Annotated in this window: 48 protein-coding genes and 1 pseudogene (2 of these 49 cut by a window edge); 19 read left to right on the top strand and 30 right to left on the bottom strand. The window is 55.9% G+C overall.

Annotated elements, in window-relative coordinates; translation table 11 throughout:
* Positions 1–18 carry the beginning of a LuxR C-terminal-related transcriptional regulator gene (locus RWM61_RS01405; protein WP_313996570.1) on the bottom strand. It extends 381 nt beyond the left edge of the window, so the window shows 18 of its 399 coding nt (coding positions 1–18); it begins with the start codon at positions 16–18; its stop codon lies beyond the left edge, outside the window.
* 72 nt (positions 19–90) lie between these two features.
* Between RWM61_RS01405 and RWM61_RS01400 the strand changes: the two genes are divergently transcribed.
* From RWM61_RS01400 to RWM61_RS01390, 3 genes are all read left to right on the top strand, one after another.
* Positions 91–1896 carry an EAL domain-containing protein gene (locus RWM61_RS01400; RefSeq protein ID WP_313996568.1) on the top strand — a complete coding sequence of 602 codons (1806 nt, stop codon included), beginning with the start codon at positions 91–93 and terminating at the stop codon, positions 1894–1896.
* Between the two features lie 82 nt (positions 1897–1978).
* Complete coding sequence (locus RWM61_RS01395) at positions 1979–3433, top strand: SpoVR family protein (RefSeq protein ID WP_313996566.1); 1455 nt, start codon at positions 1979–1981, stop codon at positions 3431–3433.
* Positions 3434–3545: 112 nt separating this feature from the next.
* Positions 3546–3896 carry a hypothetical protein gene (locus RWM61_RS01390; RefSeq protein WP_313996564.1) on the top strand — a complete coding sequence of 117 codons (351 nt, stop codon included), beginning with the start codon at positions 3546–3548 and terminating at the stop codon, positions 3894–3896.
* A gap of 337 nt (positions 3897–4233) precedes the next feature.
* Here the strand turns inward: RWM61_RS01390 and RWM61_RS01385 are convergent, their stop codons facing one another.
* Complete coding sequence (locus RWM61_RS01385) at positions 4234–5574, bottom strand: MATE family efflux transporter (RefSeq protein WP_313996562.1); 1341 nt, start codon at positions 5572–5574, stop codon at positions 4234–4236.
* Positions 5575–5797: 223 nt separating this feature from the next.
* Between RWM61_RS01385 and RWM61_RS01380 the strand changes: the two genes are divergently transcribed.
* Complete coding sequence (locus tag RWM61_RS01380) at positions 5798–6256, top strand: DUF2269 family protein (RefSeq protein ID WP_313996626.1); 459 nt, start codon at positions 5798–5800, stop codon at positions 6254–6256.
* 56 nt (positions 6257–6312) lie between these two features.
* On the opposite strand, the gene RWM61_RS01375 is transcribed toward RWM61_RS01380, so the two are convergent.
* From RWM61_RS01375 to RWM61_RS01300, 16 genes are all read right to left on the bottom strand, one after another.
* Positions 6313–6564, bottom strand: a complete 252-nt coding sequence (locus RWM61_RS01375; RefSeq protein WP_313996560.1) for a hypothetical protein — start codon at positions 6562–6564, stop codon at positions 6313–6315.
* 237 nt (positions 6565–6801) lie between these two features.
* Entirely contained in the window at positions 6802–8007 is a 1206-nt protein-coding gene (locus RWM61_RS01370; protein WP_313996558.1) for an ROK family transcriptional regulator, read from the bottom strand.
* Between the two features lie 63 nt (positions 8008–8070).
* A complete protein-coding gene (locus tag RWM61_RS01365) occupies positions 8071–10101 on the bottom strand; it encodes a methyl-accepting chemotaxis protein (RefSeq protein ID WP_313996556.1) in 2031 nt (676 codons plus the stop codon).
* Positions 10102–10116: 15 nt separating this feature from the next.
* A complete protein-coding gene (locus tag RWM61_RS01360; RefSeq protein WP_313996554.1) occupies positions 10117–11292 on the bottom strand; it encodes a Gfo/Idh/MocA family oxidoreductase in 1176 nt (391 codons plus the stop codon).
* A gap of 19 nt (positions 11293–11311) precedes the next feature.
* Positions 11312–12292: an ABC transporter permease gene (locus RWM61_RS01355; RefSeq protein ID WP_313996552.1), complete on the bottom strand. Its 981-nt coding sequence runs from the start codon at positions 12290–12292 to the stop codon at positions 11312–11314.
* Positions 12273–13766, bottom strand: a complete 1494-nt coding sequence (locus tag RWM61_RS01350; RefSeq protein WP_313996550.1) for a sugar ABC transporter ATP-binding protein — start codon at positions 13764–13766, stop codon at positions 12273–12275. The genes RWM61_RS01355 and RWM61_RS01350 overlap by 20 nt, the downstream gene beginning before the upstream one ends.
* A 70-nt stretch (positions 13767–13836) precedes the next feature.
* The gene (locus RWM61_RS01345) at positions 13837–14880 is read right to left on the bottom strand and encodes a Gfo/Idh/MocA family oxidoreductase (protein WP_313996548.1); all 1044 of its coding nucleotides are present in this window, start codon (positions 14878–14880) and stop codon (positions 13837–13839) included.
* Entirely contained in the window at positions 14880–15002 is a 123-nt protein-coding gene (locus tag RWM61_RS01340) for a hypothetical protein (RefSeq protein ID WP_313996546.1), read from the bottom strand. Before RWM61_RS01340 ends, RWM61_RS01345 begins: the two co-directional genes overlap by 1 nt.
* A gap of 130 nt (positions 15003–15132) precedes the next feature.
* A complete protein-coding gene (locus tag RWM61_RS01335; protein WP_313996544.1) occupies positions 15133–16371 on the bottom strand; it encodes a substrate-binding domain-containing protein in 1239 nt (412 codons plus the stop codon).
* Positions 16372–16397: 26 nt separating this feature from the next.
* Entirely contained in the window at positions 16398–17216 is an 819-nt protein-coding gene (locus tag RWM61_RS01330; protein WP_313996541.1) for a sugar phosphate isomerase/epimerase, read from the bottom strand.
* 298 nt (positions 17217–17514) lie between these two features.
* Positions 17515–18372: a sugar phosphate isomerase/epimerase gene (locus RWM61_RS01325; protein WP_313996539.1), complete on the bottom strand. Its 858-nt coding sequence runs from the start codon at positions 18370–18372 to the stop codon at positions 17515–17517.
* Positions 18373–18431: 59 nt separating this feature from the next.
* Positions 18432–19322: a sugar ABC transporter permease gene (locus RWM61_RS01320; RefSeq protein WP_313996537.1), complete on the bottom strand. Its 891-nt coding sequence runs from the start codon at positions 19320–19322 to the stop codon at positions 18432–18434.
* A complete protein-coding gene (locus RWM61_RS01315; protein ID WP_313996535.1) occupies positions 19313–20344 on the bottom strand; it encodes a zinc-binding dehydrogenase in 1032 nt (343 codons plus the stop codon). Before RWM61_RS01315 ends, RWM61_RS01320 begins: the two co-directional genes overlap by 10 nt.
* Positions 20345–20407: 63 nt before the next feature.
* Positions 20408–21259 (bottom strand): carbohydrate ABC transporter permease, encoded by an 852-nt coding sequence (locus tag RWM61_RS01310; RefSeq protein WP_313996533.1) that lies wholly within the window; start codon positions 21257–21259, stop codon positions 20408–20410.
* A 122-nt stretch (positions 21260–21381) separates the two neighbouring features.
* Complete coding sequence (locus RWM61_RS01305) at positions 21382–22857, bottom strand: sugar ABC transporter substrate-binding protein (RefSeq protein WP_313996531.1); 1476 nt, start codon at positions 22855–22857, stop codon at positions 21382–21384.
* A gap of 238 nt (positions 22858–23095) precedes the next feature.
* The gene (locus tag RWM61_RS01300) at positions 23096–24517 is read right to left on the bottom strand and encodes a helix-turn-helix domain-containing protein (protein WP_313996529.1); all 1422 of its coding nucleotides are present in this window, start codon (positions 24515–24517) and stop codon (positions 23096–23098) included.
* 86 nt (positions 24518–24603) lie between these two features.
* On the opposite strand from RWM61_RS01300, the gene RWM61_RS01295 reads away from it, so the two are divergent.
* The 9 genes from RWM61_RS01295 (at position 24604) to cls (ending at position 34625) form a co-directional block, all read left to right on the top strand.
* Entirely contained in the window at positions 24604–26424 is a 1821-nt protein-coding gene (locus RWM61_RS01295) for a histidine kinase (RefSeq protein WP_313996527.1), read from the top strand.
* A gap of 132 nt (positions 26425–26556) precedes the next feature.
* The gene (locus RWM61_RS01290; RefSeq protein WP_313996525.1) at positions 26557–28149 is read left to right on the top strand and encodes an alkaline phosphatase family protein; all 1593 of its coding nucleotides are present in this window, start codon (positions 26557–26559) and stop codon (positions 28147–28149) included.
* Positions 28150–28164: 15 nt separating this feature from the next.
* Positions 28165–29916 (top strand): DUF6044 family protein, encoded by a 1752-nt coding sequence (locus RWM61_RS01285; RefSeq protein WP_313996523.1) that lies wholly within the window; start codon positions 28165–28167, stop codon positions 29914–29916.
* Complete coding sequence (locus tag RWM61_RS01280) at positions 29876–30898, top strand: glycosyltransferase family 2 protein (RefSeq protein ID WP_313996521.1); 1023 nt, start codon at positions 29876–29878, stop codon at positions 30896–30898. The genes RWM61_RS01285 and RWM61_RS01280 overlap by 41 nt, the downstream gene beginning before the upstream one ends.
* On the top strand, positions 30895–31335 hold the full coding sequence (locus tag RWM61_RS01275; RefSeq protein WP_313996519.1) for a GtrA family protein: 441 nt from the start codon (positions 30895–30897) through the stop codon (positions 31333–31335). Before RWM61_RS01280 ends, RWM61_RS01275 begins: the two co-directional genes overlap by 4 nt.
* A 100-nt stretch (positions 31336–31435) precedes the next feature.
* Complete coding sequence (locus RWM61_RS01270) at positions 31436–31750, top strand: hypothetical protein (protein ID WP_313996517.1); 315 nt, start codon at positions 31436–31438, stop codon at positions 31748–31750.
* 115 nt (positions 31751–31865) lie between these two features.
* Positions 31866–32045 carry a small acid-soluble spore protein H gene (locus RWM61_RS01265; protein ID WP_313996515.1) on the top strand — a complete coding sequence of 60 codons (180 nt, stop codon included), beginning with the start codon at positions 31866–31868 and terminating at the stop codon, positions 32043–32045.
* Positions 32046–32190: 145 nt separating this feature from the next.
* Complete coding sequence (locus RWM61_RS01260; protein WP_313996513.1) at positions 32191–33018, top strand: protein-glutamine gamma-glutamyltransferase; 828 nt, start codon at positions 32191–32193, stop codon at positions 33016–33018.
* A 182-nt stretch (positions 33019–33200) separates the two neighbouring features.
* Positions 33201–34625 carry a cardiolipin synthase gene (cls, locus tag RWM61_RS01255; protein WP_313996511.1) on the top strand — a complete coding sequence of 475 codons (1425 nt, stop codon included), beginning with the start codon at positions 33201–33203 and terminating at the stop codon, positions 34623–34625.
* A 60-nt stretch (positions 34626–34685) separates the two neighbouring features.
* Here cls and RWM61_RS01250 read toward each other — a convergent pair whose 3' ends face one another.
* From RWM61_RS01250 to RWM61_RS01235, 4 genes are all read right to left on the bottom strand, one after another.
* Positions 34686–36320 carry a 2-hydroxyglutaryl-CoA dehydratase gene (locus RWM61_RS01250; protein WP_313996509.1) on the bottom strand — a complete coding sequence of 545 codons (1635 nt, stop codon included), beginning with the start codon at positions 36318–36320 and terminating at the stop codon, positions 34686–34688.
* A gap of 17 nt (positions 36321–36337) precedes the next feature.
* Positions 36338–39811, bottom strand: a complete 3474-nt coding sequence (locus tag RWM61_RS01245; RefSeq protein ID WP_313996507.1) for a BadF/BadG/BcrA/BcrD ATPase family protein — start codon at positions 39809–39811, stop codon at positions 36338–36340.
* 143 nt (positions 39812–39954) lie between these two features.
* Positions 39955–40551, bottom strand: a complete 597-nt coding sequence (locus tag RWM61_RS20160) for a class I SAM-dependent methyltransferase (protein WP_399537626.1) — start codon at positions 40549–40551, stop codon at positions 39955–39957.
* Between the two features lie 136 nt (positions 40552–40687).
* Positions 40688–42583, bottom strand: coding sequence for a PrkA family serine protein kinase (locus RWM61_RS01235; RefSeq protein ID WP_313996503.1), 1896 nt, complete (start codon positions 42581–42583; stop codon positions 40688–40690).
* Between the two features lie 244 nt (positions 42584–42827).
* Here RWM61_RS01235 and RWM61_RS01230 point away from each other — a divergent pair, with 244 nt between their 5' ends.
* The gene (locus RWM61_RS01230; protein WP_313996501.1) at positions 42828–43610 is read left to right on the top strand and encodes a DUF2161 family putative PD-(D/E)XK-type phosphodiesterase; all 783 of its coding nucleotides are present in this window, start codon (positions 42828–42830) and stop codon (positions 43608–43610) included.
* Positions 43611–44086: 476 nt separating this feature from the next.
* Here the strand turns inward: RWM61_RS01230 and RWM61_RS01225 are convergent, their stop codons facing one another.
* The 4 genes from RWM61_RS01225 to RWM61_RS01210 all read right to left on the bottom strand — a co-directional run bounded on the left by RWM61_RS01225 (position 44087) and on the right by RWM61_RS01210 (position 48605).
* Entirely contained in the window at positions 44087–45286 is a 1200-nt protein-coding gene (locus RWM61_RS01225) for a PLP-dependent aminotransferase family protein (RefSeq protein WP_399537646.1), read from the bottom strand.
* 134 nt (positions 45287–45420) lie between these two features.
* Entirely contained in the window at positions 45421–46773 is a 1353-nt protein-coding gene (locus RWM61_RS01220; RefSeq protein WP_313996498.1) for an ABC transporter substrate-binding protein, read from the bottom strand.
* A gap of 120 nt (positions 46774–46893) precedes the next feature.
* Positions 46894–47727, bottom strand: coding sequence for a carbohydrate ABC transporter permease (locus RWM61_RS01215; RefSeq protein WP_313996496.1), 834 nt, complete (start codon positions 47725–47727; stop codon positions 46894–46896).
* Entirely contained in the window at positions 47727–48605 is an 879-nt protein-coding gene (locus RWM61_RS01210; protein WP_313996494.1) for a sugar ABC transporter permease, read from the bottom strand. The genes RWM61_RS01215 and RWM61_RS01210 overlap by 1 nt, the downstream gene beginning before the upstream one ends.
* Positions 48606–48789: 184 nt before the next feature.
* Between RWM61_RS01210 and RWM61_RS01205 the strand changes: the two genes are divergently transcribed.
* Entirely contained in the window at positions 48790–50619 is a 1830-nt protein-coding gene (locus RWM61_RS01205) for a sensor histidine kinase (RefSeq protein WP_313996492.1), read from the top strand.
* On the top strand, positions 50616–52244 hold the full coding sequence (locus RWM61_RS01200; protein ID WP_313996490.1) for a helix-turn-helix domain-containing protein: 1629 nt from the start codon (positions 50616–50618) through the stop codon (positions 52242–52244). Before RWM61_RS01205 ends, RWM61_RS01200 begins: the two co-directional genes overlap by 4 nt.
* 274 nt (positions 52245–52518) lie before the next feature.
* On the opposite strand, the gene RWM61_RS01195 is transcribed toward RWM61_RS01200, so the two are convergent.
* Together RWM61_RS01195 and trmL are read right to left on the bottom strand one after the other, a co-directional pair.
* Complete coding sequence (locus RWM61_RS01195; RefSeq protein ID WP_313996488.1) at positions 52519–52767, bottom strand: AbrB/MazE/SpoVT family DNA-binding domain-containing protein; 249 nt, start codon at positions 52765–52767, stop codon at positions 52519–52521.
* A gap of 200 nt (positions 52768–52967) precedes the next feature.
* Positions 52968–53432 carry a tRNA (uridine(34)/cytosine(34)/5-carboxymethylaminomethyluridine(34)-2'-O)-methyltransferase TrmL gene (gene trmL / locus RWM61_RS01190; RefSeq protein ID WP_313996486.1) on the bottom strand — a complete coding sequence of 155 codons (465 nt, stop codon included), beginning with the start codon at positions 53430–53432 and terminating at the stop codon, positions 52968–52970.
* A 155-nt stretch (positions 53433–53587) separates the two neighbouring features.
* Between trmL and RWM61_RS01185 the strand changes: the two genes are divergently transcribed.
* Positions 53588–54286, top strand: a complete 699-nt coding sequence (locus RWM61_RS01185; RefSeq protein WP_313996484.1) for a response regulator transcription factor — start codon at positions 53588–53590, stop codon at positions 54284–54286.
* Positions 54287–54482: 196 nt separating this feature from the next.
* On the opposite strand, the gene serC is transcribed toward RWM61_RS01185, so the two are convergent.
* Positions 54483–55571 (bottom strand): 3-phosphoserine/phosphohydroxythreonine transaminase, encoded by a 1089-nt coding sequence (gene serC / locus RWM61_RS01180; RefSeq protein WP_313996482.1) that lies wholly within the window; start codon positions 55569–55571, stop codon positions 54483–54485.
* Between the two features lie 95 nt (positions 55572–55666).
* On the opposite strand from serC, the gene RWM61_RS01175 reads away from it, so the two are divergent.
* Entirely contained in the window at positions 55667–55795 is a 129-nt protein-coding gene (locus RWM61_RS01175; protein WP_313996480.1) for a hypothetical protein, read from the top strand.
* Between the two features lie 12 nt (positions 55796–55807).
* Positions 55808–56227: pseudogene (thpR, locus tag RWM61_RS01170) on the top strand (RNA 2',3'-cyclic phosphodiesterase); the annotation flags it as partial.
* 118 nt (positions 56228–56345) lie between these two features.
* Here thpR and glnA read toward each other — a convergent pair.
* A protein-coding gene (glnA, locus tag RWM61_RS01165; protein ID WP_313996478.1) for a type I glutamate--ammonia ligase crosses the window boundary here: on the bottom strand, positions 56346–57671 show its 3' portion. It continues 99 nt past the right edge of the window; the window shows 1326 of its 1425 coding nt (coding positions 100–1425); its start codon lies beyond the right edge, outside the window; its stop codon occupies positions 56346–56348.

Genomic DNA, 57671 nt, shown 5'->3' with positions numbered 1-57671 from the left:
TGCCGACAACCATACCATCTTACCCCGATTTCGCGCGAAATTTGTCGATGATAGTCTAATAACGACGAGAAAATAAGGGGTGTTCCATTTATGTTCAGCCGAATCGTGCATCAGCTAAAAACGTTTGCCGCTTCAGGACGGGCGTTGCTTCGGAAACATATCGGATCGCACAGGCAAAGCGGCCACGGGGATCCTCGCTTCTACGAATGGATAAAAACCGGCAAAAACCGGCTGGCCGCCCACGTGGTGGATCATATTTCGGAAGGCATTGTGGTTACCGACAGCAAGCAGGCCGTTCAATATATCAATAAAGCGTTCACGCAAATAACGGGCTACACGGAGCAGGATATTGTGGGACGTACGCCGAGGCTGCTGAGCTCAGGCAAACACCCGCCGGAATTTTACCGCGGCATGTGGTCCGATATCGCGGGTACCGGCAAATGGGCAGGCGACATTTGGAACAGAAGAAAAAACGGGGAAACTTTTCTGGAATCGATATCGATTACGACGGTGAGAGACAGATCCGGCAGCGCGCTCAACTACATCGGGGTATTTAAGGACGTTACCGTGCAGAGAAAGCTGGAAGAGCAAATACGGTTTCAAGCGTACCATGACAGTGTTACCGGATTGCCGAATCGAAATCTGCTTGAAGAACGAATGGCGGCGTCCATCGCAAGCGTTGCCGATGGAGATCGTTTTATGGCCGTTCTGTTTCTGGATCTTGACCGGTTCAAGCGGATCAACGATACGCTGGGACATGCGGCGGGGGACCGGCTGCTGAAAACAATCGCGGATCGGCTTACGGGCTGCCTTGTGGGGGAAGCCACGATTGCCAGATTCGGCGGGGATGAATTCGTCGTCGTCGTTCCGAATTTGCCGCATACGGATGACAGCTCGGCGATCGCGCAGAAAATCATTCTTTTGCTTACGTCGCCTTTTTATATCGATCAGCATGAGCTGTATGTTACGGTCAGCATCGGGATCAGCCATTATCCGATTGACGCGGCTGAGCCCTATATGCTCATCAAATATGCGGATCAAGCGATGTACAAGGCGAAGGAGCTCGGACGAAACAACTTTCAATTATATGCATCCGGCGAGCATCCGCCGTTATTGCAGCCGCTCTCCTTGGAACTAAGCTTGAGACGGGCCATACTGAACGAAGGATTGACGATCCATTACCAGCCTCAAATAAACGCGGCCACGGGCGAGATCGTCGGGGTGGAAGCTTTGGTGCGCTGGCAGCACCCCGAATGGGGATTCATTGCGCCCGTTCACTTCATTCCGCTTGCCGAGGAAATCGGATTAATCACGCTGTTGGACCAATGGGTGCTTAGACAAGCTTGCATCCAGGCCGCAGCCTGGCAGCAGCAAGGATATGCCCCGATACGCATTTCGGTCAATTTGTCCATGCTCCAATTCCGTCAACCCAATCTCGGTTCATTCATAGCCGAAACCTTATCCCAAACCGGTCTCGCGCCCGAATACCTGGAGATTGAGCTGACCGAGAGCATCGTGATGAGCAATCCGGAAATGACGATGAGGACTTTGCATCAGCTGAAGGAAATGGGCATCCGCATCTCGCTGGACGACTTCGGTGTAGGGTACTCCTCCTTGAATTACCTGAAAAAGCTGCCGATCGACACCATTAAGATCGATCAATCGTTCGTCAGGGATATTCCTCAGGACCCGGACGACCGGGCAATCGTTCAAACGATCATCCATTTGAGCCATAACTTAAGCCTTTCCGTCATCGCCGAAGGGGTGGAGAATGACGAACAGCTTCATTTTTTGAAGCTTCACGAATGCGAGGAAATACAGGGATACTTGTTCAGCAGGCCGCTGCCGACAGAAGAGATGACCCGGCTGCTGACAGCGGCGCCGCACCTGTCATAACGGCTCCTCTTCGCTCATAGGATCAGCATGAAACGGTTTTGGAGCTGTCATCCTCAAGCGAAACGAGAAGGAGGAACGCGCGGTGAATGCAGACGAGATAAAGCAATTGGAACGGTCGATCGACGAGATCACCGAAATCGCCAAAGGGTTCGGGCTCGATTTCTACCCGATGCGCTACGAGATTTGCCCTGCGGATATCATTTACACGTTCGGCGCTTACGGCATGCCGACACGGTTCAGCCATTGGAGCTTCGGCAAAACGTTCCACCGGATGAAAATGCAGTACGATTTCGGGCTCAGCAAAATATACGAGCTGGTTATCAACTCGAATCCCTGCTACGCCTTTCTGCTCGACGGCAACTCGCTGATCCAGAACAAGCTCATTGTGGCCCACGTCCTTGCCCACTGCGACTTTTTCAAAAACAACGCCCGCTTCCGCGCCTCCAACCGCAACATGGTGGAGAGCATGTCCGCCACCGCCGAGCGGGTCGCCGGCTACGAGATCGAGCACGGAGCGGAAGCGGTGGAATCGTTCATCGACGCGGTGCTCGCGATCCAGGAGCATGTCGATTCGACGATCGTGAAGCCGTACCAGCTCGACAAGAGCCGCTACATCGACATGCGGCGCAAGCAGGATAAGGAACGGACCGCGGCGCCCGAGGTCCGCGCTCCATACGCCGATCTGTGGTCGCTGGACGCGGCGGATGCGGACGCGGATGCCGAGGGCGGGAAGAAGGAGGGCGAGCAGGGCAAGGCTTTTCCGCCGCAGCCGGAAAAGGATATCGTCTGGTTCATCGAGGAATATTCGACGGCCCTCGAGGATTGGCAGCGCGACATCATGTCCATGCTGCGCGACGAGATGCTGTACTTCTGGCCGCAGATCGAGACGAAAATCATGAACGAGGGCTGGGCCTCGTACTGGCACCAGCGCATCATCCGCGAGCTGGATTTGACGAGCGAGGAGACGATCGAGTTCGCGAAGCTGAATTCCGCGGTCGTGCAGCCGTCCCGCCACAGCTTGAACCCGTACTATTTGGGGCTGAAAATATTCGAGGACATCGAGAAGCGCTGGGATGAACCGACCGAGGAGGAGCGACGTCGTTTCGGGCGGGAGCCGGGCAGGGGCCGGGAGAAAATATTCGAGGTCCGCGAGTTCGACTCCGACATCTCCTTCCTCCGCAATTACCTCACGAAGAAGCTCGTTGCCGACCTGGATCTGTATGTGTTCGAGAAAAAAGGGCCGGAGTGGAAAATTACCGACAAGTCCTGGGAAAACATCCGCGACCAGCTGGTCGTCTCCCGCGTCAACGGGGGCTTCCCCTGCATCGAGGTGACGGACGGCGATCACAACCGAAGCGGCGAGCTGTATCTCACCCACCGGTACGAGGGGGTCGAGCTCGACCTGAAATACGTGGAGCGGACGATGCCGTACGTCGTGCGGCTTTGGGGGAAGAACGTCCACCTGCAGACGGTCGTCGAGGATAAGCCGATCGTGTTCAGCTGCGACGGCAAGAAGATCAGCCGCAAATTCATCTGAGGAACGCCTTTGTTTCACCCTCATCCGTTGCGGGTATTCAGAAGTAGGCTACTGCTTTCCAATGCCCAACAATCCAGGGGGCCCGTCGCCCCCGACAATGAGGTGATGAACGATGGAAACGCTCTTGGTGCTTGCGGGTGTGGCCGTGATAATCGCTCTAGCCGTCGGGATCAGCAAAAGCAGGTGGAAGACGATCGCCACGGCCAAAGGAGGCCAGGCGGAAGAACTCGAAATGAAGAATGCCTATCTCAAGTCGCAGCATGTCCGCAGCCGCGTGAAATCGGACGGCGCGGCAGCCGCTCCGGCTGCAGGCTTTGCGGCCGGCACGATAGCCGACAACCGCGGCGCGGACTCTATGTTATTCAGGCTGGAGGTCAGCTCAAAAGATCTGGAGAAAGCGGAGAGCTTGCTCGACCAGTTCGAAAGGGAACGCAGGGCCGACGAGGAGCATCTGCATATTTAGCGGACGGTTCGGGCGTCGTGCCGAATGTTGCATATCAAGTAAAAAGGAGACGCCGTACGGGCTTCACAAGGCCCCTGCGGCGTCTTTTTTTTGCGTATGGCGAGTTCCATTGGCAGGACGCCCTGTGCTTGAATCGCTTAGGGAGCGAATTTTGCTCTCTCACAGTCCTTGTTCGACAAAGTTTATGCTGAGGGAGCATTTTTCGCGGCCTCAGAACCATATTTTTATCCGAGTCATGCTGAGAGCGGACTTTACCCGGTGTCGCGTTACTGCCCGCTTGATGCTCTGACGAGCGCGGCGGCGGGCTGCGGAGCACTTTTCCAGTCCCTTTGCCCCGTCAATGCGCCTCCTTCACGCGGACAGCCGTCCAATCGGTCCTGTAAAATCTCACCGTAACCGCCAGCCCGAACACGGTCAAAAAGGTGTACAGCGACAGCCACGCTCCCAGGCTGCCCATATCGAACACATATATGAATAAGTAGGCAAGCGGCACGAACAGCCCCCAGCTGACGGCGAACGACACGCGAAGCAGGAACGTCGTGTCTCCGATTCCCCGCAAGCCGCCGGCATAGAAGTTAAGCAGGCCGTCGAAAATCTGCAAATAAGCCGACACCTGGATCAGGAACGCGGCCGTCTCATAGACTGCCGGATCGCGAGGCGCGTACAAGCGGGCGATCGGCTCGGCGAAGAACAGCTCGACCGTACCGAGCGCAATCAGAAAAATCGTGCCTAGTATCGCCGTATCGGTGCCTGCCCGCCGGCCGGCGTAAGGATTGCCCGAACCGACATACTGGCCGACCAGAATCGTGGCCGTCGCCCCGAAGGCGAAAGCGGGCATAAAGCCGAACGACATGACGTTGAGCGCCACCTCGTTCGCGGCGAGCGCCTCATCGCCGAGACTCGCCACGAACACGGTGAAAATATACATCGACAGGCTGAGCGAAAACTCCTGCACGCCCAGCTTGCCGCTTTCCTGGGCCAGCAGCTTCAGCTCCGGGCCGTTCACCGCGACCGGACGGCGGGTCTCGAACCGCCGGTTCAGAATAAAATAAAAAACGAACGCGCACACCAGCACCTGCAGCGCCTCTCCGGCCAACACGGCCAGGCCCGCTCCAAATAAGCCCAGCTCCGGGAACCCCAACTTGCCGAACGTAAGCGCATACGTAAGAAAAATCATCGTGCCGCTGCCGATGAGCGAGATGTACATCGACATCCGGGTTGCCCCGATCCCGCGCAGAAAGCCATGGAACGCAAAAGCGACGATCCCGAAGGACATGGCGTAGAACCGCAGCCGCAAATAATCGCTGCCCGCCTCGACTCCCGCGGCGGACACCCCGGTCAAACGTAATATATCGGTCGCAAACAGCCAACCTACCGAAGCCGTCACGACGGCGAAAAACAAGCATAGATAGAAAGCGAGATACGTGCGCTCAATGCCCTTCTTCATGTCGCCCGCACCGTAGTTCTGGGCCACCAGATAGTTGACCGTATGACCGATGCCGGAGAAAATCGCGAACGCGTTGTACATAATGATGTTGCTGACGCCGACGACCGCAATGATCGTCATGCCGAGTCCGCCCACCATGATCAGGCTGACGGTGCCGGTAACGGTCATCGTGGCGAAAGAGACGAGAGACGGAACGGCGAGGAGCATAATTTTTTTCCAGTTGTTGAACACGGTTGCATGGCCTTCTCTCTCTATTTAGTCCTTTACATTGTGTGTGAGAGATGAAATAAAGTCAATAGCCTGGAAGCCTTTGCGAGCGCAGCCGCGTTTAAGTCCATAGAAAAACGACGAAAAATAGTGATTTTCGACAAAATAAAGGATAGGCACGGGAACATTTTCCTATTATAATCTTTCTGAATTCGGTTACATCATTTGAAGGAGGGTATATTTGACTATGAAATGGCTTGTTTTGATTCATATTCTAACGGCGATCATCGGGGTGGGACCCACGTTCTTCGGCCATGTTCTGGTGCGGAAAAACCAGTCCGTCGGAGACCTGAAGCAATCCCTTAAGCTCAGCAAGATGCTTGAGTTTTTCCCGAAAATCGGCGGCTCGATCGCGGTGCTGACCGGCCTGCTGCTGGTCATTCTGTATGATTACACCTTCAGCTCCTTCTGGATTTATGCCTCGCTCATCCTCTATGTCCTGATCCAGGTCGTCGTCATCGGAATCGTTGCGCCGCAGACGAAAAAGCTTAACGCCTGGAGCAGCCAAACCTCCCTGTCCGACAGCGAAGCTCTTCCGGCCGAAACGGCGTCGATCCTGAAGAAGAGCGAAACGTTCTATACGGTCGCCTCCGCGATGGGTGTGCTGCTGTTCGCGCTGATGATTCTGAAACCGGTTCTGGGCTGACGCAACACGAAGCGTCTTGCCGCGGCTCGCCGCCGCGCAAGACGCTTTATTGGCCGTTATCGACGTTTCACTGCTACGACGCGGAGTCGCCGGTAATCGACCGTCCAGCGCCCGTCGCGGCACAACCGGGGCGCCAAGGACGACTCTGCGGCTTCCCTGATATCGTACTCCTCTTCGGGCGACAACACGCTGAAAATACCTCCCGCAAATTGATCGAGCCAGATTTGCATCCCCTGCTCTCCGCCTTCGGACACGAACCGCATAAAGGCGTCGTAATTTCCCGCTTGCCATAACTGTCCCATCGCCATCACTCCATTCTCCTAATGTTACTGTAATCTGCTGCCTCAGTTGTAACATGGAGTCGGGCGATTGCAGAAATATATAAATATTATATTTTATATAGGAATAACCTATAACGATTGACTGTCAGCTTCCGCCTTTGCCTTTTCTCCATTTAACGCAAGTGTGCGCTAACGCTCGCTCACAAAAAAATAGCGGAAGCCGCTTCCGCTATTTTTTGCATAACCCTGGATTTCATTGATCATTCAACGGCTTAAAGTCAAATACGTCTCCGGCTTGTTGTCCGTGCTGCCCAGAATGAGCTGGTCGACCGTCATGAAGGCGCAGCCGATCAGGCCCGACATTTTGCCCAGAATCGATTTGTTGATTTGCAGATTCCGGGTCGCGAGCGGCAGCGACCGCCGGTAAATGCCCTGCCGGACGGAAGCCAGAAAGACATCGCCGAATTCCGCCACGCCTCCGCCGATCACCACCAAGGACGGATTGGAGAAATTGACGAGCGATGCGATAACACGCCCGACCCATTCGCCGCTCTCCCGGATAAGCTCCGTGCACAGCGGGTCAAGCTGCTCGATGCCCGCCCGGATATCCTGAAGGCTCAGCTCGCCTTTCTCCTGCAAAGCCGCCTGCAGGAACCGGCTCCGGCCGGAAACGGCAAGCTCCATCGCCTTACCGGCAATCGCTTTGCCGCCGGCCATCGCCTCAAGGCAGCCGGTGTTGCCGCACCAGCAGAGCACATCGGCGCCGACATCGAAATGGCCGATATCCCCCGCGCTGCCGCTCGCCCCGCGATACAGGCTTCCGTCGTAAATGACACCGGCGCCGATGCCGGTGCCGATTTTGACATAGATCATATTATCGACTTCAAAGCTTAACCCTTTCGCATGCTCGCCGAGCGCCATCACATTGACGTCGTTATCGACGTAACACGGGCAATCGAAATGCTTCGCCCAAAACTCCCTGATCGGATAACGGTCCCATCCGGGCATGATCGGCGGCGATACGGGAAGCCCGGAAACGAACTCTACCGGGCTCGGAATCCCGATGCCGATGCCCATAACGGTTTCCTTGCGGATGCCGTGCCTCGCCAGCAGCCCGGCGACAAGCGCGAGAACCCGGTTTAGCACATTCTCGGGTCCTTCGGAAAGATCGACGGCTGCCCGGTCATGGCAAATGACGCTGCAGTCGAAATCGCAAAGGGCGGCCCGCGCACTGGACGTGCCGAGCTCGATCGAAACGACGTTGCCGGCATGCCTGTTCAATGTATACAGCCGCGGCTTTCGCCCTCCGCTGGATTTGCCGACGTTCGCCACCTTGATTAATTTCTCTTTCAATAGCCGCTCTACATGATCGGAAACCGCCGACAACGACAGGCCCGACTTGTCGGCGAGCGCCGTTTTGGACAACGGACAATCTGCTCTGCGAATAAGCTGCAATAGATGTGCGGTCATGGAGAGCACGTTGCGTTCACCGCTTTCATGATTTCTGACAAAATCCGTGGAAGCCGCCGACCGCTAGTAGTGAAACCGCGACAACGACGCATTAAGCTCATCGGACAACTGCCTCAGCCGCTCGGAAAGCTCCACCAAATGGCTGCTGACGGCCAGCTGCCCGGCGCTTTGCGACGCGACCTCCTCGGATACAGCCGAGGACTGCTGAGACACTGCGCTCACATTGCCTATCGATTCCCCGAGCGCCGATTGCGAAGCCTTCAACTGCTGCAGAAGCAGCGTATTGTGCTCCAGCCGCTCGGCCACATCCTCCATGGCGTCGTGCACGCTTTGAAAAATGTCGTTGGCCCGTTTGACGGCATCTACCTGCCCCGCGTGGATCTGCCGGGTTTGCAAAAAGGACGCGGACGCCTCGTTAATCTCTTCGCGTATGGTATTCACAATGCCGGCGACAACCTGAATCGACTCCTGCGATTGCGAGGCAAGCATTCGAATTTCATTGGCCAGAACCATAAAGCCTTTGCCGGCCGCTCCGGCGCGGGCCGCTTCAATGCCGGCGTTCAACGCCAAAATGTTCGTCTTCCGGTTGATTTGCTCCATGACGTCGACGATGCTCTCGATCGAGCCCGTGCTCGTTCGCAGCCGTTCCATTTTGCCGGCCGTTTCCAGCGCATGGTGCTCAACGGTTCGGGTGTCCGAGGTCAACCGGTTCATATAATCGATGCCTTCCTGGCTTACCCGACTGACTTCAGCCGCTGAAGAAGCCATTTCTTCGTTGCTGTCGACGACGTTCATAAGCTGCCGAAACGTATCCTGCGTAATCTCGTTGCCGTCCACCGCTTCCTCGGCAAGCTTATCCGCGCCCAAAGCGATGCTCTCCGTCGCAGCGGCGATTTCCTTTGCGGAAACGGACGTTTTGTGCGAGACATCGGCGATTTCCGCTGCCGTCTGGTAAACGCGCTCGGTCAAGCCGTTCGCGTCGCGGACGAGAAACGAAATATTGTCGATCATCCGGTTAAAGCTGTCGCCGAGTTCCCCGATCTCATCCTTTCTTCGCAGCGGGGACTTCACCGTCAAATTGCCTTTGGCCCCTTCGCCCATCAAATCGCGGATTTGCGTGATCGGGCGTCCGATGCGGCGAGCGGCCAACAAGCCGATGAGAATCGCAAGCACGGCCGCGGTAACGGCGCATATGATCGTGATGCGATAAATATCGCGCGCTTCCGCATACAGGGCGCGTTCGGGAATAAAGCCCGCCAGCGTCCAACCGGTGATTTCCGACGTCGTATATACAGCCAGCAAGCTGGAGCCGCCGCTGCCGATCGTCGATTGTCCGGAAGCCGCGGCGGGTTTGAACGCTTCAAGCTGTTCCGGCACACCGCCGTCCGCGCTCGCCGCGATTCCTCCCGACGCATCCCGTATGACGACGCTGCCGGAGGCCAATTTCACCTGGTTCAGCGTATCCGTCAGAAGCGCGGTGTCCAGCTCGATGAGCAGCACGCCCAGCGAGTCGCCGACGGAATGCTTCAATACGCGGGCGACCCCGAACAGCTCCTTGCCGTCTTCGCCGAGGCCGAGGTAGCCTTTCTCCCTCGGTCCGAGCCACAAAAATCCGCCCTCCAGCGCCGCCGCTTGCTTGAACCACGGCTGCTCGGCGAAGCCGGGAGGAACATTTTTGTTGGACGTGCCGAGCGAGCCTTCTTCGTTAAGAATATAAAGCCCCGACACATAAGGATTGGATAACAGCATGTTGCTGAGCGCAGCCGTCGCCTCCCGGTGGATGGCAACCCGCTGCTCCTGCGGCACATCGAAAAACAACATGGAGCCCAATTGGTCCATGAGCTTGGTATTGTTCTGAAGCTGATCGGACATCGTCTGGAAGTCGCTGAAGATGTAGTCCAACTTCTCATTCGCCTGGACGATCGTCTGCAGCGACGAGTTCGCCACCTGCGTCGTAATCGTCTGTTTCGAGATACGGTAGGAGACCAGCCCGACGACCAGGACGAAAGCAACGATGCTGATGAAAAACAGCAGCAGCAGATTGGTTCCAACCGAATGAAGCCTGACAGTTAACGGACGACGCTTATCGGACATATCGGCACCCTCGTTCTACAGAATGGCGGCTCGGCTGCCGGCACCGGCAGGCTCTACCTTCTCCCACGTTCCGGTACGGGCGCTCTTCAGAACCGCATCGATAATCAGCATGATCTGATAGCCTTCTCTAAAAGAAGCGACGGAATTCGAGGGCTTCCTGCCGTCCCTCACCGCTTCGTAAAATTGCTGCATCATATTTTTCAGGCTGTCGGTCCAGCCTTCCTCATGCCCGCCGGGGTAGTGCACGTAAGGGAGCGCCTCTTTCTTGAGCAGGCTGGGATCCCGTCTGACCGTCTCTCCCGGCCTGTCCCGGTAGCCGATCATAAGCCTGAACGGCTCTTCCTGCTTCCAGCTGCCGGAAGCGAGCGATCCGTCCAGCGTCAGCTCCAGCGCATTTTTGTTGCCGGCCGATACCTGCGACACCGTGAACACGCCGCGCGCGCCGTTATCGAATTTGACCAGAATCGAACAATAATCCTCCGTGCGGATGGCAACCGGTTCTCCGCGCTCTGCACTGCCGCTATCAAACGTTGCCGATCCCTTGACCGGTTTGTAACGCATCGGAATAACCGTCGACATGTCGGTCAATACCTCCGAAATGCGCAGGCCCGACACATATTGGCTCAAGTCGTACAGATGCGAGCCGATATCGCCGATCGCGCGCGTCGCTCCCCCGTACACCGGCTCAATCCGCCAATTGTAATCCGTCTCATACAGCAGCCAATCCTGTAAATAATGGCCGCGCACGACCCGAATATCGCCCAGCTCGCCGTCCTGGACCATTCCCCGCAGATGCTGCACCATCGGAAACTGCCGGTAGTTGAAATGCACGCCGGTGACCAGATCCTTCTGCTCAGCCAGCTGATACAAATCTTTCGCCTCCGCGCTTGTCAGCGTCAGCGGCTTCTCCGAGAGCAGATGCTTGCCGTGCAGCAGCACCTGCCTGTTCGTCTCATAATGCAGATGGTTGGGGGTGCAATTGTGGACGACGTCGATCTCCTTGTCCTTTAGCATATCCAGATAATTGCCGTACGCTTTCGGAATGTGCAAAGCGGCGGCGGTCTCCTCCGCACTGTTCCGGTCCTGCTGCGCAACCGCCACGATGTCTACGAATCCGAGTCGCCGGATCGCTTCGATATGCGCCTTGCCGATAAAGCCGGCTCCCAATATCGCTGCCCGTATTTTTCGCATATCCTCCCGTCCTTTCCGGTTACTTGTTGACCGCCTTGCGGCCGAAAGCGACGGCAAGAATAATGATGAGCCCTTTCACGATCATTTGCTGGCTCACGTCAAGGCCCATAATGATCAAACCGTTATTGATCGTGCCGATCATCAGCGCGCCGATGACCGTTCCGATGACCGTTCCGACGCCCCCGAACAGGCTTGTGCCGCCCAGAATGACCGCCGCGATGACGGACAGCTCGTCTCCCTCGCCGAAGGTGTAGCGCCCGGAATACATCCGGCCGGCGTACAGCATGCCCGCGAGACCGGCCATCATGCCCGAGCCGATCATGACATACAGCTTCGTTCTGCTTACGTTGACGCCCGAGAAACGGGCCGCGTTCTGATTGCCTCCGGTGGCAAGCGTCCGCCTGCCGAACGCGGTTTTCTTCAGCACGATATGACCGAGCACCGCCGCCGTCAGCGTCCAGAAAAACATAACCGGAATGGTGCCGATTTCCCCTGATCCGAAAATAAACACATACGTTTTGTCGATGATAGGGACCGGCGCCGTGCCGGTAATCCACATGGCTAAGCCTTTGGCGACGCCCATCATGCCTAAGGTGACAAGGAACGAAGGAATCAGCACCCTGGTTACCAGCAGGCCGTTAATGAGGCCGATGACAAGTCCCGTGCCGAGTCCGGCCACGATCGCTCCGAGAATGCCGAAGCCCGACTCGAGCGCCATGGCGGAGGTCAACGACGACAGCGCCGCGATCGAGCCGACGGACAAATCGATTTCGGCGGCGCTGATGACGAAGGTCATCGCGACGCCCATAATGGAGATGATGGCGGTCTGGCGAATGATGTTCAACATGTTGGTAGTGGACAAAAAGCCGTCGTCACTCAGCGTGGCCGAGAAATAGATCAGCACGCCGACAAACGCGATATAAACGATATACTGTCTCCAATTAAACTGCCTGACGGCGGAAGCGCCGCCCGAAACCCCGCTAGAAGCCTTGGATAGCATGCTGCAGCTCCTCCTCTGATGTGATGTCCTTGCGCATGAATTGCTTGACCGCCTTGCCGTCGTGGAATACGAGGATGCGGTCGCTTACCGCCAGAAGCTCGGGCATCTCCGAGGAGACGAGCAGGATGCTTTTGCCCTCGTCGGCCAAGCTTCGGACCATCTCGATAATTTCCGTTTTCGCCCGGATATCGATGCCGATCGTCGGCTCATCCAGCATGATGATCTCCGGCGAATTGGCGAGCCATTTCGCGAAGACGATCTTCTGCTGGTTGCCGCCCGACAACAGCCTGGATTCCTTATAGATCGAATCCGTCTTGATGTTCAGCCTTGCGACCCATTCCTCGGCCACCCGGTCTCCCTTCCTGTCGTTGACAAGCAAGTTGGTCACCTTGGAGATCGAAGGGAGCAGAATGTTATCCTTCACCTCATGCTCCAGCACGAGCCCCTGCACCCTTCTGTCCTCCGGCACTAAGGCAAACCCGTGCCCGATCGCGTCCTGCGGCGACCGAATCGACGCTTTCCGGCCCTTGATATAAACGTCGCCTTCGGTAATCGGATCGATGCCGAACAGCGCCCGCATCGTCTCCGTCCGCCCGCTTCCCATCAAGCCCGCGATGCCGAGAATTTCACCGTGATGCAGTTCAAAGTCGACGCCGTTGACGCGGTTGTTCGTTTTCAAACCCTGGACCTTGAGAATGACGTCTGCGCCGGCGACTCCCTTGCGGGGTCTCCACTCGAACTTCTCGAGATTTTTGCCTGCGATATGCTGAATCACGCTATCCATGTCGAGCTCGTTCGTGTTGGCGGTAATAATGTGCTTGCCGTCGCCCATAATCGTGATCCGGTCGCAAATCTCAAAAATTTCCTCCATCCGGTGCGAAATATAGATGATGGAAATCCCTTTCCGCTTCAGGCGGCGGATGAACTCGAACAGCACTTCGGTCTCCCTTTTCGTCAGGGAAGAGGAAGGCTCATCCATGATGAGCAGCTTCGTTTCCTTCGACAGCGCCTTGGCGATCTCGGTCATTTGCCAGTAGCCGACGCCCAGCTCCCCGACCAGATCGTCCGGCTTCATGTCGACGTCCAGTTCCTCCAGCAGCTGCCGGGTCCGACGCACGCACGCCTTGTCGTCGATCAGGCCCAGCTTCGTCCTCGGTTCTCTTTCGAGAAAAATGTTCTGCGCCACAGTCAGGGTGGGCACAAGGCTGAACTCCTGAAAAATCATCGATACGCCGTGCTTTTCGGCGTCCTTTGGCGAAGCGATGTTCGCCTCGGCGCCGTCGAGCGTGATCTGTCCGGAATCCAGGGTGTACACGCCCGTCAGTATTTTCATCAAGGTCGATTTGCCGGCCCCGTTGCCGCCCATCAGAGCGTGCACTTCCCCTTTCCGCAGCTCGAAGCCTACCTTGTCGAGCACCTTGATTCCGTTGAACGATTTGGATATATCGCGCATTTCCAGTATTGGCGTTTCCATCGGTAGACCCCCTTTCAAGACGGGACCGGAAGCGCTTCGCGCCCCGATCCCCTTCTTTTTGCCCAATATGCTACTGTAACGTTCTCACCCATTTGCCGCTAGCGGCCGATTCGAGAATCGCGTCGGAAATGACGGAAATCCGGTAGCCGTCGTAGAAGTTCGGAGAAACCTCCGTGTCGTTGACGATCGACGCGATGAAATCGTGCGCTTCGATAATCTTCGTCTCGCCGTAGCCGATGCCGAGCGCCGGAATCGGCCACAGCGCGCCGCCGTTCGGATGCGCGGGACCGGTATAGATCGTGCGGAATCCGCGCCGGTCGTCCGGATCGTTCGAGAAGCAGACCTGCAGCTCGTCGCGGCGCTCATAGTTAAAGGACAAAGAGCCTTTGTCGCCATGTATTTCAAACGTCAGGAAGTTGTTTCGGCCCCAGGCGTTGCGGGTCGCTTCGATGCTGCCCACCGCGCCGTTCTCGAAACGAACCAGCGTGCTGATTTCGTCGTCAACGTCGACCGCCTGTTTTTGCACGTCGCCGGCCGCCTTTACGGTGCCGAGCTTGTCGGCTCCGCCCGATTGAACCGGGCGCTCCTTGATCCAGGTGTTCGCCGTACCCATCACCTCGGTAATCTCGCCGACCAGATAACGGGCAAAATCGATCACGTGCGTTGCGATGTCGCCGAGCGTGCCCGAGCCCGCGATGTCCTTGCGGAAACGCCACGACAGCGGCGAATTCGGGTCTGCCGACCAATCCTGCAAATAGGTGCCGCGGAAATTCAGAATGTTGCCGATTGCGCCTTCTTCAATGTATTTCTTCGCCAAGGTGACGGCCGGAGTGCGGCGGTAGTTGAAAGCGACCATATGCTTGACGCCGGCTTTATTGACCGCCTCCAGCATCTGCTTCGCTTCCGCGGTCGTGCGCGCGAGCGGCTTCTCGGAAATGATGTGCTTGCCGGCTTGCGCCGCCGCAACCGCGATTTCGGCGTGCGTGTTGTTCGGGGTCACGATATCGATGATGTCGATTTCCGGGTCCTCGACGACGCGCCGCCAGTCGGAGGAGTAATTGGCGAAGCCGTAACGGGCCGCCGCGTCCTTCGCCAGCTCATCGTTGATATCCACTACGGTTTGACGGAACGGAATAGCCGGCGCCGGCCAAAAAACATCGGCATGCCCGCATAAGCAAGCGAGTGCGCCTTCCCCATGAAACCTCCGCCGATCATTGCCACTTTCAATGTACGCATATTGTTTTCTCTCCTCTATATATGGGATGAAGTTCGCTGACCTGAACCCTTGGGCCGCGGCCGGTCCCGCTGGAACCGACCGCAGTTCAGGGACTTGCATAAAGCGCTGTGTGAAAGCTGCCCGTGCGTATTACTTCGCTGCGTCTTGAATCGTTTTCGGCGCATCCGCCTGGTAAACCGTTTTCCATGCGTCGAGAATGTTGTCCTTTGTAACCGACAGGGCCGGAACCGCCACATAGGCCGGCGCTTCCTTGCCGAGCAGCGCATATCCCGCCAGAATCGCTTCGGCAACGCCCTGATCGTACGGCAGCTGGGCGCCGAGACCTTTGATCATGCCGCCGGATGCGATGTCGAGCGCCACGTTGGTGCCGAGGTCGATCGTCGTAATGACGAGGTCGTCGCGGCCCGCTGAACGGGCTGCCGCCAGCGCGCCTTCCGCCGGAACGTCCCAGACGACGAAGATGCCTTTGAGGTTCGGATTTTTGGTCAGCATGGCGGAAGCGACCTTCTCGCCGTCGTTCGGTCCCGTGATGCCGCCGCGCTCCGCTATCTTGATGTTCGGATACTTCTCGGCGATCGTCTTTTCAAAAGCGTCTGTCCGCTGCTTCGTAACGAAGAAGTCGGCATCGTGGTAAATCATCCCGATCTCGCCTTCCTCGCCGATCGCCTGCGCCATAATGTTCGCCGCTTCCACGCCGTTCCCGTAGTTGTCCGCCGAAACGACGCTGACGTAATCCTGGCCTGCCTTCAGGCCGCTCGGCTTGTTGTCCATAAACACCAGCTTCACGCCTTGGGCGGCGGCTTTCTTGAACGCCTCGGCGGTGGAAACCGGGTCAACCGGAATGCTGACGATCACATTCGGCTTCTGCGACAGGATCGTTTCGATGTCGGACACCTGGGTCTCGGCTTTGAAGTTCGCATCCGTCGTCGCAATGACCTCGATGCCCATTTTCGCAAACGTGTCCTTCAGCCCTTTGAGCTGGGCGGTCGACCAGTCGTTGCCCGCGTAGTGCATCGAGATGGCGGCTTTATAGCTGCCTTCCTTGATCTTCGCCAGCTCTTCCGGCGTCAGCTGAAGCGTCTTGCCGGATACGGCGCTTTCCCCTTCCGGCCCTTTGCTCAGAATCTCTTTATCCGGCAGCGACTGGTTGATCGTGATCGGCCCGTCCGCCGCGGCGTCCGCCGCTCCCGCATCGGCGGCTCCGTTATCGGCGGCCGCGCCGTCGCTTCCCGCTCCCGCGTTCGTCGAAGCGGCATCGTTCTGCGTACCGGCATTATTGTCGCCGCTGTTGTTGTTTCCGCCGCAAGCGGCAAGGATCAGGCTGAGTACAAGCACAATCGCGGCCAAAGTGAAACTCGATTTTCTCATGGACATAAACCCCCTATTTTTTAAAATCACGCCTTCTTCATCAATTGCTCATCGATATACCGTTTGCTGATTGCCGCGCCCTGGAACGGATCCTCATGACTGTCCAATTCGACCGTGATCCAACCGTTGTAATCGCTTTCACGCAGGGCTGCCATCATGGCGTCGAAGCGCTGCCGCCCCTCTCCCAGCGGAAGGAAGGCGCCTGATCCGTAGTCCTTGAAGTGCACGTACCTGATGCGGTCCGTATAAGCGCGTATCACCGCAACCGGATCTCCGCCGCCCGCTTCGATGTGAGCGGTATCCGGGCACAAATGAATGGCGGTCAGCTTCATCAGCCGTTCAAGCTGATCCGGTCTTTCGACGCAGGTGCCGAGATGCGGATGATAGCTCGGGATCAGACCGTACCGGCCGGCCAGTTCGGCGGCGCGGTCCAAGGCTTGGGCGAGCACCGAATAGTCCTCATCCCGAATGCCGTCCGCGCGTACCGCCCCGCCGCCGAACACCAGATGTTCCGCGCCCGCGGCCGCAGCCATTGCCGCGACCTTCTCGATCTTGGCGAACTCCTCCTCCAGAATATCCCGGTAAATGAAATTGGCTCCGGTATAGACGCCGATCAGGGACAGCTTATGGTCGGCCAGCAGCTGTCGAAACTCGTCCAGCCGGCCTTCATACTGCATCAGATTACCGTCAAACAGTTCGATTCCCTGGTACCCCGCCGCCGCGATGTCCTTGATGGCCTGCTCCGTGGACCCGTTCGCCAAGTAATACAGGTCCTTGACCGAAGTAACCCCGGCGGGATGACCGACTACACCACCCCATGTGTTCGTCTGATAACCCCACTTCACTGTTTTACCTCCTTGAGAAGTACTATTTGTGCTCACCCGGCGATATATCGCTATGATCGCTCTACTTTTAACGCCGAGCGTTAAAAGTAAGCTGGTGAAGCTATTACTATTGCCTTGCACTCAGTATAAAAGATATAACTTTCGAGTCACAGGAGAGTAATTTAGCCTGCAGGGTAGGATTTTTTAACGCATTCGATTTTTATCATCAGAATTATTCATCCACATCCATTATTTACAAAAAAATAGCGGCCTGCTTTCAACGATGAACGTTAAAAGCAGGCCGTTGAAGCCTCGTCTGTTATCGACCGGTCTTGCCCCAGTCAAGCTCTTTCAGCTTCTGTCTCAGAAACTCAAGCGAAGTCTCGGCATACCAGCCCGGGTCGGACTTGCGGGTATGGAACCCGACCTCCATGGACAGATAACCTTTGTAACCGACCGCCTTGAGCGCTTTCAGCACGGCGTCGAAGTTGCCGTAGCCCTGCCCCGGAGGCAGACGGTCGTTGTCGGAAATATGGACGTGGCGCAGCTTGTCCTTCATCCGGTATACATAGTCGCTCGGCACCTCGTTACGGTACATCGCGTGGAACGTGTCGAACATGACATGCACGTTGTCCATGCCGGTATCCGCCGCCAAATCCAGCGCGTCGTCCGCGGTTTCGATCAGGTTGCTGTCGGTGGGCGTCGGCTCGACGACCATATCGATCCCGAGCTCCTTGGCATAGGCCGCGCACTCCTTGAGACCTTCGAGACTGTAACGGAATGCTTCCCGCTGGCTTGTGCCGTGAACGACCCAACCCGCTATCCAGATGACGGTCGGGCACTGCCAATCGTGCGCGAGCCGGATCACGTCCTTGTAATGCTTGACCGTGAACGCCCTTTCCTCCGGCAGCGGAGAAGACGGATTCATGCCCGGACCGCCGCCCGGCGCCGGCAGCATAGCTGCCACCTTCAGATTGTTGCGCTCCAGCACCTTGCCGATCTCTGCGCGCTTCTGTGCCGATAAATAGTCCGGCCAGGCGTGCGGGCTGGCGCAGCCGATCTCGATGCCGTCGTAGCCCATGCCCGCCAGGCGCGAGATTGTCTCCTCCAGCGTGTAGGAGGGCAGCCACGAAGGGAAGCTGCCGTATACCCATGTATTGAACGAAATGCCTTTCATTCTTTAAGCCTCCTCATACATACGGGATCGTACATATCTGCTGGCTTCCGCCGGCTCCGTCAGACGACATCCTCCCGGTACAAAAACCGGATAAACAGCGACGTGATCACCATGACGACAATCAGGAACACCCACGATACGGCTGAAGCGTACCCCGTCTCCCAGAACTTGAACGCAATCCGGTAGATCTGCGAGCTGAACAGCTCCGTGCTGACCCCCGGTCCCCCGTTGGTCAGAATCCAGACCACGTCGAACGACTTGAACGAATCGATGGTCCGGATCAGCAGCACGACGAGTATGACCGATTTGAGCTGGGGCAGCGTAATGTACCGGAAAATCTGCCAGGCGTTCGCGCCGTCGATGTTGCCCGCCTCAAACGGCTCGGATGACAGCGATTGCAAACCGGCCAGCAGCGACAGCACGACGAACGGCGTCCACTGCCACACGTCCACCAGAATGACGACCGGCATCGCATAGAGGTACTCACCCAGCCAATTGACCGGATCAGCCCCGAACCATGCTCCGGCGAAATAATTGATCAGCCCGTAATCGGTATTGAACATCCACCGCCAGAGCAGTCCGACCGCGACCGGCGTCACCATCATCGGCAGCAGCAGGAAGGTCCGGATGAACGTGATGCCCCTCACCTGCCGGTTGAGCAGCACCGCCAACGCCATCCCCAGCACGAATTCGATGCCGACCGAGAAAAACACGAACGTCAGCGTATTCCGGAACGCCGCCCGGATATTGGTGTCTCCCCATGCGCGGACGAAGTTGTCGACCCCGTTGAAGACGAAGCTGCCGGTTTCGGTCGCTTTGTAGCCTGTGAAGCTGGTAATGAGCGAGAAGGCGAGCGGTACGACCGTCATGAAAATGAGGATGGCCAGCGTCGGGACGAACAGATAATACTTGAACGCTCCCGATTCGATCCTGAGCTTTTTCACTCCCATACGAAAACCGCTTTGTCGGTCACCCGCTCGTCGAACATGCGGAACGCTTCCGCCGCCTGCTCGATGGAGAACCGGTGCGTGATATACTGATTGACCGGAATGTTCTGATCGATGACGAACCGCGCGATCTCTTCCCATTCCCATACCGGAAAATGCCAGCCGCCGACGACTCTCAGCAGCTTCCGGATCATCTGGTCGCTCGGATTGATCGTGGTCGACCGGGACTCGCCGACGAATGCGACCGAGCCCAGCTTGCGCGCGGCGTCGAGCGCGGTGTTCTGCGCGACCGGGCTGCCCGAGCAATCGATCGCCACGTCGACCCCTTCGCCGTAGGTCCAGTCCCGCAACGCCTGCACCGCGTCCTGCTGCGTGCTGTTGACGATCGCGTCGACGCCGAGCTCCTTCGCCATTTGCAGTCTGGAATCGAGCACATCCACCGCGATCACCCTTGCGCCGCGCGCTTTGGCGACAAGCGCCGCCGCGCTGCCCATCGGGCCGAGGCCGAATACCGCCACGCTGTCCTTGCCGGATACGCCCAGCGTTTTCTGCGTGTGGTACTGCGTTCCGACGTTATCGGTCAGCAGCGCCCCGGTCTCGTAGGACATTTCGTCCGGCAGCTTCAGGCAGCAGGCCGCCGGGGCAATCATGTAATCGGCGTCGCCGCCGTCCACGTCGAAGCCGACGCATTTCCACTGCGGGCACAGGTGCATGTAGCCTCGCAGGCAATAGGAGCAATGCCCGCATCCGATCGCGAGGTAAACCGCCACCCGGTCGCCCGGCTGCAACCCTCTCACGCCGGCTCCGACCTCCACCACATCGCCCGCGGGCTCGTGCCCGGGAACGATGTGGCCCGTCTTGGCGGCGTCGCCGCCGACGATCGGCGTTCCGTTATAGAGGCTCATGTCGCTGCGGCAAATGGCGGAAACCCGCATGCGAATGAGCACTTCTCCTTCCTTCGGCGCCGGCTTCCGCCGGTCGACGACATGCACCTCTTTGTTTCCAGGCAATATTACAGCTCTCATCGATGCTCTCTCCTGTCCGTTCTTCTTGATCCGATGCGCCGATGCGGCGGCGGGCCGCGCCGCTCATTTCACCGATCCGAACGTAAGCCCTTTGATCATATGGTTGCGGACCAGAATGGCGAAAACGAGCACGGGCGCCGTCATCAGCGTCGAGGCTGCGGTCAATTCGCCCCATTGAATGCCGTACATCGTCACGAACTGGTTGGCGATAATCGGAGCGGTGACGGCCTCGTTGCGCGTCAGCACAAGGGCAAACATAAATTCGTTCCAGCTGAACATCAGGCAGATAATGGCCGTCGCCGCCAGGCCGGGCGCCACCAGCGGGAGAATAACCCGGCGAAAAGCCTGAAACCTCGTACACCCGTCGACCATCGCCGACTCCTCCAGATCCTTCGGAATTTCATCGAAGAACCCTTTCAGCATCCAGACGACGAACGACAGGTTGAACGCGGTATACGGGATGATAAGGGCCGCGTACGTATCCATCAGGTTCAGCCAGTTCATCATCATGAAAACCGGGATAAGCGTCGCCGCCGGCGGGAACATCCGCGTGGAGAGAATCCACATCGCGATATCCTTGCTGCGCTTCGTCCTGAACCGCGACAGCGAATAGGAAGCGAGCGCCCCGCACACGACGGACAGAATCGTGGAGGCCAGCGCGACGATCGTGCTGTTCATGAGCAGCACTGTGAAATCGCCAGAATTGCCGCCGCCGCCGAACAGGTTCGCATAGTTCTCCAACACGGGCGTAAAAAACCAGATCGGCGGCAGCGCCTGCGCGTCCCATGACGTTTTGAAAGAGGTCATCACCATCCACAGTACGGGGAACAGCGCCACGAACAATGAGGCATACATGACGGTGTTCAACAAGGCGGAAATGAGCCGTTTGTTCGTTTTCCTTGAAGCTGCGTACATCGTTAACCATCCTTATGCTTGTATATAAAGATTTTATATCCTGATGGGGTCCCCGAAAAGCAATCGGATTAAGCTACAGAGCATCACGTCACTTTTTGGGGATTATTTTGTGAGACGTGATGTTACTTGTAGTAGCCGGCCTGCTCCATAATGGTCTCGACCTGCTTGGCGGCGCCGTCCAGCGCTTCCTTGGCCCCTTTGCGGCCGGTGAGATAATCGTTCATGCCGACCTGCACAGCTTCGGATACTTGACCGTAGTTCGTAATTCTCGGACGGCCGACGCCGACTTTCAGCGATTCGCCGAGCACCTGATAGAACTCCCTGACCGTTTCGTCTTCAATCGCTTCGGCAGCCTTGTAGCTTGAAAGCCGGGTCACTTTCTGCTTGAAGGGCAGGTAGCCCTCCTGCGTCGCCGGGCTGGTCAGCCATTCCGCCAGCTCGTATGCGGCCTGTTTGTTGTTGGAATATTTGCTGACCGACAGCTCCCACGATCCGAAGTGCGGGCCGCGGACGATATTGCCGCCGTCTTCACGGCCGGGGAACATGAAGTATCCCTCCTTGCCGTTCACCTTCGGATCAAGCTGCATATCGTGATAGTTCATGCCCATAGCGACTTGGCCGGAGCCGAAGACGGTTGCGACTTCGTCCCACGTATAGGTCGTCGTTCCCGGAGGCGTAACTTTGTACTCGTTGATCCAGCTGCCGTACAGCTCCAGCGCTTGCACGCCCTGCTCGTTATTGAACACCGGCTTCATGTTCGCGTCGAAGATCGATCCGCCGAAATCGCTCAGGAACGATTTGAAATCGACGAAGCCGGCTTCATGCTTTTTCGCCATCAGCGTCGTGCCGTACATATCGATCTTGCCGTCGTTATCGGTATCGCGGGTGAAAAACTTGGCGACGTCCAAATACTCATCCAGCGTATTCGGCACCGCAAGATCGCGGCCGAATTGCTCCTTGAACGCCGCCTGGTTGGCCGGGTCCTCGAACAGATCCTTGCGGTAGCTGACCGTCAGCACGTTCGACTGGATCGGAAGCCCGATGACCTCGAAGCCAGCGCCCGTGACGGCGTCCAGCGAGATCGTGTCCATCGCCGGCGGCTGCTCGTTCGGCGCGTCCAGCTTGAACACCGACGTGTCGAGGAACACTTTGGCGATGTAATCATCAAGCGCCAGCAAATCGGGTTTGGCCGTGCTGCTCATGTAGGATGAAAGCGGCTCCAGATGCTGGATCAGCTGCGGCACCCAAGGCGTGTCGATGGCCATCAGGTCGTAGTAGTCGCTTTTTTGCGCCAGCTCGGAAAAAACTTTTTCCTGCAGGTTGTTGTAAGGAAACGTATCCACGGACACCTTGATGCCCGATTCGGACTCGTATTTCTTGACCGCGTCCAGAATCGCTTCGGAGCCGGCCTCGGCCGTCGCGTAGAGGATTTTCAGCTCTTTCGGCTTCTCGTTCCCGCCCGCCTTGCCGGCGCCACCGGTATCGGCGGTATTCGCGGCGTCCGGGGAATTCGCGTTCCCGTTACGGTTCGAGCATGCCGTCGTAATGCCGATGATCAAAGCCAAACAGAGGATCAAACATCCTTTTAGCACTCGCATTGATTCATCCCCCAGCGTCTCTTAGTGTCGGCGCCGTATGTGCAAGCGCCTGTAACGTGAGTATAAAAGTTAATCTGAACGGAAAACAGCGGAATAATTTAACCGAGGGGGGAGAAATTTTTAACGCATCCTGACGATTAACCATAAGCGCAATGGATTGTATTTACTTGAAAAAAAACCGTCTACGCTCCTATGGATCATAACGGTTTTACAGGACTATCCCGCCGAGCGGCCGGCCTTAATCCGCCTCGTCGCCGGCGGGGGCGATCCCGTTTCTTCTGCGGTATTCGGACGGCGTCATGCCGAATTCCTTTTTGAACAGCGAGCGGAAATACCGGTAATCGACGTACCCGACCTCCTCGGCAATGTCGTTGATTTTCTTCTCCGACTTGAGCAGCAGCGATTGCGCCAGCCGAAGCCGGTTACGCACCAGGTACCGGACAAAGTTCATGCCCGTCTGCTGCTTGAAAATCCGGCTTAACGTCACGGAATGCACGCCCACCGCCTCCGCCACCAGCTCCAGGCTCAGGTTCGGATCGGTGGACGTATCGACCATATGCAGCGCTTGCCGGAACCAGCCCGTATTCGCCTGGCTTTCACTTTCAGGCTGCATCAAGGCCCTTACGCCGTCAAGCACAAACTTGCGGATTTTGCCGCTCAATTCGTCCCAGGTCCGGTGCTTGCCCACCCATTGCGACCAGTAGTGGATTTTCTCCTCCTCGAGCACGATCACTTCCCCGCCGCCCGCCAGCCCTTCATCCAGCGAGGCCATCAGGTTCACGCATTCCTTTCTCAACATGGACAGATCGAGGCTGTACAAGCAATCCAGCCAACTATTCAACGACTGCTCCAGATTCGGGAAGCTGCCCGTTCTGGCGGAGGACAACATTTTGTGGCGCAGCTGCGCGGCCTGCCGGACGGCCTTCCGCCGGGTTTCCGAATTCCCCCTGCCTTCCGGGGGCCTCCCGAAAAAGCGCTCGCTCTCCCATTTGTCCATCCCCTCCAGCACCGCCGGAACAAAGTGCTCCATAAGCTGGAAAAAGGGACCCCGGTGCTCCGGCCGCCGCGCAACCACCGCCCCTTCATAATCCTGATTGACCGAAAACGTAAACACGGTATCCTTCGGCGCCTGCCCAAGCTGTTCCGACAGCTCCCCAAAGCGGCCGAACAGAACCGTTTTTTCCCGCCTTTCGTCGAACCACAGACTTGTGTTAAAATAACGCAGCGAATCGATGAACACATATTGGGCCGACAGCTTGCCCAAATGAATGTCCATTTCCTTCCGGAACGCCTTGTCCGTCTCCGCCTTTACCTTGTCCACGACCGCCCGCAGCTCCTCCCGGTCGGCGGGCTTCAGCAAATAGTCGATCGCGCCGATATGGAGCGACTTACGCGCATACTCAAAGTCGTCATAACCGGACAGGATCGCCGCCTGGATGGAAGGCTTGGTTTGCTTCATCGACCGCAAAATATCGAGGCCGTCCATTTCCGGCATCCGTATATCCAGAAAGACGAGGTCGGGGTTGACCATGGCGATCTGCTGCAGCGCCTTGCGGCCGAATTCCACATCGTAGATTTCGTCCAGCGGATACAGCGCCCGCAGCTTGTGGATAATACTTTCCCTTACTTCCTTCTCATCGTCGGCGACACAGATTTTCATCGTTCGTCAGCTCCTTGCAAGGATTCCGTAACCGGACGTTGAATACATTGCTTCAAGCAGCCTGCCCATTCGAGGAGGATCCCAACATGAAGCCGTTCCTGCTTTCTCTGAAACGAATAATGGTGTATCTGTCCCTCAAGCATAAATTGTTCGTCATTCTGGTAGCGATTTCAATTGTGCCTACCGCAATCGTAAGCTACAGCTCTCAGTATTTCATGTTCCGTTCGGGCACCGAATATTCGTCCTCGATCTCCTCCCAGTACGTGCAGTCGGTATCCCAGGACCTGACCGCCTATTTGCAGGAGGTGAGCGATTCGTTCGATTCGCTGTTCACGAATTCCGCCTTCCAACGGTTTATGGAGACTCCGGCGGATGATCTCGTTGCGCAAGCGGGCTATACGATCGATTATCAGCCGATCCAGCGGCAGTCGCTGCAGGAGCGCAACGAAATTCTCGGCGTCCTGTATATGGACGGGCTCGGCAAAAAGTATTTCGATTCTTACCAGAAGCGGTTCGATTTCAGTTACCCGATTCAGGATGACCCTCTATACGGCAATATTGCCCGGCTTGAAAACACGACGCTGAGCGCGCCCCATCCCCTTAATTATGCGCTTGATACGAAAGAAACGGTGTTCTCCTTCATACGTCCGGTCTACAATCTGCGGACCGGCACCATCGACGCCTGGTTCTCGATTGAAATCAGCGAGGATAAAATCAAAAGTCTGCTGAGCAGACCGGACTACGAGCAAGAGGGACATCTCCTACTATATCACGATTCAAGCGGCGCGGCAGTCTCCAATGTGAAAATGGAGGATTCCCTGCTGCGGGATTTCAGGAATTCGTTAAACACAGGCCTGCGCGATCAACAAGAATTCATGTTTACTTCAAACGCGATCAGATACGAGGTTACCTATTCCGATTTGCCTTACGGCGATTGGAAGCTCGTATGGATCGCGCCGCTCAGCAGCATGACCGAAGGCGCGGCGCAGTCCACCAACCTGACGCTGCTTATCGCGATCGCAAGCTTCTCCATTTCCCTGATCGTAGCCTATCCTGTCATGAACATCGTCCTCCGCCCGCTCTCCAAGCTGAAGCAGGGGATGGCGCGATTGGGTCGGGGGGCGTATCACCCGATCAGCGAGCCGTCCAGCAACGATGAGATCGGATTTCTGATCCACGGCTATAATCAAATGCTGAACGAGCTGCAGCAAATGGAGCAGGAGGTCGTAGCGTCCAAGCTCAAGGAGAAGGAGCGGGAGCTGCTGCAGCTTCAGGCGCAGATCAACCCGCATTTTCTGTTCAACACGCTTGAAACGATCGAATCCTATGCCGGCAAAAATAACGGGGAAGCGGTCGGGGAGATGGTGCAGTCGGTATCGCGCATGATGCGCTACAGCGTGAGAAACGACGGCGGCTGGGCGCCGCTGAAGGAAGAGCTGGCCTACATCCGGAATTTCCTGACGATTCATTATTTCCGGAACGGTACGGATGTCAACGCCATATTCGAGGTCGATCCTGCGGTGCTGGACATCCCGATCATGAAGCTCAGCATCCAGCCGTTTGTGGAGAACGCGATCAAATACGCATGGAGTCCCCATATGGCTCCGGAAGCCTTCACATTGACCGTCCGCGCCGAGCGAAAGGAGGATACTCTGCTGATCGAGGTTCACGACACAGGTACGTCCGTGCCAGAGGATGTCATGGACAAGCTGAACCTGCTCATCAAATCCAAAACCGGGCAAGTCGATCCCTTCTTCCGGAAGCATACAGGGATCATGAACGTATACCGGCGCTTTCTGCTCGCTTATGGCGACCGGGTTGCATTCCAAATCAGAACGCAAGCCGGGCAAGGGACATGGATCAGAATGGAACTGCCGATCGAAAAAACCGAAGGCGGTGTCGCATAGCGTGCTATGCGCGCCGTCTTTTTCTTTCAGGAACCATGTTTTCCCACCCTTCACTTGGTATAGCCTGGCGCCTAAAGAAGAAAAATGTACCTGGCTGCATCGCAGAAAGAAGATACGGGCAGGTGACGCAGATTGCGTAAGAAACGAAGTCTCCTTTTATCGGTCGTCATGTTGGTTGTTCTGCTCTCGGCATGCGGCAAACGGGAAGCGGCACCGCAGGAACAGGATCTTCTCCGCATCAAAACCGATAACGCGCATGATCCGAAAAAAGTGATCGTGCTTATGGCCGACTCTTTACTGCCCCAGGCGATCGATACCGGAATCAGGCTACGGAAACTCTCCGCTCTCCGGTTCCTTATTGAACAAGGGCAATACTACAAGGATGTGGTCAGCTCCTTCCCTACCATGTCAGTGACTATCGACAGCTCCTTGCTGACCGGAACTTATCCGAATGCCCACCGCGTCCCGGGACTGATCTGGTACGATGTCAAGGAAAAGCGAATCGTAAATTATGGAACCGGACCGATGGAGATCGTAAGGCAGGGTATCAATCCGATGCTTGAGGATGCTTTGATCCGTCTCAACCGGGATCACTTGAATCCGCAAACTCCGACCATTTACGAAGATTTGGCCCGGAAAGGGTTGAAGTCCGGTTCAATCAACGGTTTGGTTTACAGGGGAACCTCCGGTCATCGGTTGACGATTCCGGCCTGGATCCATGTTCCGACCGAATTGCCGGGAACGATCAAAGTGAAGGGCCCTGACTTTTTGGCCTTCGGCTCGCTCTCCAACCCGCTCAAAGGCAAAAAAAACTTGCCCGAGGAGCTCGATGATCGGCTCGGGTTCGGCAATGCTTATTCGTTCGCAACGGCGAACTATTTAATTAAAAACGATAAACTGCCGAATTTTCTGTTCGTTTATTTGCCCGACCTGGATCAGAAGCTGCATAAAAACGGCCCTTCCGAAATGGAGGGCGTGATCCGATTGGATAAACAATTGCAATCTTTCCTGGAGGCGTTCGGCTCACCGCGGAAGGCGCTGAAAGAGGCCGTGATTATGATCGTCGGGGACAGCGGCGTGACCCAAATCCGTCCTGCCGGTGAAGATCCGGTGATTGACCTGCCCGAAGCTTTAAACAAGTTCAATGTGTTACGGCCCGGATCGCCCGTAACGGAGAACACGGATATCGTCCTTGCGGTTAATGAAACGATGGCTTACGTCTATACGCTTAAACCTGCGGCTTCCTTACAGGATATAGCGGGCGTGCTCCAAACCGATCCGCGAATCGATCTGCTCGCTTGGAAAGAGCGGGGCGGTTGGATTCATGTCGTGCAAGGCGGAACATCCGAACAGTTCCGTTACCGGGCTGACGGAAAAATGACGGACCTTTACGAACAATCGTGGCAATTGGACGCGAACCCGCAGGTACTGGATTTACAAATCAATGAACAGAAACGTACGATTGCCTATGGCCGATATCCCGATGTGCTGCAGCGATTGTCCGGAGCGCTGCATTCACATGAAGGCGAATATATGGTGGTTACCGCCAAGCCGGGCTATGAACTGGCGGATAGAAGCTCCCCTACCCATAAAGGGGGCGGCGGACACGGTTCCCTCACCAAAACGGAGTCCCTTATTCCGTTGATCCTGGCAGGAACCGACCGCAAACCGGAGCAATTGCGGGTAGTAGATCTCAAAGCATTTTTACTTGATCTGATGAAATGAGGCGAGTTTCGGATCATGCGTCAATCGAGACAGCCGACGGCCGAACCCATTGCGATTGCATTCGCCTTCCTCTTAATGGCCGTCTACGTATCGCCCTTGTTTATTCTCGGTGAAGACGCGCATATCCGGGTACATGACAATCTGGATTCGAATATCGCCTGGTACAAGGTGCTGGTGGGCAGCGGACAATGGTTCGGCGGTGTCCGTTCCACCATTCCGCAGGTGATCAACGGCTTGCCGCGAAATGCATTCGGTACCGAATTCAGCGGCATCGTCCTGCTTCATGCGCTCTTTCCGTCCATGCAGGCATATGCGTTAAGCCAAACCGTTACGCGGATCGTTGCGTTTATCGGGATGTACCTGCTTCTCCGCACGCACTTCGTTAAGGAAGCCGATGCTTGGCCGATCCGTGTATTCGGATCGCTCGCCTTCGCTTTGACGCCGTTCTGGCCTTCGGGAATGCTCAGTACGCTCGGACACCCGCTGGCCTTATGGGCTTTTCTGAACATTCGCGCCCGCCGGTCTTCCTGGCGGGAGTGGCTGACGCTCGGCCTTCTGCCGCTCTATTCGAGTTTGGTTCTCGGCTTTTTTTTCTTCCTGGCTGCCGTCGGCGCGCTTTGGCTTCGCGACCTGCTCGTGAAACGGGAATTCAATGCGCCCTTTCTCGGAAGCATTGCCTTCATGACGGCCGTTTTCCTTCTGATCGATTACAGGCTGCTGCTGTCTCTCGTTCTGGCCGAAGAGCCGACGAGCCGCAATGAGTTTTTCAACTCCTACTTCAACTTCAGGCAAAGCGTCCGGCATACGTTCCTCCATTTCGCCCTCGGTCACAACCATGTGGAAACGGTCCATACGAAAGTGATCTTGCCGGTGACCATCCTCGTATCCGTGTTATGCGCGGCGCGGCGGCAATGGGACCGTACGGCACGGATGTTTGCCCTGCTGCTCGGCGTTAACTTTGCCCTTTCCGCCTGGTACGCGTTCTGGTTCAACAAGGCATGGAAGCCGCTGAAGGAACAAATCAGCCTGCTCACCACCTTCAATTTTGCGCGTTTTCACTTTCTTCGCCCGCTGGTCATCTATTTGGGGTTCGCTTTGGCCTGTTTGATCCTGTGGCGATGGGGGCGCATGGGCAGGTCGCTCGTCATCATCGCTCTGGGCCTCCAGCTTCACGTATTGTTCCAATCGAACGATGAGCACGTGCAGCGCAAGCTTAATTCGCCGAGCTTCCGGCAATTTTATGCGGTAGACCAATTCGCCGGCATACGCGAAGCGATCGGGCTGCCGCAGCGCAACTACCGGGTGGCGAGCATCGGGCTGCATCCGGCCGTGGCGCAATATAACGGATTTTACACCCTGGACACCTACAACAACTTTTATCCGCTGACATACAAACACCGTTTTCGTCAAATAATAGCAAAGGAATTGGCGAAAAACGCCGGCCTCCGCAAGTATTTCGATTATTGGGGAGGACGCTGCTACGTTTTTGTCGACGAGCTCGGCATGAAATTCGATTACCGCAAAGACAGCAAGAAGCAAATTCGTCATTTGCAGCTGGATATGAACACTTTCAAAGAGATGGGTGGGCGCTTCATCTTCTCTGCCGTACCGATTCTCAACAGCGCGGACAATCAATTGAGATTGTTCGGGATCTTCGATCACCGGCAGTCCGCATGGCGCATCTACGTATATGAAGTGAATCATGTGCACAGGAGGCAAGGATACCATGAATCGGCCGCTTCTTACCATTGTCGTTCCTTGTTATAACGAAGAAGAAGTGCTGCCGGAAACATGCCGGCAGCTACGGGGAGTATTGCATGATTTGGTTGGAGAACAGCTGGCGGCGCCCGCGAGCAAACTGCTGTTTGTCGATGACGGCAGCAAGGACGGCACATGGTCCATGATCACGGCGGAACATGCCAATCATCCGGAGGTGACGGGGTTAAAGCTGGCTCGCAATGTCGGACACCAGAAGGCGCTGCTTGCCGGTTTGGAGGCCGCATGCGCGCACTCCGACTGCGTCGTATCGATCGACGCCGATTTGCAGGACGACATCCGAAGCATCAGGGACTTTATTCTCAAGTTTCATGAAGGCTTCGATGTCGTTTACGGCGTTCGGGCCTGCCGACAGTCGGACACCTGGTTTAAACGAACGTCGGCGCTCGCTTTTTACGGGCTCATGACGCGAATCGGGATTCAATTGATTCCCAATCATGCGGATTTCCGCTTAATGTCCAAACGCGCGGTACGGGAGCTTTGCCGTTACGGCGAAACGAACGTTTTTCTCCGCGGCATCGTGCCGTTAGTCGGTTTTTCGGCGACTCAGGTGTTTTACGATCGGAAAGAGCGTTTGGCCGGAAGATCAAAATACGGGATCAGGAAAATGCTGTCTTTTGCTTTTGACGGCATCGCCTCGTTCAGCGTGGCGCCCATCCGTTTCGTCACCTCCCTTGGCCTTGCATTGCTTGCCATGAGTATCGTGGCAGGGGGCTATGCCCTCTTTCAGAAATGGGCCGGAGAAACGAACGCAGGCTGGACATCTCTCATCGTCTCCGTTTGGTTTCTGGGCGCGCTTCAACTGCTGGGGATCGGCATTATAGGGGAATACATGGGCAAAATCTTTGTCGAAGTCAAACGCAGACCGAAATATGCGGTAGAAATCGATTTATATTCACCGGCTTCCGAATCGGCCGCACGGAATCGCCGTCACTATTCGCTCACCAAAAGGCACTCAGTTCTGATCAAATGAAACCGGAACGCGAGTGGCTTCGGCATTCGTTCGTGCGTTTTGCATTGGCCGGTGCAATCAATACGCTGATCGGTACGACGATAATCGTTGCCTTCCGTTACGGGGCGGGCTGGACATACGGAATGTCGACGTTCTTCGGCAACGCCGCCGGCGCTTCGGTAAGCTTTCTCCTCAATAAAGCCTATACGTTCCGAAGCGGTGTGCCGCCTTCCACGGCGGCAGTGCGTTTTATTGCGGTGGTGCTGATTTGCTACTTCCTGGCGTACAACTTGGGATTACGGGCTGCCGTGATATTGTTGAACGCCATCGGGATGTCCGATCTGCCGGTTGAAGACCATGCGATACTGTTTGGAATCTGCCTTTACACGCTGCTCAATTACTGGGGACAGAAGTTATTCGTTTTTAGAGACCGCACACCGGTCGGCAACCAGGCCTAACGCGATTTGCAAGAAAATGACCTCGCCCTTGCCGTATAAAATATCGCGCTTTGCCCCACCTTAACCGAGTACGAAAAAATTCACCCGGGAGGGAAACGCCATGAATAACCAACAAAATGCGCAAAGCACGCAGCAGAACGCCCAACAGCTTCAGCAGCAAGCGCAGCAAACCGCGCAGCAGGCACAGCAGTCTACGCAGCAGGCGGCCCAGCAGGGCGCTCAGGCTTTCCAACAGGCGCAGCAAGCCGAGCAATCGTCGGTTGCGGCCCAGCAATTGTCGCAGCAAGCGCAACAGGCTGAGAACGCCAGCGCCCAGCAGCTGCAGCAAGCGCGGCAAGCCGCCGCTCAATCCGGGCAAGCGAGCAATCGCGCCCAGTCCCAAGCTTCCGCTTATCAGGAACAAAGCCTGCAATAAGCGCGCAGTACGAGAACCCGCCGGCCGCCGGCGGGTTCTCCTCAATCGATCGACTGTTATGGACACAGCCGGTTTTAAGGAAACATACGCGATTAAACTGGAGGTATTGGTTGAAATGAACGCATATCGAGCTCAAGAAGTTGCCGCTTCGCCAATCATGGCTAATGTGACTTATGATGGGGCGCCGATCTATATTCAGCACGTGGACGAACAAAACGAGACGGCAAGGATCTATCCTCTCGCCGATCCTGACAATGAGCTTACTGTTCCGCTGAAAAGTTTAGTTGAACATTAACTGCCTTGTTGACCAAAAAGGGCACAAAAGCAACAATCATGAATGGGCAGCCATTCATGATTGTTGCTTTTTTATGGGCACATGACGTACCATCTCTCATACAATGCCGTATAACGTCGATTTTATGCGGAGAGCAGGGATAACAATGATCTTAATAACCGGTACTGAAATACCGGTCGACATTTCTTCATGGACTCAACTGGCGAAAGGCATTTATGAACAAAAAAAGAGCAGTCCGGTTTATTACAACTACTTTTCCACCCATCATTTGCAGTTTGAAATGACCTTGAGAACAAAAATAGTTGAGGCGTCCATGGCGTTAAATCAAAGCGGGGCACGGTTTTCTACTTTTAAAAATGCCCGTTGCAACGAACGGTTTTGGAATTTGACGGAATCGGGGGGCTTTCGCCTAAAGGATGGTGTGACACCGGCATCAGGAATACGGGATATTTTTGTGAACGGGAGTTTGTACAGCTTTGAGTGTGCGACCGCTATGGTCATTGTATTGTACAAAGGGGTGTTGGACTCAATCGAAGAGACCCGGTACAATAAGCTTTTCGCAAACCTGCTGTTGTTTGATTGGCACTATGACCGCGATCTCCGCCTCATTCAAGAACAGGGAAGCGACAGATCCTATCCCGGCGATATCTTATATTTTAATAATCCCGATGTTTCGCCTGAAACACCCCATTGGCAAGGAGAAAATGCCGTCAAGCTCGGGAATGATATATATTATGGCCATGGTATCGGTATCGCATCGGCACGGGGAATCATTCGTACATTGAATCGATTTCGGCGTGCGGGAGTCGCCAGATCCGCGTATTTAACGGACGAAATAGTGTACCCGGATTTCTTGTTTTTATCCCGGTTTGCGTATGGAGCGCATCGTATGGACGAACTCGAGCTGCAGCGCTTCAAGTCGCCTACACGGTATATTCATGTTCAAATCGGCGGGCAAAGATTCATTCGGTGAAAGACCTAAACCTTCCAGGCATATTTCAGCTAAAAAGGGCAGTTGAACTTGCCGCGTTCAACTGCCCTTCATATCGGATCGCCGATATTACTTTTACGTCGGATCAAAGCATACGTTTGGATAAATTGGAGATCTTAATTTGAGTGTTTTTCTTACCTTCTACAAGGAGGCGAAAAGAGCAAGTGAAGTGGCTTGTGATGGCGCTCCTACTATTTGTCCTACAAATTGCAACGGTTATCCTGATCGAATATCGCCGTCCAAGCAAAGCAATCGCGTGGCTCGTCATCCTGTTTGTCCTTCCGCTGGTTGGTTTCCTGTTTTATTATTTTGTTGCCAAGGAGTATTCTCACCGGCGATTTGCGCGACACGAAGGCTCCACCGATCTCGATTTACTCAAGGAGCAGCTCACTCATCGCTGCGGGCAGCGGTTACGGGAAACTTCGTTTGAACAAATCAACGGGGAAGAAAACCCGTTGCACGATATGCTTAAAACGATACCGAACGCCCCCATTACGGCATGCAACGAAACAACCGTATTCGCGGAAGGCGCCGAGGCCTTTGAGGCGATGCTGAAGGCGATGGCCGAGGCCAAAAACCATATCCATATCGAGTTTTACATCGTGCGAGACGATGATCTCGGTTCCCGGTTACAACATTTGATGATCGAGAAAGCCAAGCAAGGGGTAAAGGTGAGACTCCTGTACGACGGCATCGGAAGCCATCGGCTGGGAAAGGACTATTTGAAACGGTTGCGCGATGCCGGCGTGGAGACCGGTTGTTTTTTACCGCCTTTACGCTCGTTTTTCGATCAGCGGATCAATTACCGCAACCATCGGAAAATCGTCGTTGTCGACGGAAAAGTCGGGTTTTTCGGCGGTTTGAATGTAGGAGATGAATATATTGGGAACGATTCGAAAATCGGTTATTGGCGCGACACCCATTTTCGCATTATGGGAGACGCCGTTTGCTGGCTGCAGTATACCTTTGTTGCCGATTGGCATTTTGTTAAAGGCCGGCTATTAACCGAGGATGAGTTTTTCCCTATGCAAGCGAATCATGGGGAAGAATGGGTGCAAGTTCTAAAATGCGGACCGGACGAGCCCAGGAATAGGATTCCGGAACTCCTCTTTACTTGTATGGTTTCAGCAAAAAAGAGAATCTATGTGGAGTCACCCTATCTCATTCCCGATCCCGGTATGTTAATGGCCTTAAAAACGGCGGCCATCCATGGGGTCGACGTTCGCATTATCATTCCAACCGTCCCGGACACGATGATTGTCTACTGTGCGACTTTATCCTATGCCCAGGAATTACTTAACGCCGGTGTTCGTATTTATCGTTATAAGAAAGGATTCATCCATGCCAAAGTGTTCGTTGCGGACCATTTGGCTTTCTCCGGCAGCACCAATATGGACATGCGAAGCTTCTACGGCCAATTTGAAATCAATGCCGTCTTCTTTGACGGCAAGGTCGTGAACCGTTTGGTTGAAGACTTTTATACGGATCTGAAAGAAAGCAAGGAAATGTCGTTGTCCGATTTCGAGAAGCGTCCCACAATGCAAAAGTTAAAAGAAGCATTCGCACGTCTGCTCTCTCCGTTATTCTAACGACTCGACAACGCGAAAAGCTCCAGACTCAGCATCTGGAGCATTCCGCGTTGAGCAAATCTATTGAGATTGTATTTGCCGCTTCTTGGTTCTATAAGAAGCCGATTTGATAAACCGGGGCAGATCGTATACGACATTCGCGGCTGTGCAAGCGACGACATGGCGACCTGTATAAAGCGGCTGGGCGGCTTTCGAACCGCCCGGCAGGTGGCGAAGCTGTTCAACCGTAACGCCTTTTTTCTCCAGCGATTCGTCAAACTCCCTTTGCGCCGCCTGTTTTGCTTTGAACAGCATCATTTGCACCCTGCTGTATACATTGATCGCCCCGTCTCCCGTCGTTTCAATCGGAAGGAAGATGGCGTCCGGGTATTTCTCGGTAATCAAGGACTGAACGCCGTCCGATACGCCGGAAGACGGCATGCATCCGAAAGGCTTGACGGAGATGGTCATGTTGACTTTGCGCTTGACGACGTTCAGGATCAGTTTCCCAACCTCCATATGGCCCTCCCCTCCGCGCAGATGGTTGTTATAGTGCTTATGGGCGACACGCGCGATCTCTTCCATATCGGGCAGGTGATAATGATACAAGCCCATGGCCTTGGCGTACCGTTGGAACATGCCGCGGAGAATCCGATCGGCGAGCCAAAGCATGCGCAGACGCATGGCCGGATTTTTCCCTTTCAAGCCGTTTTTTCCGGAATCGGCTTCGCGAAGGTTCATTCGCCTCAGAGTGTCGTAACGTCCGGACCAGATGAGGAACAGAATCCAGGCCGTAACCGACTGGACCTCCACCTCCGCTCCTTCGTTTTCCAAAAAACGCTGCAGCTGATAATTCCCGTCTCCTTCCGTGGTCATGGCCCAAAACTCGCCGATAATGCTGACTTTCGGCTTCACCATCGTTCGGTCTACCCGCACCGCGCGCAGCTCGTTGCGGCATTTGCGCAGCACCGGCATGAGCCTTTTCCTGCCGCTCAAGGCGTCATGCAAATACTGCTTGCAACGGCTCAGGGCGGCGTCGGTCGATCCGGCTTCGACTTCATAGGGACGCACGCGGTAGGCGATCGCGTTCAAGATGTCCCCTAACAGAACGGCTTTCAGAAAGCTTATAAAAAACGAAGTGTTTAATTTCAGGGCCGATTCTCCGCCGGTCGCCTGCTTCAACCCGTCCGTTTGCTGGAACAACAGAACGCGGAAACCGTCAAACCCCGCATCGCGCAACGCTTTTCGATACTCGGTGACATAGGTGCCGAAGCGGCAAGGACCGCAGGAACCGCTTGTAATGAACAGGTAACTGCCGACGATCTCCTCCTTCGATTTCCCTTCCTCATCCCGAAGATAATGCAGATATTTGATTAAGTTGCCGACCGTGAAATACGTCGGATTGCACTGCCCGCGGTTGCCGAACTCTTTGCCGAAGCGAAGCGATTCGTTATCCGGGCAATCCATATGCCTCACCCGGTAACCCAATCCTTTCAGCGCCCCCTCCACGAGAAAATCGTGCGCCATCGTGAGGCCCCCGAACAGAATGGTTGTCGAAGCTTTGTCTTTGGCTAAAAATTGACGGGGTACGGGATCAAACCATTGGTTCTTGTGATCCCGGCTTAACCCTAACGCTTTTTCCTGTTCGGCTTGAAATTGCTGCAGTTCTTCCTCCATGGACTTCGGGAATTCCGGCTTCCGCTTCTTCATCGCCATGTTTTTCACTCCTTTTGTCAGATCACACCTGCTTGCTCATCGTGCTTCCTGGTCTGCAGTTCCGCGCGCTTCTTTTCAATACGCTGCTGCAGTTCGGCTTTCTTACGGGCCAAATCCTCCAAACGCTCTTCGTGAAGCCCCAGGCTGTGCGCATAGGTCTTGACGCGTATTTTTATCGACCCGCTCGGTTTGTTGGCGTCGATATCGTGCAGCGCCGAGTAAGGCGTGCCTGCCGCCGAGATAATCGAATCGATCAGCCCGTAAGTGGGCGCGTCATGTCCGCATTTGAAGCTGGACAGATCGAGTACCGCCACGTTGGGATGGCGTGCGGCGAATTTGGCCGCCCAGACCTTTTGCACACTGTTGGAGCTGAAGTTTTCAGGCCACACATCGCTGACCTCCAAGGCATGCTCCACCCGCCCGCTCTGCAAATCGCCCTCAAAAAAGCGGCGCAGCCAAGCTTCATCTTTGGGGATCGAGCGCATCGACAAGATCGGATAGCCGAGCACCTGAAACTCCTCCAGCACACTGTGATTGAGGCCCGGGTCGGAATGATAGGGACGTCCGATCAGGAGAATGGCCAGGCGGTTCTCCTGTTCCACCTGCTCCAGGATCATCCGGCCTTTCTCCTGCATCTCGGCGTCGAACCGATGCATCGCTTCCCAACCCTGGTCCGCGGCAAAGCCGCTTTCGTCCTCCGTAATCTGCAGATGATCCCGAAATGCTTCAAACAACTGCTTCTTCATAAAATTCGGTTCGGTAAACGTAACGGCCGGATCCAAATAAGCAACCCCTCTGGTCTCGAAAAAGTTCACCTCTTTCGTAAAGGCGGCTTTGATCACGTTCGGTGCGCCGGCCACGATCGGGCAGCTGGTGGAATCCATCACATTTTGCAGATGGGTTGGAATATGGGTAATGCACGGGAAAAAGATGTACTCGAGCGGCTTTTGCTCGTGATGTTTGAACAGCAGATTGTGCACGTGAGCCTGCGCCACCTTCGAAGGGTAACAAGGATCGATCGAGCCGTACTTCCCTCCCTGCTGCCACATTTCTTCACTTGTATAGTCGCTGAATACGATATTCCTCTGATCGATGCCGAGCGTCTCGAAATAGGTCCGCCAAAAAGGCGCGGTGGACCAAATATTGAGCACCCGGGGAATGCCGATACGGAGCTTTTTTCGCCGTTCCGCAGCTTCGGCGGAGGAACGTTCGAAATGAAGCTTGTTCGGACTTTTGCGTCTCCCGATAAAACCGAACCGGCCTCGTTTCAACCCAGCGTCATCCTCCTGCACGACAGGCTCGGGAAGCGGCGCCGGGTCGTAAAATCGCTGATACATGCGGCGCGCCTCATATTCCACCAGATTGGGGTAGTGCTTTTTCAGCTCCTGACGCTCCCGGGTCAATTTGACCACCGCTTCCTGGTCCTCCACCGTTCCCTTCTCGCAGCTGAAACCGGAAATATAACGGGCCGTGTTTCCATCCGGCGTGCGTGAGTCGATAAACGTGCGGCTGCAGTGGTTGGGGCAGAAATTACAGCGGGTGGATTCGTCATTGCGGGACAAGTAGGTGAGGTCGATGGCGGCATCCAGACCCAAAAAGGTGGAATAACCCCGCCGCTTGACGACGCGCAGCGTTTCCATGGCCGCCCCGATCGCTCCCGCCTCGCCGGGATGCGGGTGCACGTACACTTCGGCATCGGGAACCCGCTGCTTGATGTAATCGACCTGCGCTTTGACGGCGGCGAGATTGTACTGGGTTCCTCCTTGCAGCACGAACTTCCTTCCCAGTTCGGCCATGCGGGGAATTTGCACCACATACTGCCATACGTTTTTCGGCAGCACCAGCGCCAATCCGGCAAGCAATTCCTCTTTGGAGTAGCCCTCCTTCTGGAAGTTCACCCGGTCCGCATCCAGAAAAACCGCGCAGCCATAAGAATATTTGGGGGAAAGGTCCGCCGCAAATGCTGTGTCCGCATATTCCTGAATCGGGATGCCGAACTGGTCGGCCATCGCCTGCAGCAGCATCCCGTTCCCGGCGGAACATTGATTGGAGAGCCGGAAGTTGCGGATATCCCCGTTCTTTAGAAAGAGTACCTTGATGTCCTGTCCGCCGATGTCGCAAATGACATCGATGTCCCCGAATTGATTGACGGCGCTCATCATATGGGCCACCGTCTCGACAATATTGACATCCGTCTTTAACGTTTTTTCCAATACATCCGCCGCGTAGCCGGTAGCCCCGAAACCGATGATCTCCAATTCGGCGCCTTGCTCCCGAATCTTATCCCGGATCCGCTTCAGCATCTCTTTCGTATCTTCCAGGGGGTTGCCCTTGGACAGCTGATATTCCTTCATCAGAATCGTTCCCTGCTTATCGACCAGCACCGCTTTGGACGAAGTGGAGCCCCCGTCAAGGCCGATGACCGCCTTCACGTTTTGTCCGGATGCGAAAGAGGCGGGATTGAACGCAGGAATGCGATAGGCGCTTCGGAATTGTTCCAATTCTTGTTTGTTTGCCGTAAGAGCCGGGCCGGCATTCTCGCCCAGCTTGGCTTTGCGGCCGTGGGCGATAAATTCCTTCAATCCTTCCAATCCCGTATAGCTGCCAACGCCTGCCGGTTCATGCATCCCGTACATCACGGCGCCGTAAGCCGCGTAATATTGCGAATTGTCGGGTACGAAAATCAGTTCGTCGATCGGAACGTCTTGCGGATAATCGTATCCCCGTTCTTCCCAGGTCTTGGGGATGCGTTTGCGCCAGCATTCCTGAAGGAAAGGCAAATAGGTATTGGGTCCGCCGAGCAGAAGCACCCGGTGCCGCAGGGTGTTGCCGCGCGTCAGAACGGACAAATTTTGCATGACGATGGCATCCGCGAGCGAGCACATGATCTCCGTGGAAGGAATTCCGCTTTTCACCAGGTTGACGATATCCGTTTCCGCAAACACCCCGCATTTGGCGGCTACATGATGCAGCTTGCTGTCATCGAAATGCAGCCGGCCCACTTCGTCCATCGGCAATCCCACTTTAATCATGCACTTGTCAATGGTCGCCCCGGTCCCCGATGCGCACTTGTCGTTCATGGAGGTAATCGCCTGCTTGTTGCCGGTTTCTTCATTTTCCTTAAAAATAATGATCTTGGCGTCCTGTCCGCCGAGTTCGATCACACTTCCCACATCCGGATGAAGATGCTCCACCGCCATGGTCACCGCGTTTACTTCCTGTACGAACTTTGCCCCTATGTGCGGAGCAATCGGTCCGCTGCCGGAACCCGTCGTGAAGACGCGAATGTTTTCCTGCTTGATGTCCGGAAACGCATTGCCGATGGCAATCAAGAGCTCCAACACCTTCTCCGCCTGCTTCGTATGGTGCCGTTGGTAGTCCGACCAGACAATTCGCTTACTCTCCGGATCCACTGCGGTTGCTTTCACGGTCGTCGATCCGACATCGACTCCTATAATAAATGCGTCAGGTCTTCCGTCCTTGTTTGCCAAATCGTCACACCTCCTCTGAATAAACTCACCATGCTAGCATGATAATAAACCAAGGAATTTATACGCAAAAATGGGTAAATCTATTCGCCTTTAAAAAAGCAACAACCATGAGTGGGAGACCATCCATGGTTGTTGCTTTTTTATTAAAATCCTTTTTTCCTTGTCGGCGTGGCCGAAAAAAAGAGTTCATTGTAAACAAAGCATTTGGTAAACCTTCCGAGTACCCGGCATTCATATTGCTTGTCTTGGAACAACCGGAAATACTGGCTTTCATCGCGGATGTGCTCACCGTCATCGTACCAGTTCATAAAGCGGTTATTGAATCGTTTATTCTCGAACAAGCAAGGCTCCATGGCAATGACGGTTCCGCCCGGTTTCAACACGCGTTCAAACTCCTGCAGATAATCCCGGATGAGATTGTCCGGTATGTGATGCAGAAGCGCGATGATGAAAACATAATCCATCGAATCGTCCGGCGCCGGAATCCGTTTCCTGTCGAAAACGACAAAGCGATGTCCCGGATAAAGACGGCTGGCCAGCAGAACCCTTTCCTTTGACGGTTCAATGCCGAGATAGTCGCCGGGATCGCACAGTCCGCAATTTGCGCCGGTTCCCGAACCGAAATCGAGAACGCGTCTGTTCCGGAGTGGAATATGGTCCCGGATGTGATCGTGGATATGTTTTTTCGTCAACCATTGAGGCCGGACAAACCAATGATACAAGCGTGGAGAGAGAGGCATCCCGTCGGATTTCACCACCGTTCTGTGAGTTCACGAACAGTAATGTTCCTCAGTCGCCCGGTTCGCATACAAGGAAAAATTGTAAAATGCCTCTCGCCGGCCCCCTAACCGTTCACACCATTCCTGTTTTGGCGGATTACCTGTTCAACAAGCTCCCCACATAACGCATCAGCTCGTTGGCGCATACCGGGCAATAGCCGTGCTCGTCGATCAGCCGTTTGGTCACCTCGTTGATCCGCTTCAGCTGATTCTCGTCCGGCGTCTTCGTCGACGTCGTAATTTTGACGATGTCCTTCAGGTCGGTGAACAGCTTTTTCTCAACGGCTTCCCTCAGCCGCTCATGGCTGGCATAGTCGAACTTTTTCCCTTTGCGGGAATAAGAGGAGATGCGGATCAGAATCTCTTCGCGGAACGCTTTTTTCGCGTTTTCCGATATGCCGATTTGCTCCTCGATGGAGCGCATCAGCCTCTCGTCCGGATCGAGCTCCTCGCCGGTGAGCGGATCCTTGATTTTGTTCCAGTTGCAGTACGCTTCAATGTTGTCCAGATAGTTCTCGAACAGCGTGCGGGCGGACTCCTCGAAGGAGTACACGAACGCCTTCTGTATTTCCTTTTTCGCCAGGTTGTCGTATTCCTTGCGCGCCGACGAGATGAAATTGAGATATTTCTCGCGTTCCTCCTTCGTGATGGAAGGGTGCTGGTCAAGGCCGTCCTTCAATGCCCGCAGCACATCGAGAGCATTGATGCATTCCAGGTCCTGCTTGATCAAGGCGCTTGAAATCCGGTTGATGACATGGCGCGGGTCGATGCCCGACATGCCCTCCTCCAAATATTCGTTCTGCATTTCCTTCAGGTCGGCTTCCTTGTAGCCTTCGACCTCTTCCCCGTCGTACATCCGCATTTTTTTGATCAGGTCCATGCCCTGCTTCTTCGTTTCCTTGAGCCGGGTCAGAATCGAGAATATCGCAGCGGCCCGCAGCGCGTGCGGCGCGATATGGATATGCTTCATGTCGCTCTGGCCGATCAGCTTGTTGTAAATTTTCTCTTCCTCCGACACCTTCAGGTTGTACGGAATCGGCATGACGATCATGCGCGACTGCAGCGCCTCGTTCTTCTTGTTGGCGATGAACGACTTGTACTCGGATTCGTTGGTGTGGGCGATGATCAGCTCGTCGGCGGAAATCAACGCGAAGCGGCCGGCCTTGAAGTTGCCCTCCTGGGTCAGGGACAACAAATTCCACAGAAATTTCTCGTCGCACTTCAGCATTTCCTGGAATTCCATCAGTCCGCGGTTCGCCTTGTTCAACTCCCCGTCGAACCGGTAGGCGCGCGGATCCGATTCGGAGCCGTATTCGGTAATCGTCGAGAAGTCGATACTGCCGGTGAGGTCCGCGATATCCTGCGACTTCGGGTCCGACGGGCTGAACGTGCCGATGCCGATCCGGTTGTCCTCGGAGATCGTCACCCGCTCGACCATCACATTCTCGATGTTGCCGCCGTATTCGGTTTTGAGCCGCATTTGGCACGAAGGGCAAAGGTTGCCTTCAATGCGCACGCCGAGTGCTTTTTCCACGTCGGGCCGGAGCTCATTCGGAATCAGATGCAGCGGCTCCTCATGCATCGGACAGCCTTTGATGGCGTATACGGCGCCCTGCTCCGTCCGCGAGAACTGCTCGAGCCCCCGCTTGAGAAGCATCACGATCGTCGACTTGCCGCCGCTGACCGGTCCCATGAGCAGCAAAATCCGTTTGCGCACATCCAGCCGGCGGGCCGCGGAGTGGAAATACTCCTCAACCAGCTTCTCCACCGCCCGGTCCAGTCCGAAAATTTCCCGTTCAAAAAACTTATATCGCTTATGCCCGCCGGTTTCCTCTACCCCGAAAGACTTAATCATCTCATAGACGCGCGCATGGGCGGTCATTGCCGGTGTCGGATCTTTCTCGAGCAGCGCAATGTAATCCTTGAACGTTCCCGACCAAGCCAACCTCTCGCTTTCCGCATTATACTCCGAAATTCGTTTGAATATATCCATGCCCTGCCTCCTCCCTGTCTCCGTTGCCGTAATAGCGGCCGCCCCGCGGTGCTCTTTGCGAGCGAGTAATACATAACTATGCGCAACCGGAGGGGAACTTGCTCCATATTTTATGTCTCGTTCCACCAAATTGCGACCTAGTTCGCTCGGAAGGATAAGGGCTTGGATGTGAGGCTTTCTCATGCTATTTCTCATGCTATAATGAGAAATATTCGGCAGCTGTTCAAGAAAGGGGAATCCCGGCTTGGCCGTCAAACACGAAACGGAACTATACGGACCGGTCAAATCGTTCTTCGAGCTCCGGGGATACGAGGTGAAAAGCGAGGTCCTGCACTGCGATATGGTAGCCCTCCTGCCCGATGGGAAAACGACGGTGATTGTGGAGATGAAAAAAACGTTCACGCTCGGGCTGCTGCTGCAAGGCGTCGAGCGGCTCCGGTTGACGGACCGCGTCATGCTGGCGGTTGAGCGGAACCGGATGAAAACGGGCGCGGTCAACCAGCGCTTCGGCGACTTGACGGAGCTGTGCAGGCTGCTCGGGCTGGGACTGATGACCGTCACCTTCTTCAAGACGAAGAAGCCGGTCGTTGAGGTGCTGTGCGAGCCCGGCGATCCGCCGGTGCGCGGCATGCGGCGCAAACGGCAGTCGCGGCTGCTCAACGAGTTCCGCGAGCGCAGCGGCGATTACAACGTCGGCGGCAGCACGAAGCGCAAGCTGGTCACCTCCTACCGCGAGAAGGCGCTCCGCTGCGCCTGGGTGCTGCGCGAAGAAGGCCCGTCGGCGCCGCGCCGCGCGGCGGAGCTGACGGGCTTCGGCCAGGCGGCCCGCCTGCTGCGGACCGACCATTACGGCTGGTTCGAGCGCGTCGGCCGCGGGCTGTACCGCCTGCGTCCGGCCGGCGAGCAGGCGCTGCTCGATTATGCCGACGTCGTCGAAGCCTGGCTGAGCGGCCGGGCGGCTGTGCCGGCCTTCGGCGGCGATGCCGGTGCCGGCGGCGTCCACCCACAAGAACGCCGAGGCAGGTAATATCCCGCTCTCAGCCGCCCGCGAAGCCGCATGAGAGCGGGGATTGTTCGTCCTCGGCTGCCGTTAGCGGCACCGTATGCCGCTAATTCGCCCATGCTTCGCCGGTACCACTCATTAGCGGCATTTCATGCCGCTAACCTACTGTTTCGCCGGCTCACCGGTCGAAATTACCGTATTAGCGGCACCGTATGCCGCTAATTATCCGCTTCATCGCATCTGCCGCTCATTAGCGGCATTTCGTGCCGCTAACCTTTTCGCACCGCGCGCAGCTCCCAGCGCGCGGTGTCTCGCTGCATGGCGGCGGTCGGTCGACCACAAACCGTTTCGCCCGCTCACCCAACCGAAATGGCCGACCTGTCGGCCCTAGCGCGCACCACCCACGAAGGAAACACAAACAAAAAAGGAGCGATGCCGCCAGGCAATCACTCCTCTTCACCTTACTTCTACTCTCTAAACCAATGCTCTGCCCGCGCCGACTAAGTCGACCGAGCCGTAAACTCCCCGATCGCTTCCGCAAACCGTGCCACTCCCGCTTCCATGCGCTCCCCCGTCGTATACGTGAAGTTCATGCGCACCGTATTGCGCTTCGGCTCGCCCGCATAGAAAGATGCGCCGGGCACGAACGCAACGCCCTTCCGCACCGCGCCGCGCAGCAGCGCTTCCGCGTCCAGCGCCTCCGGCAGCTCCACCCAGATGAACATGCCGCCCCGCGGCTCCACCCATTTCAGCTCAGGCACGCCGCAGCCTTTCAGCAGCGACACCATATGGCGCATCCGCTTGCCGTATTCCTCCCCGAGGAAGCGAATATGATCGTCCAGCGGAAAATGCCGCAGCAGCTCGCTAAGCGTCTGCTGATCCAGCGTGCTCGAATGCAAGTCGGCCGCCTGCTTCGCCTTCGCCATATTCCGGATTACGCGCCGATCGCCGATCGCCCAGCCGGTGCGCAGCGCCGGCGCGACCGTTTTCGAGAAGGTGCCGGTATAAAGCACGCAGCCTCCGTCGGCCTTCCCTTCCAGCGAGAAGATCGTCGGATAATTCGCGGCCGCATCGAACTTGATGTCGCCGTACGGATCGTCCTCGAGAACCGGAACGCCGTATTTCCGGCAAAGCTCGAGCAGTCCCTTGCGCCGTTCCAGGCTCCAGACGCGCCCCGTCGGGTTGCTGAACGTCGGCACGACATAGACGAGCTTCGGCTTGCGCTCGCGCAAAATGCGCTCCGCCGCGTCCGGCAGCATTCCGTCGTCGTCGCTCTCCGCCGCCGCCACGTTCAGGCCGTTCATCGCAAACACCTGGAGGCTCGCGAGATAAGTCGGATTTTCCACCATCACCGTATCGCCCGGTTCGGTCAGTACCCGCACGATCAGATCGATCGCCTGCTGGGAGCCCGTCGTCAGAATCATCTCGTCCGGCGATACCGGCATGCCTTTGCTTGCCATGCGCCTGCACAGCTGCTCGCGCAGCGGGAGAAAGCCTTCCGTCAAGCCGTACTGCAGCGAGCCGCTGCCTTTGGCGAAAACCCGGTCGGCCGCCTGCCTGACGGCGTCGAGCGGAAACAGCTCCTCAGCCGGCAGCCCGCCTGCAAATGATACGATCTCTCTGCCTTGCGTCAGCTTAAGAATATCCCGCACCGCGGAAGATTGCAATCGATTCACCCGACTCGAGAATCGGTAGTCCATATCCAGTCCCGCCTTCCGTCTCATTCGATCCGCTATCCCTACATTTTACGCGGATTCCGACACACGGGCAACCCGCTAACGGCAAAACCCCCGGACCGCAATGCTGCGGGCCGGGGGCGATCCATAAGCCGTTCTTATTTCTTGCGCAGGTTTTCCCACGATTTCTGGAACGCTTCGAGCATCTGCTCTTTGGTCGTCTTCTTGGCAATGTAGGATTGCATAGCGGCGCCAAGCTCTTGCGTTACGCCATCAGGCATTCGGGTCCAGTTCCAGGTCAGCGCATTGCCTGCGTTGCTGTAAGCGATGACTTCGTTGGCAATATCGCCCAGCACTTCTTGGTCTTTCACTTCAATCGACTTCAGCGCAGGAATGAACTTGAACTCTTCTATGACATAACGTTTGCCGGTTTCCGAGCTGACCATCCAATTCAGGAATGCTTTCGCTTCTTCCTTCACTGCGGATTTGTTGTTGACGACCCAGTTGTTCGGCACGCCTGCATACAGCTTGTCGTTCTTGGCCGGATCGTCGTTGATCGGCATAGGCAGCACGCCCAGGTTCAGATCCGGATTGATGCCGTCGATTTGCACCTGCGTCCAGTTCCCCTGCTGCATCATAGCCGCTTCGCCGCTTGCGAACAACGTCACTTGCGTGTTGTAGTCCGTCGTGAGCGGATTTTTATTGCCGTACTTCACCGTCGTGTCGAGCAGGTTAACCCATTGTTCGAAGATCGGGTTGCCTGGAATTTTGCCGGTGCCGTCGTTCATGCTTGCGATGAATGCAGCCGGGTCGTCCTGCTGCGCAAGCGCTACGTTGAAGTTGTGGATGCCGAGAACCCACCATTCTTGATAACCGTTGGAGAAAGGCGTAATGCCTGCGTCCTGCAGCTTTTGAGCAGTTTCGTTCAGTTGGGTGAGCGTTTTCGGCAGCTCCGTAATGCCCGCTTTCGCGAACAGGTCTTTATTGTAGATGTAACCGTAGCCTTCGAGGTTCATCGGCATGCCGTACATCTTGCCGTCTTTGGAGATTTGGTCTTTAGCCGCATCTACGACATCGCCGACCCAAGGCTGATCGGACATGTCCTCCAAATACTCCATCCAGGTTTCCATTTCCTGATTGCCGCCGTTGTTGAAAATGTCCGGCTCGTCGCCCGCGGCGAACTTCGCCTTCAGCGCTGCGCCGTAATCCGCGCCGCCGCCGACCGTTTCGAGCTGAATCTTGACATTCGGATTCTCTTTCTCGTAATCGGCGATCATTTTGGCGAGCGCTTCCGCGATTTCAACTTTGAACTGGAACATTTTGATCGTGACCGGCTCTTTCGGCGCATCCTCTTCCTTCGGCGCTTCCGCGCCGTTCGTTGCACCCGCTCCGGAATTCGCGCCTGGTTCCGCGCCGTTGCCCGGCGTGTTTGCATTGTTGCCTTTTCCGCCGCAGGCTGCGAGCACGACGACCAGTATGACGGACAACATGAGCAGCATCGTCTTTTTCATTTTGTTGAATCCTCCCTTTTTTGTGCGAACCTGTCGAAAAGCTTTACATTTCCAGTATAATTGTTCTTTGAAAACGTCTACACCGATGATGTTGAACAAAAAAGTGTAGAATGTTGACCATTACCCTTTGACCGATCCTGCCGTGATCCCTTCGATAATATGACGCTGCAGCGTCAGGAAGAAAATAACGATCGGCGTTACGCCCATGACGAGAGCCGCAAGGGCCAGATCCCATTTTTTCGTATATTGCCCGAAGAACGAGAACGTGGATAACGGGATGGTGCGCAGCTCTGGCCCGCTAAGCATGAGCTGCGGCAGCAGGAAGTCGTTCCAGATCCAGAGGCTGTTCAGAATGATGATCGTGACCGTCATCGGCTTGAGCAGCGGGAACACGATTCGCCAAAATACGCCGTACGGCGAGCAGCCGTCCACGACCGCCGATTCCTCGATCTCCTGCGGGATCGACTTGACGAAGCCATGATACAGGAAAATGGTCAGCGACGAGCCGAAGCCGAGATAGGCGAACCAGAGCCCCGGCATGCTGCCCATCAGGTTGAACCAATTGGCTACCCGCATAAGAGGAATCATGATCGATTGGAACGGAATGACCATCGCCGCGACAAACAGCAGGAACAGAATCTGATTGTACTTGGTCGGCCTGCGCACCATGCGGTAGGCGGCCATCGAGCTGATCCATACAAGACCGGCTATGCTCGTCACCGTTATAAGCAGCGAGTTGCCGAACGCCCGCGGGTATTTCATGATTTCCCAAGCCTTCGTATAGTTGTCCCAGTTCAGCTTTTTGGGCAGCGCCGCCGAATCGAGCAAAATTTCCGCGAACGGCTTCAGCGAGTTGCCGACCAGGAAGTAGAACGGGATGAGGAATACGATGGCCAGCAGAATGGCCACGATTTCCAATGTGAACGTTCTGGCGCCATATCGGTTCATTCCCATTACGCTTGCACCTCCCGTTTCTTCGTGATCCAAACCTGCAAGGTCGTGATGGCCGCCACGATGAGGAAGAAGACGAATGCCTTCGCCGTTCCGAGTCCGTAACGGTTATTCGTGAATGCCTCCAAATAAATGTCGAGCGCCACCGATCTCGTCGAGGCGAAGGGGCCGCCTCCGGTGAGCGACAGAATGACGTCGAACGTTTTGAACGACCAGGATAAAGCCAGGAACAGCGAAATCGTGACAGCCGGCATGATCAGCGGGACAATGATATGCCGCAGGCGCTGCCAGGCGGTTGCCCCGTCGATCTCCGCCGCTTCCGTTAAATCCGCCGGCACGTTGATCAGTGCCGCAATGTAAATGACCATGAGATAGCCCGCACCGCTCCACACGCTGACGATGACGACACCCCAGAACGCGGTCGCCTCGTCGCCGAGCCACGGCAGATTGAAGAACGGGATGCCGGTCAGCCCGCCGATGGCGGCAAACCCTTTTACGAAAATAAACTGCCAAATGAAACCGAGCAGCAGGCCCCCGATTACGTTCGGCAGAAAAAACAGCGTCCGGAGCATGTTGCGGGTCTTCAGCCGCTGCGTAAGCAGCAGCGCCAGCAAGAACGCGACCGCATTCGTAAGCACGACGGCAACCGCCGTGAAGCGGGCGGTAAAGCCGAACGAGGTACGGAAGTTATCGTCGGCAAGCAGTGCCTTGAAATTGTCGAGGCCCACGAAGGTCGGATTGCCTGCTACTCCATTCCAATCGGTAAACGAATAATACATGCCCATGAAGAACGGGAGCACTACAATTATGGCAAACGCCAACGTAGCCGGTCCCGTGAATACAATCTGCTGCAGCCATTCGCTGACCCGATTGCCTCTCATCACACCTACTCCTTTCGACATCTCACAGTATCGTCAACATACCTCTAAGTATAAAAAGGGATGCTTGCAAGCGGAACCGATGCGAATGACGCGAAAGGTGGAACATATTGATCTTTTCGGAGACAGGCAGATATAATACGCTTACAAGGATCGGCAACGCCGAATCGCGGAGGAGGCTTCACGAATGGGTTTCGAATGGATGCGCCGCAGCTTGAGGGCGAAGCTGATCGTTTTTCTAATCATCGCAATCGCCGTTCCGATGTTTCTGTCAATATTTGTAACAAATGCCCGGACAAGGGATATCGTCACGAAAGACGCGCTTAGGCAAGCCTCAAACCTGATGTTTCAAGGGAAGACGAATCTGATTCAGTATTTCGATGTGACGAATCAGGCATCTCTCCTTCCCTACAATGACAGCAAGTTCGGCGATACGCTCTACAAAGTGCTTGAGCAGGGCAAAACCGATTACCTGTCGGAACAGGAAATTTACCGGACCGTACAATCCATAGCCCGTTCCGTCAAGGAAATCCGGCAGGTCTATCTGCATAGCCAAGCCGCGGGCAAAGGATATCTCGTGATCAAGGGCAATCTGTACAAAGCCGAGCAGGCCGAGCCGTTCGGAGAGGAACGGATCCCGGCCGACCGCAGCGTTTATATCGAGCAAGCCCATACCAGCCATCCTTACGGCATTTTCAACACGCCCTACTACGCTGCGGAAGATGTGATTACGATCCATCGCAGAATCGTTCAAATTCCGGGCTTTAAACAAATCGGCACGATTGCGATCGACATTCGGACCGATGTCATCGATTCGATCTCCAGCCAGTTGTTTGGGGATGACAAGGAGCAGCTGTACCTGCTGAGTGAAACCGGCGCCGTCGTGTACGGGCCGGAAGGGACGGCCAGAGGAGAAGTGCTCAGGGAGGAGTGGGTCGGCCAAGTGCTGCGGCAAAAGGGGGAGCGAGGCGCCGAAACGCTGCAAACCTCCGGCTTCGACGGCTGGTACGTGTATGAGAAGCTGGACACGCCGTATATGAACTGGACGCTGGTGCGGCTCCTTCCCAAATCCGTCGTCACCGAGAGCACACGCCAGGTAACCGCCGTCAATACGGTTATCCTGTCCATCTTCCTGCTCGCGGCGATCGCGGCGGCAGTTTACGTTTCATTCCGGATCACGAATCCGGTCAAACGGCTGATCCGATACATCAACCATGTGCAGGCCGGGGACCTGGAGGTCGATATCAAGCTGCAGGGCTCGGATGAAATCGGCTTGATGGCCGCGAAATTCCGCAAAATGATGGAAACGATCAACAACCTTATTTTTCAGGAGTACAAGCTGCAGCTGGCGAACACGTCGCACCAGTTGAAAGCGCTGCAGGCGCAAATCCAGCCGCACTTTCTGTACAACGCCCTGCAGTCGATCGGCACGCTTGCCCTGCAGCATCAGGCGCCGAAAGTATACGGTCTGATTGCCCAATTGGCGAAAATGATGCGTTATTCCATGAACGGCTCGGATGAGCAGGTCGATATTTCACAGGAAATCGAGCATGTAAAAGCTTACCTCGACCTGCAGCAGCAGCGGTTCGGCGACAAGCTGACGGTCGCCGTCGATATCGAGCCTGAAGCCGCTTCCTGCAAGGTGCCGCGCATGGTCGTTCAACCGCTTGTGGAGAACGCGTTCAAGCACGGCTTTGATCCGGCAGGCGGGCGAATCCGGATCGCCGTTTCGGTTTGGACGGACGGCGAGATGGTTACGATAACCGTCGAAGACAACGGCGCGGGCATGAGCGCGCAGCGGTTGGAAGAGGTTCGCAGCATGCTGCAAAGCGGCGACCTTCACGAGAAATGGCCGGATGAGCACATCGGTCTGGCAAATGTCATGACGCGGCTGCGGCTGTATTGCGGTCCCGATGCCCGCCTTGAGCTCGATCCGATCGACCCTGCGGAGGACGGCGGAGGCTTGCGGGTCGCGATTCGAATCCCCGTCGCGGATAAGGAGGAGATAGCCGGATGAACGTTCTCATTGTGGATGACGAGCGGCATGCGCGCGAAGCGGTGAAGCTGCTCGTCGATTGGTCAAGCTATGGTTTCAAGCAGCTGCTCGAGGCCGATAACGGCGAAGAAGCCAAACGTCTCATCGCCGAGCATCGTCCCGAGCTCGTCCTGACGGATATGCATATGCCGATCGCGGACGGCAGAGCGTTGATGGAATGGATTTCGGGCCATTACCCGGCCACGCAGACGATCGTCATCAGCGGCTTCAGTGATTTCGATTATATGCGGCACACCGTCAAGTACGGCGGCTCCGATTACCTGCTCAAGCCGCTGGAGCCCGACCAGCTGAACGATGCCGTCCGCAAATCGGCCGGCGTCATTCGGGCCCGGAAGGAATCTCTCCTGCGGCAATCAGCCCATAATATCGAGCGCAACCAGTACAAGCCCGTCTATTGGGACAACGTGTTTACACGGCTCGCGACGGAGCCGTCCGTCAACGTCCAGCTTGCGGAGCAGTTGCGCAAAGAATTCGGCTGTCCCACGGACGGAGCGCCGTGCGTGGCCGTCATATGCGGACTGGACCCGATGCCGGGCGCCCTGCTGAAGCGATTCCGCGGCGACAGCGAGCTGCTGGCATTCGCCGTCGCCAATGTGCTGAACGACTTCCTCCGGATCAAATGGCAGGCGGGTTACGCTTTCAGGCTTGCCGGAGGGACGGAAGCCGTCGTCATGCTGATCTGGGACGGGCTCGATCTGCTTATCCCAAGATTGCAAGAGCTTCAGTCTGCCTTATCCCGTACGATGAATGCTCCGATGCATTTTGCTCTCGGTCTGGCCCGGCCGTTTCCGGCTGGCTTGAAGGATACCGTGCATCAAGCCAGAGAGGCGCTGGCGGGCCGGAATTTGCTTGATTCATGCACGTTTATCCACCATTACTTCCCGCACGGCGCCTCGGCCGCGCGGCGCCCTCACCTGTCCGATCTCGAGGAGGCGCTCCGTCTGGCGGTCGTCAGCCGGAGCGAAGAAGAAATGACATCCGTGGTAAGGCGCTGGACTTCCGAGGTTCGCGCGATGGAGCGAATCACCCCTGCCGATGTCGGAGCCTGGGAGCAGGAATACCGGATTCTGAAATCGAAGCTGCTGCAATCCCTGTTCGGCGGCACGGCGACGGTCGACGATTCGTTGGCTGCTTACGCGGAGGAGCTTCCGGTCGCCTACGACGAGGACGGCACGTTCCTTACGGACGAGCTGGAGCGGCGGCTGGTCGGCATCCTGTTCCGCATATCCGAGGCCTCGTCCGCCCGCAAGCGTTCCGAACGCAACGTGATCGCCGAGATCCTGCACTATATCGACCAGCATCTGGACGAGGATCTCTCGCTTTTCACCGTCGCCGGCCGGTTTTATTTAAGCCGGGAATACATTTCGCGCCGCTTCAAGCAGGAGACAGGGGTCACCCTATCGGAATACGTCGAACGGCTTCGGATCGATAAAGCGAAGGTGCTGCTGGGGAACCCGCAAATCAGGGTCGCCGACATCGCGGCAATGGTCGGGTACGAGGACGAGAAATATTTCAGCAAAGTGTTCAAGAAGCAAACCGGAAGCTCGCCCAGACAATACCGCAAATACCGGAACGGCAAGCTGTAACCATCTGTTCACAATGTCAAGCGTTTTCTTTTTCGCGGCGATTGGTTATAATAAAGGCATCTATTGGAGGTGTTCGAGATGCAATTCAGCTTAACGTTCCTCATCGTCATGACGGTTTTCGTCCTTTTCCTCGTTTCCATTCTGACGGCCGCCTATAACGACGATAAGACCAAAGGGCTATAAACAAACCCCGCACACACTGAAAGAAGCTTCCCGGCATCCGGAAAGCTTCTTTTTCAATTCCTATTTTTGCGAAAGCGCGATTTAGTACGGCTTACTTCCGCAGCGAAATCATATCGGAGACGCAGCCTGCGCACAAATAACGGTCTTTAAACTCGCGCACCTCATCCATGGCGCCGCAAAATACGCATCTTGGACGGTAACGCTCCAAAATAATGTGATCGCCCTGCACCAAAATTTCGACAGGATCCCCTTCGTTCATCTGGTACCGTTTTCTAAGCGATTTGGGCAGCACGATACGGCCCAACTGATCGACTTTGCGCACAACTCCAGCCGGTTTCAAATGTATCACCTCTCCTGTGTCCTTGTCCTAGTCCTAGTCATTTACATGTGCAGAAACCTTGTGCACTATAAACTTTCTCTAAGTGAGTTGCTTTTCCTCCCTGTTTTTTGTTTTTGCTTAATTTCCTGCAACTCGGTTTCATTCCGGAGGAGAAGGGAATTCTACCCCGTATTAAACCATTTCCTTTATTTTGAACCTGTTTACATCAACCCGGGAAAACCGTTTTGCCGAAGCGCCTCATACACGACGATCGCGGCCGAATTCGACAAATTCAGCGACCGCACCTTATCGGTCATCGGCATTCTCATGCACGTATCCGGAAAAGCGTCCAACAGCTCGCCCGGCAGCCCCTTCGTTTCTTTGCCGAACACGAAAAAATCCCCGTCCCGGAACCGGAAATCCGTATACCGTTTATATCCTTTGGTGCTGGCAAAAAAATAGCGGCCGCAGGCATATTTCTTCCTCACATCCTCAAACGAGTCGTGATGCTCCACGTTTACGGCGTACCAGTAATCCAGCCCCGCCCGTTTCAGCGTCGCGTCGTCCGTGCGGAAGCCCAAAGGATGCACCAGGTGCAGATGCGTGCCGGTCGCCGCGCACGTGCGCGCGATGTTGCCGGTGTTCGCCGGAATTTCCGGCTCAACCAGCACAATATGAAATGCCACGGCCTTCCTCCTAACCCGGCCCGATTTTAACCGCATCGGAAAGGATAAGTTTCTTAGAGCGTTAAGGTTTAACACTTGCTTTACACCGGCTTAATCTTTCGATTAACGTCGCTCTGCATAATGAAATTACCATTCTGGGCAAAGGAGAAACCGGTGTGAACAAAAAAATATTGGTGGTAGACGACGAGCCGTCGATCTCGATGCTCATCGAATTCAACCTCAAACTGGCGGGCTACGACGTCCGCTGTGTCCATGACGGAGAAGCGGTATTCGATATGCTTAAGCCGTTCCGGCCCGACCTGATCGTGCTCGACCTGATGCTGCCCAAGATGGACGGCTTCCAGGTATGCCGGGAGCTGCGCAAACAGAGAAACGAAGTGCCGATCGTCATGCTCACCGCTCTCCAGGACGTCACCGACAAGATCGCCGGCCTGGATAACGGCGCCGACGATTATATGACCAAGCCGTTCAGCCCGCAGGAGCTCGTCTCACGCATCCACGCCATTTTCCGCCGCATCCGGACGCTTCCCTCTTCCGGAGACGGACTCCAGTACGAGATCGGGCACTTGACGGTGCTGGCCGAGCAGCGCGAAGTGCGGCTCGACGGAAAGCCAGTCGATTTGACGCCCAAGGAATTCGAGCTGCTCCTGTTCCTATGCCGCCATAAAGGCAAGGTGCTCAGCCGCCAACAGCTGCTGCACGGCGTCTGGGATTATCATTTTCTCGGCGATACGCGCATCGTCGATGTCCATATCAGCCATCTGCGCGACAAAATCGAGCGCAATGCCCGGATGCCGGAATATATTTGGACCGTCCGCAATGTCGGCTACAAGCTGTCCGTACCGCAAGGCTGACAAACAACAGCAGATCGCCCTCTCCTCCTGACCGGAGGAAAGGGCGGTTTGCTTTTCGTTTATAAATCAGTAGATGTTTGCAGCGAAGGTTGTTCGGGGGAAGAGCGACTTGTTTGTGCCCGTTTCCACCTTGTATGGGCTTAGTGGATCAGGAAACGGGCGCGAAACGGAGCGAATCACCCGAATAACCGAAGCCTTACCCGTTGCGGCGCTGGAAATCGATCATGAATTGGGCGAGCGCTTGACAGCTCGCCATTGGAACGGCGTTATAGACCGAAGCGCGAAGGCCGCCGACATCGCGATGTCCCTTCAAGCCGATGAAGCCTTGCTGCTCGGATTCCTTGATAAACAGCTTTTCCAGCTCTTCGTTGCGGATGCGGAACGTGACATTCATGCGCGAGCGGCTTTCCGGAAGGGCAAACCCTGTATAAAATCCGCCGCTGTTATCGATCGTGTCGTAAATAAGCGCGGTCTTCGCCTGGTTAACCTTCGCAAGTTCGCCGACGCCGCCATTGGAGCGAATCCATTTCAGCATCAGATTGACCATATAGATCGCGAAGGACGGCGGCGTGTTGTACAGCGAATTATTTTTGACATGCGTTTCGTAACGCAGCATGGACGGCAGCGATTTGGGGCTGGCCGCCGCCAGGTCATTGCGAATGACGACGAGCGTCACGCCCGAAGGACCGAGATTTTTTTGCGCCCCCGCATAGATGACGCCGAACTTCGACACGTCGACCGGACGGGACAGAATATCGCTCGACATATCCGCCGCGAGCGGCACATTGCCCGTATCGGGAAAAGCTTGATACTGGGTGCCTTCGATCGTTTCGTTGGATGTGACATGTACATAAGCGGCATCGTCCGGGATTACAATATCGGTAATGGCCGGAGTCCGGCGATATCCGTCGCCCTCCGACGATGCCGCGACGATCGTCTCGCCGATAAGCCTCGCCTCTTTGACCGCCTTGTTGGCCCAGTTGCCGGAAATGGCATACGCCGCGGCGCGGCTGGGTGCCAGCAGGTTCATCGGCAGCATGGCGAACTGCATGCTGGCTCCTCCTTGCAAGAACAGGACATGGTAATTATCCGGAATGCCGAACAGCTCCCGCAGCAGCGATTGAGCCTCGTTATGCACCTGCTCGTAAGCGGCGCTGCGGTGCGACATTTCCATGATCGACATCCCGGCTCCGTTGAATTCGACGAATTGCTCCTGCGCCTGCTGCAGCACCTCAAGCGGCAGCGCGGCCGGTCCAGCATTGAAATTGTATGCGCGGTTGCTCAACATACCTACCCCTTATCTTCTTTTTTTGATATGGTTTATGATAGCAAGTTTACCCGAGCGCTTCAAGTGAATAAACGCACACAGGGGGTAGTTCAGTGGAAAAATCGACCCGTCTTTTTACCGGCATCGCCTTACCGGAACAGATCCGCAACGAGCTGAGCGACCGTCTGCCGAAGTGGCGGCGCAAGCTCGCCTTCGAGCGTTGGCCGCATCCGGACGACTGACACGTCACTCTCCACTTTCTCGGTGAAACCTCTTCGGACAAGGTGCCCGGCGTGGAGACCGCCTTGGATGAAGCCGCCCGCTCGACGCCTCCGTTTGAGCTGACGCTCGAAGGGTTGGGCGTTTTCGGCGCCCCACGGAGTCCGTCGATTCTGTGGGCGGGACTTGCCGGCCCGCTCGGTCCGCTGCTCAAGCTCCATGCGGCGTTGTCGGATTCATTGCTCCGCGAAATCGGCTTTGAAGCCGAGAAGCGCCCGTACTGCCCACACTTAACCATTGCCCGCAAATACAAGGGGAGCGATCGCTGGGACGCGGCGCTGCTCGAGGACGGGTTTTCTCCGCTGTCATTCACGGTTCATGAAGCCGTGCTGTTCCGAAGCCGCCTGGGGCGTTCGCCGATGTACGAAATAATCCGCCGTTCGCCGCTTGGCTGACGGACAAAAGGGTTCCCAGCCGGGAACCCTTTTGTTGTTGGTCATTTATATGGTTCCGGGGCCCCGAAAAGCGCCGGAATTACGCCGCAAATCCAGGCTCCACTTGTGCAAGAACGGCTTAGCAATCGTAGTACAGGCTGTACTCATGCGGATGAATACGGATCGATACGGCTTTTGCTTCCTGGCGTTTGAACGCCACATAGTTCTCGATGAAGTCTTGCGTGAACACGCCGCCTTCCGTCAGGAACTCGCTGTCCGCTTCCAAAGCGTCAAGCGCTTCGTCCAGGGAACCTGGAACGCTGCGGATCTCTCTCTTCTCTTCGTCGGAAAGCTCGTAGATGTTCTTGTCGAACGGCCCGTAGCCGAGCGCTTGCGGATCGATTTTCCGCTTGATGCCGTCCAAGCCCGCCAGCAGCATCGCTGCGAATGCAAGGTACGGGTTAGCCGTCGAGTCCGGCGTACGGAACTCGATGCGGCAGCCTTTCGGCGTAACGGCCGCAACCGGAATCCGGACAGCTGCCGAACGGTTGCCCTTGGAGAACACGAGGTTAACCGGCGCTTCGTAACCCGGAACGAGACGCTTGAACGAGTTCGTCGAAGGGTTCGTCAGCGCGATCAGCGCCGGCGCATGGTGCAGAATGCCGCCGATGTAGTGCAGCGCCATTTGGCTCAGGTTCGCATAGCCGCCCTTCTCATAGAACAGTGGGGAGTCGCCGTTGAAAATCGATTGGTGAACGTGCATGCCGCTGCCGTTGTCGCCGAACAGCGGTTTCGGCATGAACGTTGCGGTCTTGCCGTATTGGCGGGCCGTATTGTGGATGATGTACTTGTACTTCATCAGGTTGTCGGCCGTTTTGGTCAGCGTGTCGAAGCGGAAGTTGATCTCGCCTTGGCCGGCCGTCGCCACTTCGTGGTGATGGCGCTCTACGCGCAATCCGGCTTCCTGCATCAGGCGAACCATCTCGGAGCGGATGTCCTGCTGCGTGTCGATCGGCTGCACCGGCACATAGCCGCCTTTGGTGCGCACTTTAAAGCCCAGGTTGCCGCCTTCTTCCTTGCGGCCGCTGTTCCAGCCCGCTTCCTCGGAATCAACCGAGTAGTAGGACGTATTCATGCCGCTCTCGTAGCGGACATCGTCGAAAATGAAAAACTCGGATTCGGGAGCAAAGAAAGCGGCAGTGCCGACTCCGGATTTCTGCAGGAATTCTTCGGCTTTCTGCGCGATGCTGCGCGGGTCGCGCTCATAACGCTCGCCGTCCGGCGTATGGATATTACACATAACCAGCAGTGTCGGATGGTCCGTGAAAGGATCGACATAAGCGGTCTCCGTGTCCGGCATCATCACCATGTCGGACTCCTCGATTCCGCGGAAGCCCGGGATCGAAGAACCGTCGAAAGCTACGCCGTTTACGAACGTATCGCCATCAACCTCGGATGCAGGCAG

Origin of the sequence: uncultured Paenibacillus sp. (assembly GCF_963515335.1) — a bacterium.
In the GTDB taxonomy this organism is placed as follows: domain Bacteria; phylum Bacillota; class Bacilli; order Paenibacillales; family Paenibacillaceae; genus Paenibacillus_I.
Note: the sequence above shows the minus strand (reverse complement) of the source record. Positions and strands in the feature narration are given on the sequence as shown.

What these genes read in the sequence shown, in the direction of transcription:
- RWM61_RS01360 (WP_313996554.1), bottom strand. Translation starts at nt 11,292, where the DNA reads ATGCGAAAAATACGGGCAGCGATATTGGGAGCCGGCTTTATCGGCAAG.
- RWM61_RS01305 (WP_313996531.1), bottom strand. Translation starts at nt 22,857, where the DNA reads ATGCGAGTGCTAAAAGGATGTTTGATCCTCTGTTTGGCTTTGATCATC.
- RWM61_RS01235 (WP_313996503.1), bottom strand. Translation starts at nt 42,583, where the DNA reads ATGGATATATTCAAACGAATTTCGGAGTATAATGCGGAAAGCGAGAGG.
- RWM61_RS01275 (WP_313996519.1), top strand. Translation starts at nt 30,895, where the DNA reads ATGAAACCGGAACGCGAGTGGCTTCGGCATTCGTTCGTGCGTTTTGCA.
- RWM61_RS01350 (WP_313996550.1), bottom strand. Translation starts at nt 13,766, where the DNA reads ATGGAAACGCCAATACTGGAAATGCGCGATATATCCAAATCGTTCAAC.
- RWM61_RS01265 (WP_313996515.1), top strand. Translation starts at nt 31,866, where the DNA reads ATGAACGCATATCGAGCTCAAGAAGTTGCCGCTTCGCCAATCATGGCT.
- RWM61_RS01260 (WP_313996513.1), top strand. Translation starts at nt 32,191, where the DNA reads ATGATCTTAATAACCGGTACTGAAATACCGGTCGACATTTCTTCATGG.
- RWM61_RS01365 (WP_313996556.1), bottom strand. Translation starts at nt 10,101, where the DNA reads ATGTCCGATAAGCGTCGTCCGTTAACTGTCAGGCTTCATTCGGTTGGA.
- RWM61_RS01370 (WP_313996558.1), bottom strand. Translation starts at nt 8,007, where the DNA reads ATGACCGCACATCTATTGCAGCTTATTCGCAGAGCAGATTGTCCGTTG.
- RWM61_RS01315 (WP_313996535.1), bottom strand. Translation starts at nt 20,344, where the DNA reads ATGAGAGCTGTAATATTGCCTGGAAACAAAGAGGTGCATGTCGTCGAC.
- RWM61_RS01320 (WP_313996537.1), bottom strand. Translation starts at nt 19,322, where the DNA reads ATGGGAGTGAAAAAGCTCAGGATCGAATCGGGAGCGTTCAAGTATTAT.
- RWM61_RS01270 (WP_313996517.1), top strand. Translation starts at nt 31,436, where the DNA reads ATGAATAACCAACAAAATGCGCAAAGCACGCAGCAGAACGCCCAACAG.
- RWM61_RS01220 (WP_313996498.1), bottom strand. Translation starts at nt 46,773, where the DNA reads ATGAAAAAGACGATGCTGCTCATGTTGTCCGTCATACTGGTCGTCGTG.
- RWM61_RS01225 (WP_399537646.1), bottom strand. Translation starts at nt 45,286, where the DNA reads ATGGACTACCGATTCTCGAGTCGGGTGAATCGATTGCAATCTTCCGCG.
- RWM61_RS01250 (WP_313996509.1), bottom strand. Translation starts at nt 36,320, where the DNA reads ATGGCGATGAAGAAGCGGAAGCCGGAATTCCCGAAGTCCATGGAGGAA.
- RWM61_RS01285 (WP_313996523.1), top strand. Translation starts at nt 28,165, where the DNA reads ATGCGTCAATCGAGACAGCCGACGGCCGAACCCATTGCGATTGCATTC.
- RWM61_RS01340 (WP_313996546.1), bottom strand. Translation starts at nt 15,002, where the DNA reads ATGCGTACATTGAAAGTGGCAATGATCGGCGGAGGTTTCATGGGGAAG.
- RWM61_RS01295 (WP_313996527.1), top strand. Translation starts at nt 24,604, where the DNA reads ATGAAGCCGTTCCTGCTTTCTCTGAAACGAATAATGGTGTATCTGTCC.
- RWM61_RS01375 (WP_313996560.1), bottom strand. Translation starts at nt 6,564, where the DNA reads ATGGCGATGGGACAGTTATGGCAAGCGGGAAATTACGACGCCTTTATG.
- RWM61_RS20160 (WP_399537626.1), bottom strand. Translation starts at nt 40,551, where the DNA reads ATGCCTCTCTCTCCACGCTTGTATCATTGGTTTGTCCGGCCTCAATGG.
- RWM61_RS01355 (WP_313996552.1), bottom strand. Translation starts at nt 12,292, where the DNA reads ATGCTATCCAAGGCTTCTAGCGGGGTTTCGGGCGGCGCTTCCGCCGTC.
- RWM61_RS01200 (WP_313996490.1), top strand. Translation starts at nt 50,616, where the DNA reads ATGAACGTTCTCATTGTGGATGACGAGCGGCATGCGCGCGAAGCGGTG.
- RWM61_RS01210 (WP_313996494.1), bottom strand. Translation starts at nt 48,605, where the DNA reads ATGAGAGGCAATCGGGTCAGCGAATGGCTGCAGCAGATTGTATTCACG.
- RWM61_RS01325 (WP_313996539.1), bottom strand. Translation starts at nt 18,372, where the DNA reads ATGAAAGGCATTTCGTTCAATACATGGGTATACGGCAGCTTCCCTTCG.
- RWM61_RS01400 (WP_313996568.1), top strand. Translation starts at nt 91, where the DNA reads ATGTTCAGCCGAATCGTGCATCAGCTAAAAACGTTTGCCGCTTCAGGA.
- RWM61_RS01300 (WP_313996529.1), bottom strand. Translation starts at nt 24,517, where the DNA reads ATGAAAATCTGTGTCGCCGACGATGAGAAGGAAGTAAGGGAAAGTATT.
- RWM61_RS01335 (WP_313996544.1), bottom strand. Translation starts at nt 16,371, where the DNA reads ATGAGAAAATCGAGTTTCACTTTGGCCGCGATTGTGCTTGTACTCAGC.
- RWM61_RS01205 (WP_313996492.1), top strand. Translation starts at nt 48,790, where the DNA reads ATGGGTTTCGAATGGATGCGCCGCAGCTTGAGGGCGAAGCTGATCGTT.
- RWM61_RS01310 (WP_313996533.1), bottom strand. Translation starts at nt 21,259, where the DNA reads ATGTACGCAGCTTCAAGGAAAACGAACAAACGGCTCATTTCCGCCTTG.
- RWM61_RS01215 (WP_313996496.1), bottom strand. Translation starts at nt 47,727, where the DNA reads ATGGGAATGAACCGATATGGCGCCAGAACGTTCACATTGGAAATCGTG.
- RWM61_RS01280 (WP_313996521.1), top strand. Translation starts at nt 29,876, where the DNA reads ATGAATCGGCCGCTTCTTACCATTGTCGTTCCTTGTTATAACGAAGAA.
- RWM61_RS01390 (WP_313996564.1), top strand. Translation starts at nt 3,546, where the DNA reads ATGGAAACGCTCTTGGTGCTTGCGGGTGTGGCCGTGATAATCGCTCTA.
- RWM61_RS01380 (WP_313996626.1), top strand. Translation starts at nt 5,798, where the DNA reads ATGAAATGGCTTGTTTTGATTCATATTCTAACGGCGATCATCGGGGTG.